Source organism: Ruminococcus flavefaciens, assembly GCF_900108555.1.
Lineage (GTDB): Bacteria > Bacillota > Clostridia > Oscillospirales > Ruminococcaceae > Ruminococcus > Ruminococcus flavefaciens_P.
Genome location: NZ_FNWV01000009.1, coordinates 57,672 through 115,342, shown reverse-complemented (window position 1 = coordinate 115,342; position 57,671 = coordinate 57,672). Strand labels below are relative to the sequence as shown.

Genomic DNA, 57,671 nt, shown 5'->3' with positions numbered 1-57,671 from the left:
AATATCATAGCATACAGGCGTTATGCAATAATTGCCCGATCGCAGGGTGCAGATCTATGATCTGCGTATCTGCAAGGTCTTTAGATTTATTATAACATTATATTAAAAATGTTTCAATGAATATTTTGTAAATAAAGTTCTTGTTTTTTCAGCGAATACCAGCAGCAAATATATCCGCTGCGGTATGTAACCAAAGATATTTACTCTAATGGCTAAAGTTTTTTCTCACTGCTCGATCGGAGGTAAAAAAAGCAGCCCTTTTATTAAAGAGCTGCATATAACATCAGAATTTAAATGTATCCTTAAATCCAAGCCATTTCTGATCTTTATCAGAAAGATTGAGCTTAGTTCCGTCATTAAGAGTATAACCCTCAGCACTTGCTGTGCCCTTGTATTCGCCTACAAGCTCAGGCCATTCGATACCGATCTCAGGATCGTTCCAAGCCATACCGCCTTCATCGTTTGGATGATAGAAATCATCACACTTGTAGCAAAATTCTGCTACATCAGTAAGAACAAGGAAACCGTGAGCAAATCCCTTAGGGATAAGGAACTGCTTCTTATTCTCCTCTGTAAGCTCAACTCCGTACCACTTGCCGTATGTCTTGCTCTCTGTACGAAGATCAACTGCAACATCAAAAACTCTTCCCTTTATAGCGCGAACAAGCTTTGTCTGAGGGAACTGCTTCTGGAAGTGAAGTCCACGAAGTACGCCTTTTGTAGAACAGGACTGATTGTCCTGAACAAATACTATATCAATGCCTGCCTCTTCCATGTCACGCTGCGAATAAGTCTCCATAAAATAGCCGCGGTTATCACCATGAACAGCCGGAGTTATAACGCAAAGTCCTTCGATACCGCCGACATTTTTCTCAACTGTTATCTGTCCCATATTATTGGATCTCCTTTAAATATCTTGAAAGTGCGTCCTGCCATGTAGGAAGCGGAGTAAAGCCGTTTTCAATCAGTTTTGACTTGTCAAGTCTGCTATTGAAAGGTCTTGCAGCCTTGGAAAGTCCGTACTCTGCTGTAGTAACGGGAGTTACCTTTGTGGACATTCCTGCCTGCTTGTATATCTCAACTGTGAAATCATACCACGAGATGTATCCGCCCTCATTTGTAGCATGGTAGTAACCGTATTTATCAGTTTCTGCCATATCTACAAGAAGCCTTGACAGGTCATATGTGTAAGTCGGTGTACCGATCTGATCGCATACAACTCTTACTTCATCATGAGTCTTTCCCACATTTATCATGGTCTTGATAAAGTTCTTGCCGTTTACACCGAATACCCATGCTATACGCACGATGAAATACTTATCAAGAGTATTTGAAACTGCAAGCTCACCGTCAAGCTTTGACTGTCCGTATACATTCTGGGGAGCGTAGTCCTTGCAGTCAGGCTGCCACGGCTCTGTTCCCTGTCCGTTGAATACGTAGTCTGTAGAAATATATATCATCTTGCAGTCAAGCTTCTTACATACGTCTGCGATATTCTGTGTACCGTCTACGTTGATAGCCTTGACCTTTGGCTTGTTTTCCTCATCCTCGGCAGCGTCTACTGCTGTCCATGCTGCACAATGTACCACAACATCAGGCTTTACCTCCGATATTGCCTTTTCAACTGCTGCCGCATCTGTTATATCAAGCTGTACATAGGGATATTCTGTATTCACAGAAGGAAGGATATCGCTACCTACTCCCTCATATCCGCGCTTTGCAAGCTCGTTCATAACATCATGTCCGAGCTGTCCGCCTACACCAGTTACGAATGCTTTCATCGATTACACCTCCGCACGGTTTCCGTACATCTTCTCATAGTAGTTCTGATACTCGCCGCTGATGATAGTCTCCCACCACTCGCGGTTCTCAAGATACCACTTTATTGTCTTTTTAATACCGTCCTCGAACTTTGTCTCAGGCAGCCAGCCAAGCTCATTGTGTATCTTTGTAGGATCGATAGCGTAACGCATATCGTGTCCCTTTCTGTCCTCAACGTGTGTTATAAGGCTCTCGGGTTTGCCGAGTTCCTTACAGATGAGCTTAACAATGTCGATGTTCTTCATCTCATTGTGTCCACCAACGTTATATACTTCGCCTACCTTGCCCTTATGTATGATAAGGTCGATAGCACGGCAGTGATCCTCAACATAGAGCCAGTCACGTACATTAAGTCCTTCACCATATACAGGAAGAGGCTTGTCTGCCAATGCATTAGCGATCATCAGCGGGATAAGCTTCTCTGGGAAGTGATAAGGACCATAGTTATTTGAACATCTTGATATTGTCACAGGAAGTCCATATGTACGGTTGTATGCCATAACAAGGAGATCAGCACCTGCCTTGGATGAACTGTATGGGCTGCTTGTATGGATAGGTGTAGTCTCTGTGAAGAAAAGATCAGGTCTGTCAAGTGGAAGGTCTCCGTAAACCTCATCTGTTGACACCTGATGATAACGCTGTATACCGTACTTTCTGCAAGCGTCCATGAGGACCTGTGTTCCGAGGATATTTGTCTGGAGGAATATCTCTGGATTCTCAATAGAGCGGTCAACGTGTGACTCCGCTGCGAAGTTAACTACGATATCAGGCTTCTCTTCCTCGAAAAGCTTGTATATTGCTTCTCTGTCGCATATATCTATCTTCACGAAACGGAAGTTAGGGTTCTTCATAACAGGCTCAAGTGTTGAAAGATTTCCAGCATATGTGAGCTTATCCAGACATACTATCCTGTAATCAGGATATGTATCGAGCATATGGAATACGAAATTTGAGCCTATAAATCCGGCTCCGCCTGTAACAAATATGGTCATGGTCTTTTCTCCTTAATACTTTATTTTGCCTTCAGCAACTTTTTTCAGATGCTGACCATATGGCGACTTTCCATATTTCTCAGCAGACTTCATCAGTCCGTCCTTGTCTATCCAACCGTTGATGAAAGCGATCTCCTCAGGTGCTGAGATCTGGATCCCCTGACGATTCTGGACCATCTGAACGAAATTCGTAGCTTCTGCAAGGCTGTCCATAGTACCTGTATCAAGCCATGCGAAACCGCGTCCGAGAAGCTGAACGTCAAGGAGATTATCATGGAGATACATCTCGTTGAGTGTTGTTATCTCAAGCTCTCCGCGGGCAGAAGGCTTGACCTGATTTGCTCTTGCGCTTACACCTGCGGGGTAGAAATAAAGTCCTGTAACTGCATAATTGCTCTTTGGAACAGCAGGCTTTTCCTCGATAGAAAGAGCGTGTCCGTCCTTATCAAAGTCAACAACGCCAAAACGCTCGGGATCGGGAACATAGTAGCCGAATACTGTTGCTCTGTTGTTCTCCTCTGCATTCTTCTTTGCAGCACGAAGAATTGTTCCGAAACCGTTTCCGTAGAATATATTATCTCCAAGCACCATAGCACAAGCGTCATCGCCTATGAACTCTTCACCGAGTATGAATGCCTGTGCAAGTCCATCAGGACTGGGCTGTACCTTATAGCTGAGGCTGATGCCATACTGTGAGCCGTCTCCGAGAAGTCTTTCAAAATTGGGAAGATCAGTCGGTGTGGATATTATAAGGATATCCTTAATGCCTGCCAGCATAAGTGTTGACAGCGGATAATATACCATTGGCTTGTCATATACAGGAAGCAGCTGCTTCGATGTTACCATTGTTAATGGATAAAGTCTTGTTCCGGAACCGCCGGCGAGGATTATTCCTTTCATAATACAATTATCTCCTTATCAACTTTTTGAAGTAAGCAAAAATCATTTTTCTGTTAAATATCGTATATACCAATAAAACTGCGAAGTAGATCAAAAATCCTTCGATCAGGTTACAGAAGCAAGTTAATACAACAAAAATAATTGTTACACCTGCTTCTATAATAAACTCTTTGAAGAATTTGACATTTATAATTTTCATAACTGCTATCTCTGATACTATTGATCTGAGCATTATTACAATTACGACCATTATTAAAAGAAGCTTTAAGTTGTTTATAATGTAAGCTGAAATATAGAATAACAGGAAAGCAGTTATTACTGCCGAAAGATTTATTACCAGCATTATTTTTTCTTTTCGGTATGCCTTTAAATAGTTATTTGTCAAAAGGCTGACCTTAGAAGTGAAAACAATGACAGGCAGTAATATTCCAAGATATACAAGACTTTCATTGTACTTAGGAAGCCATGTATCAAGTATCCAGCAGCCGGGGAAATAAAACAGCATTACATAAAAAAGAACCGGTGAGATTATGTTTCGTATATCTGTATATACCTTGGGTAATTCACTCTGTTCCATTCTTTTTAAAGACGGGAAAAGAACAACGCTTATAGCGCTGACAAAAACCAGGAATAAGTTCGTTAAGCTAAAAGCAAAAGATACTTTACCGAATGTCAATTCATTCCAATGCCACTGTACTGTCATCTTTGCGCTTCCGACTAAAAGCATTGATGACCAATTGGCGATCAAAAGAATTACACCCGACAGAACATTCACCTTGAATTCTGACAAGGTTTCTTTAAAAGGGATCGTTTTTCCGATATACAGCTTTCTGTTTTGCTTATAACAGAACAAAAAGCCGAACATATCTGCTGCAAGATCAGCTATACAATATAAATGGAAGGATTTTACACGAAGTACCAGCAATACAATTACTGCCAGACCAAAAAACAATCTTTGAGCAATGATCAATGCCGCATAAGTTGTGATTCGATTTGTCATCTGTAATGTATATGATACGTATGTAAAAAGATTTTTTGTTATTATTCCTATAGCGACATAAATGAAAATGTACTTAAAATCTGCTTTAGCAATAATCAGGGCTGCTGTCGTTGTAATAAGGGCAAACAGTCCGTTTAAGAATATCAGTATCCTGAACTGAGAACGTATGCGTTCTTTATCAAGTTCATCGTAATTATACTGAGAATACCTTAATACGATTCCGTCAAGCAAACCAAAATGAAGAACGCCGACATAACCTACATACAGCATATATGTCTGCCAGTAAGAATACTCTAATTCACTTATAAACTTTGGAACTATAAGATTTATTATAAAATTAACACATATGGACGCGACCTGTGCTAAAATGGAACTCATAATTCCCTTTTTTATGCTCATTGTCTTTGAACTCATCTATCCCACACCTATATAAATGCCATTTACTCTAATCTGATCAGAAATTATTTGTCAGGATCAGGAAACGATTTGAAAGATCTCTTACCCAAGTTGTACCTCTGATCTTGTAATCAGTGATCAATCTTAGTTTTTTAAGGAAGCTTTTCTTATACTCTGTAACTTTTTTTACTTCCGCAAGGTCTGTTCCTTTTAACTTATCTGAAAAACATTCGAGGAAGTTGACCGCATTATTATAACGCGGTTCATCGGTTTTCTTGAAAAGCTCTTTGACTCTGCCGACATAATGCTTAAAGTTTTTATTTAAGGATTTTGATACACTTACATTATTTCCATGCTGTCTGTACAAAATATGCGGCTTATCATCGAATACAGTTTTTCCGAAGAAGCAGGCAATAAGAAATACCCATGAGTCATGCATTGAACACCATTTTGGATTTTTATGATTAATAAGCTCCAAAAGCTTTCTGTTAAACACAAATGTATTTCCTGATGCCATTGCTTCTGATAAAGAAGAATATTTTGTTTTTGGAACAGGTACACGCTTAGGAGTGTAGGTCAATCTTTTATAATTAAGATTTTCATCTACGACTCGCATATTGCAGTAATAAAGCAGAGGGATATCGCCGTATTTCTTTTTGCTTGCAGTTAATTTTTTTACAGCTGCGATCATTTTATCGTCGTCCCATACATCGTCCTGATCGCAGAATGCAAAATACTCTGCATCTGTGTCAGCAGCATACCTGCAAAGGTCTAAGAATGATTTTATAACTCCAAGGTTTCCGCCTTTATAGAATGATATCTTATCATTTTCCTTCTGATATTCTTTTATAATATCGATCGTCGAATCTGATGAACCATCGTCTCTGATAATAATTCTGTGATCAACATCTTTTTGCTTCACAAGACTGTCAAGCTGTTCTCTGAAGTATTTTTCGCCATTATAAGTCGAAACAAGAATAGCAACCTTATTCATAAATCCTCCGTTTGAAAACATTCATATTATGGATCTAAGATCTGGTTTAAAACTCATTGATCTTAGAAAGTAAAGCATTATTGCTTTTAGACATACTCTGAGCATAATCCGATAATATGACAGCAATGCCATAGAAAGCCCAGAAAATTGGCTTATAGAACGCCGGATCCAACATACATACAAATAGTAAGAAAGTTTGTATTCCAATTGATGTCTGCCCTATTTTTACGATCTCGTTTGATACCTTGTTATTTATTTCGTTTCGTTTATTCTTACTTATAGTCCTCAATGTATTGACAAAGATCACTATCAAAGCTGATGTCATTATAACAGTACCAACAATACCTGTTTCACATAAGAACTGTAAGAAACAGTTATGTACGTCCATAACATCTTCTCCGTGAATAGCTCTGAACGAAGAGCTGATAGAATTGGCAAAGCCGCCAAAGCCTACTCCAAAGATTGGGTTTTCACGGAACAGTCTTATTGCTTCTTCCCAAAGAGCTGAACGTCCGGAAGTTACATCCTGACCTTTTTCGGCTCCCTGAATAGATGCAGTATATCTGTAAAGCAGTTCATTGTCGCCAAATGCTGCTAATAATGCATTAAAAGATAAATACAGTATTAAAAGCACAAGCAGTATGATCCCTGCTTTCAGCATAAAATCCTTTTTTGAACGTGAGATCATAAATATGAAAAACATAGCAAAGACACACGCCAAAAGTTCTCCACGTCTTCCTTCAGCAAGGATAGCAAGCAAATAAAACAATACCAATACAGCATTTTTTATTTTTTCTTTTTTTGCAACACCGCTCACTATTTCATTAAATGTTGTTATAAGTGCAAGCATCATTATGTAGTCAGCCAGTGTAAGAGAACCGCCTACAGGTATACCGTAACCGCGGGGAACATAATACGCTGCAAGCTGCCGCGGAGATGCAGCTAAAAACCTGTAGATAGTTTTCCAATAAATCGAAGGAAATACTCGGAAGAACAGTATCAGGCTTCCGAGAATGAATGATATGGTTTTATAGAACTTTCTGCACAGCTTTATCTCACTGTAAGAAGCATTGCAAAGCAGTACGTATAATGTTGCAGATGCAATGGCAACAACGTAAAACACCTCATCGCCATCGCGTCGTGAACTTGGTCTTAAAAAAGAAACTGCAATAAAGCCGATCAACACAAGCCATGTTTTCTTATTGATCGTAAGCTTTATCTTCCATTGTGATCTGGTTATAAATACGAAACACACAAGAAATATACTGAAGAACCAGCCTAAGATATTACTTATTCCCAGATCTCTGTACACAAAATATGTACAAGTATACAGCGAAAGAATCACTAAAAGCCAATTTCCTTTTTGTGATTCCCATCCAATCAACTTTTTTTCAATCATTATATTTCCTTCTATTTATTTCCCTTGCAACACTTTCTTATGATCATATTTCCAATGATTTTTGAAGCATTTCCTGTTTCGCAGCTCTTTAATGCAGCATGATGCTTATTAATGCGAATTTCAGCCTTTTCTTTATCATAATCCATAATGGTCTGTATCAATTCTTCCATAGTCTCGCTCATAGGATAAGGCCATTCTTCGATGGGAGTATAGAAATCACGCTCGTTCTTATACTCCTTGAGATCGTTTGCGAAAAGGAAAGCAGGTTTTTTCATAAGTGAAAAATCCCAGATTGACGATGAATAATCCGTTATAAGAACATCACTGATAAGTAATAATTCCTGCATATCAGGATAAGCAGAAACATCAATGATATTATTATCACTCATATTCTTGTCTGTTACATAATAATGCGACCTGTAAAGCATCTTCCATTTTTTTCCTGTTTTATCGGAAAGAGCCTTTAATACAGCATCGGCATCTATTTCGTAATTCGAGCTCTTTGAATTTCTGAAAGTCGGAGCATAAATTACGATCTTTGTATCATTATCCAGATCAAGTCTGCGTTTGATACTATTTACCTTTTCCTGAGAGTAACGGATCAAAATATCATTTCTCGGCATACCGCACTCAATTACTTTTCCCTTATATTTAAAGGAATCTCTCAATGTCATCTTTGTAAATGCCTTACTGCTGGAAACATAATAATTTACTCGTTTATGCTTATTTATCATGTTTTTGTCCTGTAAAGCATTAGTGTCTTCACGTCTTAATCCAACACCTTTGTATGCTCCGCCGCCGTGCCATGTATTGATCACAGCCTGTCCTTTTCTTCTTGGCAGAATGGACCATGATTCAACATTATCAACGACTACCCTTGAAGTTAAGGCGTAATAGATGAACTTTAAGCTCTTGAACTTTATCTTTTTGATCCTCGGGTCAATATTATTGAATTCATTCGGATCGTTAAAAGCCCAGACTATTTCTAATTCATCTTTTGTTTCTTTTAAAAGAAACTCACAAATATATTTAGGATTGCATGAGTATTGTTTTCCGCTGTAGGCACTGAACAAAACTGTTTTTGGTCTGATTTTAAAAATAAAAAAGCACCTTAGAATGGCTTTTATCAATCCTATTAAATAATACTTTATTCCCATATAAAATTCCTTATTTCATTGACTCCATCATACGGACGTACATTTCTTTCAGATCAACAGTCGCAGACCAGCCGAGGTCTTCTATAGCTTTAACATCAAGGTTAAGGAACGATGTATCGGGATATTTGCTTGTATCCCCATTATCAGCTACCTCAACTTTGATCTTTCCATCGGCGATCTCAGATGCGACCATTTCGCCCATCTCGTAAATCGAGCAATAGGTATCAGGATTAGCGGCATTATAGCTCTGTCCGCTTTTACCTTTAAGAAGTACGGTCAGTATTGCTGTTACAGCATCAGCAGTGTATAAATACGGATGTCTGCTCTCGCCCTTAGTTAACAGTACGATATTTTCACCATTCATGGCACAGCGAGCCATCATAGCAAAAACACGCTTGTCATCTATTGAAATGCCGGGACCAAAAGTCTGAGCAAGTCTTAAACTGCAGGCACGGACACCATATTCGTGAGCATATGCCGCAACTATTGCCTCACACATTCTTTTGCTTTCAGGATAGCAGCTTCTTATTACAAGCGGATTGATATATCCAAGCTTGTTTTCATCAAGCTTATCCTCGGTATCGACCTTTCCGTACACTTCCATACTCGAAAGGTAAAGGAAAGCTGCTCCTTTTTCTTTAGCAAGGTTAATAAGATTGACAGTTCCGAGAACAGATGCATTGATCACTTCTACAGGATTGCTTACCATAAAAGCACTTGCTGTAGGACAAGCCGCATGAACGATATAATCGATATCCTGCGGGATCTCAGTCACATTTTCAACGCTTCCTGTTATAAATTCAACCGAATCGGGAAGAAGTGATTTTGCCTTAGCCACATCTCTGACCAAAGCAATAACTTTGCAATTCAGTCCATAGTGCTTATTGGAATGATCTATGGCATTGATCAGAGTCATTCCGATCAATCCTGTTCCGCCTGTAACAAAAATGGTTTTTTCTTTCAGATCCTGCCATGAAAACGAATCTGAATCACAAATGTTATTTAAATCTTCTTGAAAAAATTTTTCATTCATATATCTATCCACTCTTCAATAAATATTATAAGCCAAAGATCTGTGAATTTTCCTTTGCGTCTGTAATTGCTCTGAAAATATAAAAATCAGAGGGTGTTGTTATTTTTATATTTTCAGGACCGCCTTCCACTGGGAAAAGCTTATGACCATAGTATTTCATAAGGCTTGCCGAATCAATAAAATCGCTTCTGTTTTCTTCCTGTGCCTTTTTATGAGCGGCAACGATATCTTCAAGCTTAAAGCACTGTGGAGCCTTTGCTACTCTGCACTTTGAACGGTCAACGATCTCACCGATAGAACCATCTTCGGCTTCCATAGTTATAGTCTCAATGGCAGGTGAAACAGTTATTGCATTGCCATTTTTTTCTGCACATTCAATATCATCTGAAATTGTTTCTGATGATATGAGCGGTCTTACTCCGTCGTGAATCAGAACAGTATTGTTTCCGCCAAATAATTCATAAGCCTTTGCCAGACCGTTATAAATGGATTCCTGACCTGTTTTTCCGCCGGGAACTATTGCAGCAACTTTATCGAGCTGATATCTTGAAACAAGCTTTTCGCAATAATCTATCCAGCTCTCAAGCATTACAAGTACGATCTTATCTACCTTATCATGATTCTGAAACTGTTCAACAGTATAGACCAATATTGGCTTGCCATGGAGCTCAAGGAACTGCTTGGGCTTTGTCTTGGTATTCATTCTCTGTCCCGTTCCACCAGCAAAAATAATTGCAATATTCATGATTTTTTTTCCTCTTTTCTAAAAAATAGACTTGCTTTACAATACCCGTATGCCAATAATACAGACACTGCAAATACGCCCGTCATAATTACGACCTTCATCATGGAACTGCTTCCATCACCTATGCCTGATTTTGCAGTGAGATTTCTTACAAATACATGGAGCAAATATAACTCCAGACTCATTTTTCCCATAAAAGCAAAAACGGACTTAAATAATGACAGCTTCCACTTTGTAAACACTATTGACAGTAATATAATAATAAAAATACCTACTCCTGTACCGCCCAGAAAATAGAGCAGTCTGCCAACGCTTCTGCTATTGTGAGATACTGCTGAACTTGCAAGGAAGCAAAGAACAGAAGCTGCGCCGTAAACCACGATCCAGCACATCTCAAGCTTGTTTTCTGATTTCTGATCCCTGCACACCTTGCCCCAGATACTTCCGATCAGGAAGACGGGGACTCTTGCTAATGCCAGATCCACCTTTTCATAATAACCGGGTGCAGCAAAAAGCAGCAGTATATTTCCCATAAGGCAGAATACTATTATACATATGATCGCCATTGTTCCGTATTTCTGCTGAATGCGAAAGATCAGAGGATAAAGAAGATAAAGAATGATGATCAAAGCAACATACCATACTGTTGCCAAGCCTTTGATCCAGAAAGATAATCCAAACAGATTGATAAAAAAATCAGGAATGGACTCATGGTTGATAACAGTCATGATCGCCCAATACGGAGCAGAGAGAATGATCCACGGGACCACTACTCTTTTCATACGCTTCAGATAAAACTGCTTCACGTCCGAATTCTTTGATTGAGAAAAATACAATCCAATTCCGGAAAAAAGCAAAAATATATCAACACCCAAATTACCGCGTTCAATTACGATATGCAAAAGAGGGATATGTATTTCGGGATACAATTCAGAAAAGATATGCAGGAGCATTACCCATATCGCTGCAATACCCATGATCTCCGTTCTGAAGTGAAGGGCGTCCGATAACGCAACTCTAAGTTTCTTCATTCGGCTAATCCTTTGCTACACAATAGTATTTGCCTTTAAACTGTTTATATGGCTCTGTTGTGCTCAGATAAACCGCATCATGCTTTGCAACGCGCTTTTCTACAGGCGGAAGCTGCATATAGTCGCCCCAGATCTCGGTCAGATAACGTTCATAACCTGCCATGACCGGGACCTTATGTCCTTCAAAGTCCAGATACACAACATTATCGAAATCCTTTTTCGGATGTCTGAGCAGCATTCCCTTTATAGAACCGATCAGCTCCGTAACTTCGTCACAATCGTCCCACTTGAATCTTGTCATTTTTCTCTGACATTTCTTCCAGATCTTATATCTTGATTCGGGAGATCTTACTATCTTATATATGATATTTGAAAAAGCACGGATAAGTCCGCCCTTATTGTCAGGAAGTCTCTGAACATTGAAAAGGCTGAACATAAATGCATTATAAAGCTGACTTGCGCGCTTTATCTTAGACTTTGGACAGCCGTCTATAGGCATTATTTCCAGTGCGATGCCGTGACAGATATCTTCATTTATGCTATGACGATTGATCTCTGTTGTGCGGATATCACGAACTGATGCACCGCCGTCATGGTAAACCTTATTTCTTGTTGTTCGGCAATAAACATACTTGCTCGTATCCGCAGTCTGATTCCATATCTTTGCTAATTTCTCATAATCAGGACGAGGCATGAAGAGGTCTATGTCATCGTCCCAAGGGATAAATCCCTTATGCCTTACAGCGCCGATAAGGCAGCCTCCGCAAAGGTAATACATTAAGTTGTTTTTTTTGCAGAACTCGTCAAAATACAACAGCATTTCAAGCATTTTCTCTTGAAGTTCACGTGTTGTAGCATGGATTATACTATTTTTTTCAGTCATAATTTTTCCCCATTACAGCTGCAGCTGTTCTAAACATCGTTAATATTTCTCTAAGGAATCTGAAGCGTCTTATACTTTCGAGATTCCATATCATCTTGCCGGGAAGGACCTGTTCAATATACACCTTGTCAACATCATCAGCTGCATCAAGCAAACGCGCTTCATCTTTATAGCGAATAGACGCTTCTGATGTAATGCCTGCCGGAAGCAGTAATGTTGCGAGCATTTCAGGTGTATAACCCTTTACATACTTTACGACCTCGGGACGAGTGCCTACAAAACTCATTTCGCCCTTGAGGACATTTATAAGCTGTCCGATCTCATCGAGCCTATAATCACGTATTTTTGAACCAACTCGGGTGATACGGCTGTCATTGCCTACTGTAACTGCTGCCCCGACCTTATCAGCATTATTCACCATTGTACGGAACTTGTATATCTTGAATTTCTTTCCATACTGAGTTACTCTTTCCTGCTTGTAAAAAACAGGTCCCGGTGAATCAAGCTTGATCGCCACTGCAAGTATTACAAAAACAGGCAGCAAAATAATAAGCATTATCGCTGAGAGCACAACATCGAATATTCTTTTGCACTTCAGACTGAAACGTTTTTTGCTTAGAATGTCGTAATACTCGCGAACTTCCTTACGTCTCATGAACTTCGGAAGATCTTCCCATTTTCTTAATGTCATCAACTGCACCTACTGTATTATAAACTCCTTATGATACTTGAATACTTTTCAAGTACGTACTCAACATCTTCATCTGTAAGACAGGTATGAAGCGGAAGAGTTATCTCATTTGCAAACCTGTTATATGCATTCGGGAAATCCTTGATGTCAAATCCCATGTCCTTATATGCTGTATGCATAGGAAGAGGCTTGTAATGAACATTGCAGGCAACTCCCTGCTCAGCCATTTCGATTATGATATCAGAACGCTTTTCAGGGCTGATACCGGGTATTCTTGTGATATAAAGATGTCCCGAAGAGATATGATCCTCTGTATAGTGCTTTAATGTTTCAACTCCAAGAGGAACGAGAACAGAATCATATTTTTCGATTATCTGCTTACGTCTTGCAAGCATACCGGGATAACGCTTCATCTGAGCAAGTCCCATAGCAGCTGCGATATCTGTCATGTTGCACTTATACCATGCACCCACGATATCATACTCCCAAGCGCCGAGCTGAGTCTTTGCAAGAGCGTCCTTGCTCTGACCGTGAAGGCTGAAAAGCTGTACATTATGATATATCTCCTCATTATCTATGCCGTCGATATTTCTCCATGAAAGAGCACCGCCCTCGGCAGTTGTAAAGTTCTTTACCGCATGGAACGAGAAAGAAGAGAAATCTGCAATAGAGCCTGCCATTCTGCCATGCCATGAAGCACCGAAAGCATGAGCTGTATCGGCACATACAGCTATTCTTCCCAAAGCCTCCTGTATCTTGTTTGAAGGCTTGAAAAGATTCTTTTTAGCTTCAACTATAGCAAATATCCTGTCATAGTCACAAGGTATACCTGCCAGATCAACAGGTATGATAGCCTTTGTCTTTTCCGTTATTGCGTTCTCAAGCGCATCATAATCCATTTCAAGGCTGTCCTTCTGAACATCAACAAGGACGATCTTTGCGCCGACATGATATACAACAGAAGCAGAAGCTGTGTATGTATACGCAGGAACGATGACCTCGTCACCTTCTCCGATACCAAGGATACGAAGTGCCATTTCAGCACAGGCTGTCTGCGAATTAAGACAAACCGCACGGTCAGTGCCTACATATTCAGCGACCTCTTTTTCAAGCTGCTTTGTTTTCGGACCTGTAGTTATCCAACCCGAACGAAGTGCTTCACAAACTTCATTTATCTCAGCTTCGCTGATATCCGGTGGGCTGAAAGGGATCGATCTCTTTTGTGTTGAACTCATTAAATTTACATCTCCTAATTATTACTATCTTAGAAAAAGTTTTTTCAACAAAATGAATGTTTACTGATCCATTCTCTCATAAAACGTGCATTTCACCAAATGCAAACCGCTGCTTGCCAAATATCTGTTCATACAAAACTTTGCCGTCCACGTACTCAACTTCATTTCCGCCGAATATGCAAACGACACCTATTTTAATATGAAATATATATGCCATAGCACTCTTTCACAAGCTTATACAGCTTATGGGAATGATCTTATTATACGTCATATAGTCACGATACGCTCCGACTGCTTTATCCTGACTTTGGAAAACGATATTTTTCAGCAAGCCGCATTATACAAAATGGCTATTACCATGAAACCACATTCAGAGTACCGTATCTACGGTAAAACTCAAATGCATAAGCAAATATGATCAGGCAGACCATTCAGATCGTTGTGTTATATAATAAGCCTTTTGACATGAGACCGCATATCATTGATGATCTCTTATGTCTTTCAAAGGCTTTATCTATATCAAGAGTTTTTGAGCAGGCAGTATAACTAAAATGGTATCACACTGCCGGCGATCTTATGCTGCTTTTTTTATAATATTTTATGTTTTCGCAAAAACATTCCGCGAAAACACCGTATTCTATTAATAATATTAAACGAACAAAACCCGTACGTTTCAATTATACCCGTTGGCAAAAAAAAAAGCAAGTGAAAAAATAAGGTAAATCAAATCTGTCTTTGATTTTTGGCATTTTCAACAAATCAACCATATAGTTTACTATTAAAATTGCACGAAAATTTATACAAATTGGAATATTGACATATGGGTTTGAATTTTGTATATATTCAAAGATATAACGAGATCACATTTGATATGCGTTCATTCCAAGCAAGCACGTAAGGCTTTATAACGCTTTCTTCAGCCAATTTATCTATCTCTTCATATATAAGCTTATCTGTCAGATACGATCACGGAATAACTTGATGTATAATATGAACTTAACTGCCGTAACAGAAAAAGCAGTATACATATCTCAGTGCTCAAAGAGCCTTTCCGAGTTCGTATGCCTGCTTGGGATAATCGGTATCCTTCAGCATATCAGGAGTCATGCAGTTTACTCCGACTACCGTGCCTGCGATATCCCATTCAAGATACTTTGTCATGCCCTTAAAGGTCTCAAGTGCGCCATTGGCTGTTTCAAGGTTATCATCTGCCATTGTCACCATAAGGACAGCTTTTTTGTTTCCGTGCAGAACAGCGTCATTTGCATAAAAGCGGTCGATAACTGCCTTGAGCTGTGCATTTATATCATAATAGTATATCGGCGATACGAATACTATGGCATCTGCTTCTATCAGATGCGGGTTCAGTTCCTGCATATCGTCTTTGAATACACAGCCTACTGTACCGTCGTGACATTTTTCACAGGCAATACACGGATGTACGTTTTTATATGCCGCATCAAAACGCCAGACCTCATTGCCTGCTTCCTCAGCACCTTTAATAAACTGCTCGGTAAGATATGCGGTGGTTCCGTTTTTGTGAGCACTTCCTGTTATTACTAATACTTTCATTTCATTCTCTCCTTTAGTTTATTTGATACAAGGCTGCCGCCTGCAAGGTCACTGCAGCAGATCATACTGTCGGCAACACGACCATTATACCACATTTTTAGCCGAATTACAATTATTATTTATGCTTTAGCCTTATATCCTGACAATATGACAAAAAGAGTCATACGCCTTCTTCAACAGCATTTTTCATCAACAGCCATTTTGATAGGTGCTTCTGTATACTGCTCATTTTATGTATAAAGATATCCGCTTGTATGCAGTGAAGCTCCATTATTTTTTGTTCACAAAAAGTTTACGATTTCAGCCGCACATCTCCGCATCATCATTCGTTAATGCGTATAAGGAATCATCTTCCGCTAAACTGCAATTTTACATTGCTAAAATCAAGGAATGTAGGTGAATTTAAGATGTTAAAAAAATTTGCGGCTGTTATTCTGGCAGCTTCCACGGCAATTATCTCTTTTTCCGCAGCTCCCACAAGTCTGTTTACTCCGTCAAGCGTTAATGCGGCTGGAACCGTTAACGCAGCATCTATCCCCGACTGGGTACCAAAAGACCTTAGTTCAGCGATCGAGTTCCGAAACACTTACGGAACTGTGCATATTGATAACGGTATCATCTGTGTTGTATCACAATTAAGCATGGCTACAAGCTCAGAGGCTGAACCGAAGGGTATACTGCAATACGAGATAGTGCCAACAGACAGCTCGGTAAAAATACTGTGGCATACGAATTATTCATCGAAAGACAGCCATTATTACTATGAAGTAGCTGTATTAGCTCCTCAGCAAGCCTGTGACTTTGATATTGCTGTTGTCGACGTATTGACTGATGAACCCGATCCCGATCTGAAATACGGTCATGCGATCTCACGTTATTCCTTCTCAGCAAAAGATGATCTGAGCGTTACCGAGACGGATATTTACAGCTGGCTGCCTGACTGTGAAAAAGAATATACGGACTATGTCAAAAAACACGGCGAGGTTTCGGTCAAGGACAACTATGTTGTATTCTGTATGGAGTCAAATGCAGGCTCTCCGTTATCATGGCGCGAAAGATCAGAGGACTATTCCGAGAATTTTGAACGCGCAGCTTTTCTGTTTTGCAGCGAAGAGACTGCCGAACCTGTTGACGGCGGTGACATATATCAGGTAGCTGCGTATAAGGCTGTCAAGGACGGCTGCGCAAAGATAGAATGGGAGTATGCTCCAAATTTCACATGGGAGCTGAGACCGCCATTTTCCGAAGATGAAATGAAACAGTCTTTGACTGCTGACTGTGCTGTTCTTGATAATGCGCAGACAATTCTTCTTTCGGGTCAGATAAGAGTTACGCTTGCTGACTGCGATACCGATGAAGCGATCATTTTAGGCGAAGGTGAAATGCCCTCTATAGCAACAAATATCAGCAACGGTGAAGTGGCAACAGGTCCTGTTCTTGTTATGGAGACCGATCCTGCTATCGTATCCAACGACCTTGGCAGGCAGTTTAATTCGAGCTCTTTTTCCTTTAGTCTCAACAGCAGCTCGCTGCCTAAGGGGTATTCGTTCCCTGACGGCGCAGATCATATGGGCTATTACGGTGGCACTATAAGCCCCGAGGACTACGTGACGATCACGAAGTTCGACAATGGTGCTGCGAATGTGGTATTCAAGCTCATGACCGCTCCTACGGGAGATGTGAATTCTGACGGTGAGTTCAATGTATCGGATATCGTATTGCTGCAAAAATGGCTGCTTGGCGTTCCCGATACCATTCTTGCCGACTGGCAGGCAGCTGATCTCTGCAATGATGACGTGCTTGATATATTCGATCTCATAATGATGAGAAAAGCTCTTATCGTACAAAGTACCAAAGACTATGTTGAGCCTGATGAGTACTTTGAATTCGGGACTCCATTTGTAGTTTGGGAAGACGGTCTGAAATTGTATCTCGGACCTGATGAAAGCTACGAAAACGTTGCTTCTATCCCGCAGAACACCCGTCTCAGCGAGTACGGATATCAGAAAAATAATGATAATTGGCTGTTTACCGAATATAACGGACAGTATGGCTGGATAAGAACGTTCAGCGAGGACGGCATGACTCCTACTATCTTTTACGAACAAGTTGCAAAGAAGCCTGTAATTTATCTTTACCCCGAAGAAGAGACCGATGTCCATGTTGAGCTTGAGCTTACCGAAGCCGAGCTCTCAACAACTTACCCAAAGTACAATAACGGCTGGGACGTAACTGCTTACCCTGACGGCTCACTGCTCAACAAGGCTGACGGTACACATCATAAGTACCTGTTCTGGGACGCTGTGAACTGTCGCACAAGGTTCGGCTTCGCAGAGGGCTTCTGCGTTGCAGGAAGTGATACAGAAAGCTTCCTCAGAGAAAAACTCACATATATTGGACTTACCGAGGAAGAAATGAACGAGTTCATCGTATACTGGCTGCCGTTAATGGAGCATAACAAGTATAACCTCATTGCTTTCCAGGGCGATGCATATACCGATTCCGCAAAGCTTAACATCACTCCCGAGCCCGACAGCCTTCTCCGCATATTCATGACTTATGTCCCACTTGAAGATACAGTTGATATCCGACCTCAGCAGCTTGATACCTTTGAAAGAAAGGGCTTTACAGTTGTTGAATGGGGCGGAAGCGAGGTCAGATAATATACACAAAGAAAAAAACGGCACGGATATTTCCGTGCCGTTGTTACTTTATATTACCCCAACAATATTATCAATTAATGCTGCATAATCCGAGCAGATATTTCTGTATTGTGAGAGCGTCCATATTAGTAACGCCGTCACCGTCAACGTCTGCGCGAATACAGCCTCCTTCTGAGATATGATTGTCGTCACTGCCGTTAACACCGTATTTTGAAGGGTTTGCCAGAGACTGCATTATCAGTACTGCATCAGAAAGATCGACTGTTCCGTCACCGTTTGCATCGCCGTTTCCTTTGATAACAAATGTGGATATCAGATCATAGCTGCTATAGTACCTTACTGTGTCTATAGAACTTGAGATACCTAATATCTCCTCATCATTATAAACATAGCCTGCATCTCCCCTGTGGTGTTTACGGTTGAATTTCTCCATATTGCTGTTGAAGATATCATAATACTGTAATTCAGGATGTTCCATATAGAAGCTGTCAAGTTCCTTATTCATCTTATCCTCATCGTTATACTGTTTTTCAAGGTCGCTGAGGATATACATCATCATACACTGTACTTCGAGCTCATCTGCACTGATACCGTTATTGTTAAAGTCGAAATTTGTATCGAAATTATCGCGTACTTCCTGTGAAACGCCGATACTAACACTGAGTTCTGGATATCTCTTTATCATTGTGCCGATATAGCTGATATCGTACGGAGTAAAGTATTCCATGTCAAGATTGTATAGTATGTTGTAGTCAGCTACGGTTATTTTTCCGTCAAGGTCAATGTCAGGTTTAGGAAGGATACCTAATTTGACATTTTTATAGTATGTCGGAAAAACTGAATCTATTTCAGCTGATGTAAAATTATAGCGCGCAGGAGCTTCATATGCATCAGAGCTGTTCTGAGCTGAGTTCGGACCATATTTTATCGAGAACTGTTCATAATAGCTGAGATTTGCAAAAACACAAGCCGAACAAGACATAGGTCTTGGAGTATAATAGCCCAGATCTTCATAATATATAGGATCAAAATATTTCTCGTCTATCTCATTGTATGTGAGGTAATACATCGTAAAATACTGACCGATATACTCAAAACGGGTATTATAGAAATAATGCGCTGCTACTTTGCAGAGATCAAGGACCTTATAATACTCTTCTTCAGTTACAGGACCATAATCATCACCTGTATAGTGATAGAAAGGATATTCAGTCTGAGATACATACAAATAATCAAGATCATCAATATCGCAAAGCATATCTGATACATAAATTATCTTAACAACGTCATCGAAATCAAAGACACCGTCAGAGTTGATATCTGCATCAACATATCCGTTCTCTATAATATCCTTGACCATTTTATAATCACGTTCTGTACCGTGTATCCAATATCTCATGCTATCTATGAAATCGTATACAGGTGACACATATACCTCAGAAGAATCATATTCATAATAACGACAATAACCAATGTCATTGCCATTTTCATCGAATTTTTCTACATATACATATTTATATTTCAGTTCATCAATCGAAGAATAGTATGCATCAGGGTCATTGTCACTTATCAGTTTATAATCGTCTGCACACACAGGTCTGAAAGTTCCGTCATCATTCTTTACATAATACTTATTCTTTTTAAATGTCACGATATCCCACACATCAATATCCTGCTTTTGTACATCAAGCGGAATAGGATCATCTTTATATTCATCGGGGCAATTTTCAATAAAGTAATTCGGATCGTAATAATCCGTACTTACAGGATAATAAGCGAACAGGTAGCGTACATAATCATACCATAAAAATGAGTAATAATAGGTTTGCGTCACGTTTTCATTTGTTTTGGGATCATAGTATTCTTTTTCGACAGGCAACTGCGTTTCTCTGATAGTATTGTATTTTTCCATTATATAATCAGGGACATATATTTCACCATTACGTGAATTAGCAGCACGGTAAAATGCATATGCATCAAAGATATCGATATTGCCGTCGCAGTTGATGTCTATGTCGAGATCATAATGATCAACGAGCTCTTTTAAATGCATCAGATCTTCTTCATCAGAAGATATAGTGGCTTTAGGTTCATAGGTCTGAGCATTTGCAACTGTGGTCGGATTACTTGCAATTAGGATTGCAGCTAAAGCTGCGGCATATTTTCTCATAATAATACTCCCTTCGTATTCATAGTCATATTCAGAAACAGCGGTAGTTACAGTGCTTACAGATGCTGTTCCTTCCATGCCTGCGGAACCTGTCTGAGTAACAGTAAATGCAGGCATAGCTGCTGTTTGTACCTGAGTGCTTTGTACTGTTTTTTCTTGGGTGTTCTGTGCTGTTTGTGTTTGGCTGTTCTGGGATATTATGCTTGTTTTTGAATAAGAAACGGAAGTCTGAGATAAAGCCTCTGTGCTGTTGACCGTCAAAGAAGTTGTTATCGCTGTGCAGATATCAGTGGTCATTGCAGGCGATGTCGCAGCGGCTGACGTGGCAGGCACACTCGTTATAACGGCGTTTTCCGATATATCAGGTTTTCTTTGAGGTCTAACGGTATTGAAAATACCTGTAGCACCGAGAGCTATAAATATCGCTGCCGCAGTTGCAGGCAAAGCATAGCAGTGATGTATTGCGGGCTTGTGTTTGCAGTCGGCTTCTTCAATGAGATCGGCATCTATATTATTGATGCCCTTGTATAATTTAAGATCACTCATCTATATAACCTTCTTTCTGCAAAAATGCCTTTAATTTTTTCCTTACTCTGAAAAGATATGTAGCCACGGTCTTTACGTTCATATCATAAAATGCCGCTATATCCTCTACAGTTTCGGAATACCAGTATCGCCTCACGAACACCTTTCGGTATTTTTCGGGCTGACTTTTCAGAAATACGCTTATCGCTCCGCCGAGCTGTTCATCTGTTATTGTTTTTTCAATGCTTTTACCGTCAGGAATACATTCCGCAAGTTCGTCCAGAGATACTGAAAAATCCGAATTCCTTTTTGCTGCGCTGTTGTATTTTTTACGGTTCAGTGCGCAGTTTTTCACAAGTTTGCAAAGGTATACTTTCAGATTATCGGGCTTGTTGGGCGGTATCGAACTCCACACGTCCATATAGGCAGAATTCACACATTCTTCCTGGTCTTCTTTTTGAGAAAGAATGTTGCCCGCAATATAGAAGCACAGCTTTTCATAGCTTTGTTTCATTTCTTCAATAGCTTTTTCGTTTCTTTCAAAAAGCAATTCGACAATTGATGCATCATTCAAAAGGTCAGCCTCCTTTCCTGAGGTCCTCTGTATATAAAGACAACATTCGGCTCATAATATTTCACTTTTTTTGCAAAAATTTTTCTGTGATTTTTATTCTTACCCGTTTATATGGATCTTTCAATGCTTCATGCACTGTGACAAGTTACAGGTTTTCTCGGTTTATAGTCATCTGTGCTGCTTTAATTATACCATAGACTGACTTGGGGTTCAAGAAAAACATAATTTTCATATCCTACGGAAATTGCTTTTTTATTGTTTCAGCGGCAAAAAATTACCGAGCCCATACTTTACGGACTCGGCAACTCACTTTTCACCATTGTGACATATTTTTTTGCTTACAATTCGTCTATGGGCAAATTCGGATACAATCCATTGATATGACCTGATATGGCTTGTGAATCCTCAATAGTTATCTCTCTTTTTTCAGACGGTCTGTAAGTGTCAATATTTGCAAGAAACTGCTCAAATGAAAGCGTTGATTTCGTTGCTATATTTTGTTTGTAGAATTCTTCAACTGTTGATCCACTATTAATAAATCTATTGAGAAGAACAACATCAACGATATCAATTTCACCGTCACCGTTTACATCTCCGCACAAGGTCGGCTCTACGATAACAGGAGCAGCAGTAGTAACTGTAGTTGTTACGATCTTTTTAGTAGTTGTTGCCTGTGAAGTGGTCTTTTCCGGTTCTTCCCCTACCTCGTTCGGTTCTTCCGAAGGCTGTTCCTGAACAGCTTCATCTTCAATATCAGTTGTTATTTTCGTAAATCAGTAAAACTTCCTTCTTCTATTACAAGTCTTAACATAAGATTATTTGGTTATTGCAATAGTCTTGAATCTATTGATATTCCTGATACTGTTACAAGTATAGGTATGGACGAATTTGCACAGTGCACAAGTCTTGAGACAATAAATATACCTGATACTGTTACAAATATAGGTCCAGAGGCATTCAAAGGCACAGTATGGCTGAAGAACAGACAGAAAGAAAACCCGATCGTTACTGTAAACGGAATATTGGTAGACGGTACAACTTGTTCGGGAGATGTTGTTATACCCGATACTGTTAAAAGCATTGCAGGCTGTGCGTTTATTGATTGTGATGACATAAAAACCGTAATTATACCGTCTTCTGTTGAAAGCATAGACTATAAGGCATTTCAATTCTGCAGAAATCTTGATTCAGTAACAATAATGAATCCTGACTGCAAAATAAATGGTGATGAAACTGTCATATACAACGGAAACGGATATAAGGGCGTTATCATCGGATATAACGGTTCAACTGCGGAAGAATATGCAAATAAGTATAACTATAAATTCGAGTCTTTAGGTGATTATTCTGCGACTGCTGCTCCAACATCATCAACTACAACCACATCAACTACCACAAATACAACAACGACCAAAACTGCTGCAACTACAACAGTTCCGACACTTACTGTTACAAAGGAAGGCGATGCAAACTGTGACAACAGCGTTGATATGTCCGATGTTGTTCTGATAATGCAGGCATTGGCAAATCCGAACAAGTACGGTATCAACGGCACGGATACAAAACACATCACCGAGCAGGGCTGGATAAACAGTGACGTTGATAAGTCTGCAAATGGTATCACAGCAAATGACGCACTCAGGATACAGGAATTCCTCCTCGGTAAGATCAAGCAGCTTACTATGAATAAATAAATACTTCAAAAAACATAGGCGATCATTCAAAATTGATGCTCCTGTAGTCCATTGCTGTTTATAAGCATACTACATGAGCATTTTTTTGATGTATCATAAATACATACTATCTTAAATGATAAATTCGATAAGTCAAGTAAAAAAGCAGCCTTTTCAGGCTGCCTGATCTTTATATACTATGCTTCAAAATATGTTTTTATAACTTCGATCACCGGAACTTTTTGCCTGCACTTCTGGCAGCAGCAACGCTCTCGCCCACTTTTCTGTAGCATTTTGTGGCTGTATCATATATAACAAGTCCCACCTTGCTGTAATCCACCTTGCCGTCAGTAAGAACATTTTCGTCAGCTTTAAGACCGACTACCTCGGCAACTACTCTGGTCTCGCCAAACTCCTCCTGAATTTCTATGACCTTGCACTCGATAGTTACAGGAAGCTGGTCAATAACAGGAGCGTTGACCTTGTCTGACTTTGTGACAGTAAATCCGCACTTTTCCAGCTTGTTCTCCTCATTGTTTCCCGAAACTATCCCAACATAGTCGCAGGCAGCGATATGCTCTGCCGTAGCATAAGCAACTGTAAACTCCTTGTTGAGCTTGATATTTTCAGTGGTCTTGTGTGAGTTTGAAAGGCTGACCGATATCTGGCTCATGCCTACTTGACCGCCCCATGCAGCATTCATGGCATTGGGAGTGCCATTTGCGTTATATGTGCCGATGATAAGTACGGGAAGCGGTGCGAAAAAGCCTTTTTCAAATGATTGTTTCATATCAGATTACCTCCGAAATAGTATGATGTTTTTATACATATCAATTATACATCACATATTCCTAAAAAGTCAACCACAGGCAGCGCTTATATAAGCTCACACTGCCAAAGAGTAGTTTTTATGCTTTGTTAAAAGACTGCCTGTAAGTGAAATGATTATTTGTATATGTAATAGAATAGGCATGGGGCGTTTATTACCTCATGCCTATTGATTCAGAATAACTTTAGAATTGATCTAAGTTTTCTATTATTGATCGTTCTATTAAAAGTCACACTTGAATGTGTATCTTTAATTAGCCGATGCACTGCTTAAAAAGATTTAAGTAAGTATCATTAGCTCTTTCCGAAGCGAAGATAGAATTATGAGTATTGTCATTTCCATATGTAAATCTTGAACAGGTCTTCCAAGTTCCGTTCTCTTTAACTTTTACATAATCATCGCCAAAACTTCTGAATGCTATACAAAAATCTCCATCTGAATTTATGTAACCATCAAATTGAGACCAATTATCTCCATGTTTTTTATTCAAATACCATTTGTAGTTACCACTTGTAACTTCACGACCTGCACCAGATTGAAGAGCCTGCCATAAATCTGAACTATATACAGTTATAGTAGCATATCTTAAATTTGACGATGTTGATTTATATAAGTTTACTGTAACATTTACATTACTTATGGCTGATCCAACAGCATTAGTAGCAGCAAATAATGATTGCAATCCAAGAGATGCTGTAGGGTTGTTAAGTCCACCCTGAATTGAATAGTTTGCAATTGCTTCAGCTAAGCTAAAATCCCTCTTTGTCTTTCTAATTGAATCAACTTGAGTTATTCCAACTGAAGGAACATCATCACTTGTTACGATTCTATATCTGTAACCACCATAATTAATTGAACCAAGAGGATATTTATTTCTTGCTCTGTTAAACTGATTAGGTGTGCTGGTCTCATGTTTATCTACAGGTTCTAAATACCAGTTGTCATTAGTTCTTGAATCGCTTCTGTCCCAGATCTGAATAGTCTCGCAATCAGCATAAGATGAATTTGTAACTTCTAAGATCTTGTTACCATAGCTGTTTACAGATCCTATTTCAACGCTGCCGTCACTCATTTTTCTAAATCTGAAATTCTGCTGCTGACAACCATTTACAGTATCATATACCTTCAGATCTGTGCCGTTTGTATCTGCTTGCCATGGACTCCATAGATCAAAACATCTATTGCCTCCAGCCATTGAATAAATTTTATAAAAGCCATTTTCATACTGGATTTTAAACTGCTGGTTAGCATCGCCATGGAATGGATACTGAACTATTTCTGCATTATTGTAACTTGAACCGCCTTTAACGTCAAGATACTTGTTAGTCATCTTATTACGAATGTAATAAACTCCATCGGATATGTTTCTTTCTACAGCCTGATATGTTGGAGTATTTGAAGTTGATGAAGTAGACGAAGAAGATGATGATGACGATGATGAAGAAGATGATGATGACGATGATAAAGAATATGCGTGTGATGGATCAGCTGCTATGAGCAATTCCTTCATCTTATTAAGGGAATTAGTTCCAAATATACCATCTTTTGTTAAACCATATTTAAACTGAAAAGCCTTAGCTGCTGCTTCTGATGCAGATCCATATATACCATCAACATTTAATCTGTATTTGCGATCAAGAGTGCTATGACCGCTATCACCGTTAGCAACAAGGTAGTTTATAGCACACTGGAACCACTTTACCTCATCGCCATTAGAACAGCCAACTGAAAGTGTTCGTTTTGGCACAGAATGGTTCCAATAATCTGTACTGTTGTCAACTGCGAAAGCAGACACAGGTAATACTGTAATGAGCATTACAATAGTTATGAAGATACTTATAAATGGTTTTGCTAATTTCTTCATTTTAAATCTTACTCCTTTTGTTTTTAATTTATTAATAATCGATCGACCATGAAGAAGAAAACACCAACATTAAATACCATCTCTCCCCCAATCCCTGCTGAATTTGATATTTTGATCTTACAACCAATCAATTATATTCTTCATGCTAAAACTTTTGATAAGTACAATATTTGTGACGTTAATATATAAGTGACTAATATCTGCTGTGCTATTCTACACTCCCTTTTAGTATCTACAGACTGATCATCTCTAATGTACAAACACATTTTTATCATCGAAAAGGATAAAAAGTGCTTCCTGATATAAGCACGAGGCAATCATAGCCTCATACTCATTAGTTCAAAATCACTTCTGAATGTCTTTTCATAGATGAAATTGAATAAGAATCGCCGATTTATATTTGTTTGATTATAATCGTTGATTATCTCAGCCAAAGAAATTATATCATTAAACAAACTAATAGTCAATAATTTTTGCGTAAAATCATAAAAAATATTGCAATCGCCACAATTAATCAAAATAATTTACAACTCGTATTGTTAAAATATCCAATTCATATCCGATCAAAAATTGACTTTTCTCAATATTTCGTGTTAAAAATACAAATGGTAAATCTGATACAGATATACCAACTGTATATCAGGACAAGTTGAAGACTATTCCACAATGATCATCCCCCTGAAATTTCTTATACCTTTTTTGATTCTCATAACTGCAAATGCTGAAAAAAGTGATTTATAAAAAAAATAGGCATGGGGCGTTTATAACCTCATGCCTATTGATTCAGGATCACTTTAGAATTAATCTAAGTATTCCATTATAGATCGTTCCATTAAAAATCACATCGAAATGTGTATCTTTAATTAGCCGATGCACTGGTTAAGAAGATTTTTAGCATCGCCAGAAGCCTTCAGTGGAGCGAAGAGAGAATTGTGACCATTATCATTTCCGTATCTGTATCTTGGATAATTTATATATGTTGGACTCCAAGCCCAGTCTTCACTCTCACGATATGCTACATAATCATCATAGTAAGTGTGGAATGCTATACAAAATTCTCCGTTTGAATCAAAGTATCCGTCATACTGATAATAATTCTTTGCATGTTCTTTAGATAAATACATTTTCTGACTTCTACCCTGTTCGTCCTTACCGCCATATTTTTCATAACCTGCATCATTGTTAAGACGGCTCTGTAATTCAGAATCATAAACCTCTATAGTAGCATATCTTAAATTTGATATTGTTGATTTATATAAGGTTAATTTAACATATGCAGACGATGTAGCTGATCCAATCGCATTAGTAATACCGAAAATTGCTGCCACTCCATTAATGCCAGCAGCGTAGCTTTCATCACCATCAATTGAGAAGTTTGCAATTGCAGTAGCTAAGCTAAAGTTCCTCTTACTCTTTGTAACTTGTTTAACCTGAGTCATTCCTGTTGTAGGTACATCATCTCTTGTTACAATTCTATATCTGTTGCCGCCATAATTAACTGAACCAAGTGGGAATTTGCCGCTTGATCTGTTAAACTGAGCAGGTGCCTGAGTAGCATAATCATTTACAGGCTCTAAATACCAGTTATCATTATTTCTTGAATCGCTTCTGTCCCAGATCTGAATAGTCTCGCAATCAGCATAAGATGAATTTGTAACTTCTAAGATCTTGTTGCCATAGCTGTTCATAGTTCCTATTTCAACGCTGCCGTCATTCATTTTTCTAAATCTGAAATTCTGTTCCTGGAAACCAAATGAAGCATCATATACCATCAGATCTGTACCATTTGAATTTGCTTCTGTTGCGCTATGCAAATCAAAGCATCTGCCTTCATCAGCCATAGAATAAATTTTATAGAAACCATTGCTTTCATATTTTATTCTAAACTGCTGGTTAAGATCGCCATGGAATGAATACTGAATGATTTCTGCTCCGTTATAAGCACTACCGCCTTTAACGTCCAGATACTTGTTAGTCATCTTATTACGAATGTAATAAACTCCATCGGATATGTTTCTTGATACAGCTGAATATGTTGGCTGTGATGGCTGAGATGGCTGTGATGGCTGAGATGGCTGTGATGGCTGTGGTGCAGGGTGAAGTACTGCCTTCATCTTAGCACGGGAAGCAGGACCAAAATAACCATCTGCTGTTAAACCATACTTTCTCTGAAATGCTAAAACTCCTGTTCTTGTTGCATTTCCAAAAGCACCGTCAACATCTAATTTTGAAGTGTTAAGACGACTTGGGATACTGCTGTTATCACCATTACTAACAAGGTTGTTTATAGCACACTGGAGCCACTTTACATCATCTCCGTTATAGCCAGATGAAAGTGTACGTTGTGGCTCTGAATGTTCCCAATAATTTACGCTGTAGTTAGCTGCCAAAGCAGACACAGGTAATACTGTAACGAGCATTACAATAGTTATGAAGATACTTATAAATGGTTTTGCTAATTTCTTCATTTTAAATCTTACTCCTTCTGTTTTAAATAGTTTATTAATAATCGACCGATCATGAAGAAGAAAACATCAATCAATGAAAACCATCTCTCCCCCATTCTTTACTGAATTTGATATTTTGATCTTATGATATATCAATTATTTTCTATGTGATAAAACTTTTTGATAAGTACGATATTTGTGACGTTAATATATTAAGCGGCTGATATCTGCTGTGCTATTCTAACCTCCCTTTTAGTATACTTCTCAATCATAAACACAAGGCGATCATGAAATTGAATAGAGATCATCAGTTAATATTTATTTAATTATAGTCGTTGATTTTCTCAATCAAATAAATTATATCATTAAGCAATCTGATAGTCAATATTTTTTGCGTAAATTCATAAAAAATATTGCAAACAGCACAGTTAGTTAGGACATTTTATCATTTGTATTGTAATAATGACTAATTCAGATTTGATTAGAATAGACAATATTCAATATTTTGTTTAAAAAATACAATAAGTATACTAAATGTAGAAATACTGCTTGTATATCAGCGCAAAAATGAAGTATTATTTACTTTTTTTGCTCAGCCTTTATCCGTTATCCTTTAGCGAGTAATTTGAATAATGTGAGCGTAAGCGAACTTCTTCGGCTAAGGGCTAACGACCAACGGCTAAGGACTGCAATCGTATCCGTTTAAGTTCCATGCGGATATTATCAATAAGGCAGACCTGTTTTCGAGTCTCAATGGCGATGTCGCCAATTATACTGTAACAAAGAATAAAAGTATTTTACAAGAACGTAATCTTGGTCCCAGCCTTTCACCGCTTGCTATGGCATATAAAAAAGCAGACCATTTTAAGATCACTGCAGAAGTGCCGCCTGAAATAATATATTATGACAACGGCGCAATGGACCTGATCTCTGATGCTTCAGCATTTAAGGAAGCGCAGTAAATCTACACTCTCAGTACATTAAAATATTGCATATGCTCAGTTTTTCCAAAGCTGTAATACTAAAGAAATGACATAGTATAGGTCGATATAAAATCAAAACCACCCGCTGAACGGGTGGTTTGCTTTTTCTGCTCGTATTAAAGTCTTTTGTTTATCGGTTGAAACTGTGCTTAAGTATATTCACTTTAACTTACGTCTTTATTATTTCATATCACGGAACTGCGGTTCAGATCGATCACGTCTGCTTCCTTTTCTTCCAAGATGTCCTCGAACTTTTCACTTCCATGATCTTTTATATATTCTGCTTCCTTTTTTGAAACAAAGAATCCCATATAAATATGACATCTATTATCGGCCAATGCGAATTCATCAGGCAGTGGATAAGCTTCTGTGAAACATATCGCCGTTTTACCGCATTTATCAGAAAAGCCTTCAACAATATTATCTGCGCCTTCTATCAGGACTCCTCTGCCGATTTCTATATTATTCGATAAAGCGTAGAATATAGAATTTGCGAATATTTCCGCACATTCATCATAAAGGTCATCGATCGGAAGTATCACTTCACAATCTTCATATTTAGAAACACCGAATGTAGCCAATACAAGACAATTTTTTATAGCTTCCGGAAATCCCAGCAGCTGTATCTCACATTCTTCATCGGCATAAACGTCCGCTCCGACATAGTCACCCAAGTATTTCTCGTAATGATCAAGAATAGCTTCACCTAAGCTCATTTCACACCTTCTCAAATCAAAATGTTATATTTTCCTTGCTTATAAGGTTTATGGCGTTTCAGTCGTCCCATTCCAAATCATGGTTAGCTTCGGCGATTCTATCCAGCGTTTCATTCAAAGCATCATCCCAATTGCGGTCTCCTTCAATGTATGATCTCTTTATTGTCCCTATAATCTCGGATTTGATCGATTCATCATAACGCGAATACTTTTTAATATCAATTTTTCTTGCACTTTGATCTAAAACAGTGTAATAATTCTCTCCATTGAATATGTCTGTCATATCTTTAGCACGATACGTGTTATCTTTTGCAAGCTTCGCATTGACAAACATATTGTTTGGAATATTATTAAAATAAGTAAACTTATTCATGTTTTCAGAATTTGAAGTAGAAGCAAGAATAAAGCCTCTTGCATCATCACCGTTATCTGTAGACGGGTTGACCAGTATATCGTTGCCGCCCCAGTAGTATGCCTGCGGACCTATGCATATGCTCCACTTTCCTGCTTGATTTTTCGCCGCTTCACTTATGAAGCTGCCATTGTAACAGAATGCCCACGAAGGTGCGAAATAGCCCATGCTGATACCTTCCTGACCGCTCTTTATCCAGTCATCTGTCCATTGATCGTTCTTTGAAACACCGCCGACGTTCCAGAGTCCTTTAGCCATATCGGCGAAGTATTTGATATCATCAGTCAGATTAAACCTATTATCACTTGTGACGAAATCAAATCTTCCACAGGAAAAAGCTTCCCACATACCTCCGAGGGAATCAGCAAGAGCCACTTTCCCTTCAGATCTTTCAGCGATAGTTTTTGCCGAAACTGAGAACTTGTCCCAATCCCCTATAGCGGTCTGCATTTCTTCGGAAGTCTTGACTCCGAGGTACTCCTCAGCAAGGTCTGAACGATATATAAAAGCTCCCGGAGCAACATCATAAGGAACGGATTTGAATACGCCATTGCTGTTTTTTGCAAGCGTCTTGGTATAAGGATACCATTCGCCCATATCATCTTCCGTTATGCCGAGAGCTGAAAGAGGTGCAGAGAGTTTATCGTTATCCATATAATTCAAAGCCCAGTAGGGTTCGGCAAAATATACATCTGCATCGTCGCCCGAATTGAATATCTCATCATAGGCTTCCGAAGCATATGCGCCTGCGGAATTTACATTGATGAAGTTTATTTTTACGCCTGACGGTGTTTTTAATTCATCTCCCGAGCGTGAATTCAGATTATTCATTACATAGTCTTCATTTAAGCCTGTCCAGTTTGCCACAAGACTGGGGACATCGCTGTTGTTCCATGACAGGATAGTAAAAGTATCTCCGCCTGTTTTCAGGCTGACATCTTTATCCGTTTTATCTGAGGTCGAAGGTTCGGTCTTATCAGCAGTATCCCCTGCTATGAACTTTTCTAAAGATACAGGTGTACCCTCGGCTGTTGAAGCATAAGAGTAATAGCTGAGTATTATTGAAGCATCAACAGCGTCAATATATCCGTCAGAATTGATATCACCGAATTTTGTGGCAGCATTGGCAGTATTCTCATTGCTGATCAGCGATGAAATTGCATTTAAAGAGAGCGCTCCTATAAGACTAAGAGCAGAAACTGCTGCGATATTACGTTTTAAACTCATGAAATATTCCTCCTGGATAATTTATTTACATATAAAAATGATATTTTATTATACCACATTCATTCTTATTACGCAAGTATTTATGTGCCGTATATATCACGTTTCAAATTCACTTTCAAGTATTCATAAACGGTTGTGTATGCATATATCCACTGCACTTAAAGACCTTTTGATACGTTTTTATAATAAATGCAGCAATTATATGTATATTATTCGGATTTGTTGTCTTGCAAAAAGCTATCAGCCAACTGATCAATATTATACCGCTGATAACGTTTATATTTTGAAAAAAGCCAGATCAAGCATGGCAGCATAAATATCAGCTGAAAAATCACTAACTCTTCAAGGGTTCTGTTTGAAAGGAATGAAATGTCAATGACCTTATGATAAACAAGCCATACAAAAAGCAATTGATTTTCAGGTCGGAATAATGTATAATTAGGTCAGAAGGCGTGTTCCATTCAAAAGTACATATCATAGGTCCAAACCAATGCTGATACAAGGAGGCGGCAGCATGGCAAAATATAAATTCAAATACTGGTACGAATGGCACGCAGGCGGTGACTGCCTGTGGGCTGCTGATAAGCTTCATCAAGCTGAGTAATAGGCAGCAGCCACCCTCATATAAAGTTATTTGCTACCCAGTATGTACCTGGTTCTCCGACCATACTGACCATACGCGATACCAGCAATCCGCTTCGTATCCTGTTGGTGTATTCATTATTATTCGCTACAGCCTGCCCGAGGAAAAAAGTTCGCAGAGTTGTGTACAGCGTCGGACAGAGTCCCATGACTAATAGAACCAGAAACAATCTTCCATTTATATTTTTTGAGATTTCCTTATCTTGTCCATTTTATCCACTCACGCCCATTTATTCAGCATCTTCCCAGTAATCCTTTGCTATGTCAGCAAGATAATCATCGCCGCAGACAACAAAGTCAACGAATATCTTTTCGGTCTCATCATCTTTGAAGTTCATCAAGCCTCTGAGTGCAGCAGCGATTATCTGCTTGGTATCACCGCTGAATGAATTATAACGTGCGAACTTCATAAGCAGTTCTTTTGTGCGTTTATCATTTGTCCAAACAAAACGGCTCATAAGAATCTTAGCGTAATATACAGGATCCTCCTGCTGAAAGACATAGTAATATATGTCTTCGGGTGACATATCTTCAATAGCGCTGTAATCACAGGCTAATTCACCTGCAAACTGATCTGCTGTCGGATAATAATAAACAGCGTCTGTATAGCATTTCTCCCATTCGCGTTTTGCAAATCTGCTTTCAACAGGCAGTCCTTTATAGAGTACAGGAGGCTGCTGCTTCTTTTTTGCATAAAGATCGGCCATTTGCTCTGTATATTGCTTGTAAAGCTTTGAAGGAAGACCGCTGGCTTTATCTACTGCTATATCATATTCGGCATCAAGATAATAACCGAATCGTATCTGAATATTGTCCTTGTCTCCTGCAAGATGTCCCTTTGTGATAACTATCGTATCAAGAGTAGCGTGAAGTCTTGCAGCTGCACAAGCTTTATGATGACCGTCAAGCAAAGCACTCATGCCGCCCATTGCGTTATATGCTATTGCACGGGGCTTTTCTTTGCCGCTGCTAAACAAGTTCATATAATATTTGACACGGTTCTCATCATATCTATCCCGCGACTGTGTAGGATACAGAAAAGCTCCTTTTAGTTCAATTAGCTGCATAAGATCGGTGATATAATATGCGTCTGTATATGCGTTATAGTATTTAAGTTCGTCAGGGACTGCCCAAAAGAAGTGACCGTCACCGTCAACAGGAAAAGTCTTTGTATCTCTGATAAGATATACTCCGTCCTCAAATAATCCGATAAGAGGCTTTATAATTTCAAGAAAATCATCAACGCCGGTAAATCCGCTGTTGATCTTATCTGATATGTCGGTAAGTTCGGTACATTTCACATTATCAAGTCCATAGCCTGTGGCAAGGAGTCCGCAGCAGGTAGGACAATAACTCGGATGCATCTCCATTAGTGGAGTACCGTTCAGTGTCATGACCATAGGATATGTCATATCATTCTCGTTCTCTTCCATGCTGATCAATTCACATTTCAGCGCAGCTTTTGCACCTGTTACCGCTATAACGATACCAGCGGTTACTTTCTTTATTATATTGATCTTAGTATTACTGAAAAATCCCATTCTTTCACCACCTGTCAGAATTTATTTCATTATATCATGAGAATATGTATTTTTCAATCATCATTCAAATAAGGTTAGTATTTTTTAGAAAAAAGTATTGACATTAAAAATTCATCTTGATACAATAAAGATACTGTATGAAACTTCGATCGAATATACAGAACTCTATCAATACGGAGGTATATTATGACTAAAGACGAACTTCATAGGTATATTGAGGAAAGCAAGGGCAATGAGAACAACATCTGCCAGATCTGCGCTTACAAAGACGGACAAATAGTCTACAGCGACACATGGCACGATTACAAGAAAGACGACTGCGTACACATAATGTCCGCTACAAAAAGCATTATGGCACTGCTCATAGGTATTGCTCTTGATAAAGGACAAATAGGTAGTATTGATGACAAAGTCCTTGACTATTTCCCTGATTATAAAGTGAAACGCGGTGAAAAGACCATATACGATGTGACAATTAAGCATCTGCTGACTATGAGAGCACCATATAAAGGCAAGGGTGATCCGTGGTCAAAGGTATGTTCAAGCGATAACTGGACATATGCTTCTCTTGACTTTCTTGGCGGCAGGAACGGTCTGACAGACGAATTCAACTATAAAACGGTGTGCCTGCATATCCTCACGGGAATACTATACAAGGCAACAAAAATGAAGACCGTTGATTACGCAAACAAATATCTTTTCGGACCGCTGGATATCAGACCGTACTCTGTCTACATTGCAAAAACAGCAGAGGAACACAAGCGGTTTACTATTGAGAAAACTCCTAAAGAGAATGTATGGTTCAGTGATAAAGAGGACTTGGGTACTCCCGGATACGGACTTTGTATGTCGGCAGAAGATATGGCAAAGATAGGTCAGCTTTGTCTGAACAAGGGCGTTTACAACGGAAAGCGTATCATTTCTTCAAGCTGGATAGACGAGATGACGCACCCAAGAGCCATTGAAAATCAGAACTGGCAGGGCATGGAATATGGCTATCTGTGGTGGATATTGGACCGTGAAAAGAATATCTATGCTGCTCTCGGAAACAGCGGAAACGTCATTTATGTTGATCCCGAGAAGAATGTCGTTATAGCCGTAACAGCCTATTTCAAGCCTACTGTAATGGACAGAGCGGATTTCATAAGAGAATACATTGAACCGTTTGTGTGTGAGTTGAATTAAGATATTGTCTATATAAACGAATTGCCGCCTTTAAAGGCGGCAATTCCATTATTATACATCAAAAAGTTTATCTGTAAAATTATCATTTCTCCCATAAAGCAGCTCATATTGCCTCATTAACCGTTCTTTTGCCTGTGCTCGCAGTTTCTCGGGACCAAGTATCTCAATAACAGGTCCGAAGCTGAGCAGCATTATAAGCACCTCTGTTTCGTCCTGTTCGTCGTACCACAGCTCAACGGTATATTGTCCAGTTTCAAGGTCGCGGACAGTATGCTTTTCATAGGGAGCAAATTCCAGCATAAAGCGCTCCACGCCGTTCCTCTCGTTAGTCACCCTTATTACCGCAGGAGCACTGCATTTACGGCTGCTGAAATAATCGTCCATAGATACAGGAGTACGGAATATCCGCCCCGTATCGGTTATTGTATCTATCCTGCCGATATTTATCAAGCCGCTGTTCTTTATCCTATCATTACTGAGCCTATAGCAGTACGCTCGGAACTTTCCGTTCTTGGGTGAAAACTCTATTTTCAGCATTACGAACCTGCCGCTCACACGCTTCCCATGACCTGACGTAAAAGAGATATCGACTATTTTCCGCTTCTTCACAGCATCAAGAGCTGCACGGAAATTAGCAATGTATTTCTCGTCGGAATAGTCATCGTGATCTGCATATCTGTCCGTGAGCCTGAAATGCTCATGGTGATACAGCGGCTTTACATCAGCCAGTTCATTTTTTAAGTCCTCTATTACCTCGTCCTCCAAAAACAGCCTTATCCTCGGATCGGAGAGTTTTGCTTTCAGCCACATCTTTTGCAGCTTTGTCAGCACCTTTACAGGTGCTTTTTTTGTTATGCGCCTGAGCATATTATCGCTGCTGCGTCTGAAAAGTCCCCAGTCCTCACCGTTTGGTATAAGCTTCTGAGGCAGGAACAGCACAGAATCGCGGAAGCCGTCACGAAGTATGGTCTCATGGACGTTCTTCTCTTCAGTGACCTCATTTTCGAGGAGTTTCGCAGCTATACGGAAATATGTACCATATATCTCACTGAATATGTTCATCTTCAATACCTCCGTACATTCGATACATTCTGCGGATATCATTATAGAAGCGCAGCCTTATCTTCTCCGTGCCGCCCTCAATTGACACTATGCGCCCGATAAAAGTCTTTGCCCAGTGCATCAGCTCATTTGGATCAAACACATCGGCTGTAAGAGTATACAGACCTTCACTTGTCTTTTCAAGTACAGCACAGCGCTTCTCACGCTCTAAACGGTCAATGATGAAGCTTTCGTTCCTCTCGTCAACTGTAAACGTTATCTTTATAGCATTTACCGCTCCAACCTCATGACGGTCTCCGAAGGAAACGCCGAAGCATCGCTGTATATTAACGTCATAGCGCTCTCTGAGCCTGTCATAGTCAGTGCAGACATTCTCCCTCTTTATCTGCTTTATCCTGTCAAGCCTGAAAGTGACGAATCTGCGCCGTCTCGGCACATAGGCTGCTATATAGCGTCTGCCCGTCTGCACGGATACGAGTATCTGCATGGGGATCATCTCCTCTTCGGAAAACTCATCATCTTTCTTCCATGAGAATTTCTTAGCCGTGATACTGCACTTATCATCGATAGCTTCAAGTATATCGGGGACAAGTATGTCCTCAAGAGAGTGTATCATGTAATTATGCTTGATGTGGAACAGGTCGTTTTTCATGCCGACGGCTTTCATTATGCTGTTTCCGATCACACCGAAATCAGGAGCTTCCGAAAAGAACTTCAAAGCGTCATCAAGTCCCTTATACTTCTTTATGAGATCATCTGCACAAGAAGCAGCAAGAGAATAATACATGGTCTTGCCCTGCTTTTCGGCAATAACTATGCCCTCGTCGGTATATTCCTTCAGCTTGTTGCGGACTGTCTGATCGTCGAAAAGCTGCTCGTATTCGCTGTTCAGAGTATCGGTGAGCTCCCTGAGAGAGCGGCTCCTGCCGTCCTGCAATATATCAATAAGAAGAAAATGCAGCTTTATATCGTTATCTGTGAAGCTCTTGGAGTAATATGCGTTATACAGCGGATTTTCGGGAATATGTCCGCTGTCAACGGAAATAGAAACATGTCGTCCCTGAACAGAATCATCATAGCGCATATAGTCCTGCATCCAGCTCTCCACACGACGTTTCTCGTCATCATAGGTACGGACGCTCTTTTTGTCGAAATCGCTTCTGACCTTGCAGCCGTAAATGAAGAAATCCCGAACATATTCTCTTGTTTTATCGAAATTCTTTATAAGCTCCGAAAATCCCGCCATTTGTTTCACGTCCTTTCATTATTTATATATTAACAGAAAAATATGTCATTTTCAAGTGACAAAGGAGTGTGCGCAGATTTTTTTATATGATTATTTCCAATTCCTGTGGTATACTAAAGTCAAGCTAAAGGAAAGAGAAGTGAAGAAAATGTTCGTACATTACAACAAGAACGAAAATATGCTCCCGATAAAGATATGGCAGACAGATATGGAAGCTGTCGGTGAAAAGTGTATCGAACAGGCGGAGCACCTTGCGAAGTTACCATTCGCACATAAGTGGATAGCACTTATGCCAGATACTCACGCAGGAAAGGGTATGCCCATAGGCGGAGTTATCGCCTGTGAGGACGTTGTTATCCCAAATGCGGTAGGAGTTGATATAGGCTGCGGCATGGCTTATGTCCAGACCGATATCCCTGTATCACTTCTCCGTGAAACAATTACGGGCAGCGGAAACCTTGTGCAAACTATCTGCGGTGATATTCTGAGAAATATCCCCACAGGCTTTGCCCATTATAAAACAATACAGACTTCTGAGGTACTGGATCGTGCAAAGGCTGAAATGGGACAGTACGAGGCTGATAAGGAGCTTATCCCTCAGATCGAGGAGGGCTACTATCAGGCAGGTACTCTCGGCGGCGGAAATCACTTCATCGAGCTTCAGCAGGACGATGACGGAATGTGCGGTATCATGCTCCATTCGGGCAGCCGTCACTTCGGTAATATCGTGGGACAGTACTTCAACAAGATAGCTCACGGGCTCAATGACAAGTGGTTCTCGCAAGTGCCGAATGAGTGGAATTTACCCTTTCTGCCTGTTGATACAGATGAAGGTAAGCGTTATCTTGCGTGGATGCAGCTCTGTATGGATTTCGCATTCGAGAACCGTGCTATCATGCTGGGAAAGATCAAGGATATATTCACAAAGCACATTGAGAAGCACACAGGCATAGTTCCTGTATTCTCAGGTGAGATAAACTGTCACCACAACTACGCAGCCCTTGAAAATCACTTTGGCAAGAATGTATGGGTACACAGAAAGGGCGCTATCCGTGCCGGCGAGGGTGAAATGGGCATTATCCCGGGCGCTATGGGCTCATACAGCTACATAGTCCGCGGCAAGGGCGATCCTGACAGCTTTATGTCCTCGTCCCACGGCGCAGGCAGAGCTTACTCGCGTACAAAGGCTATGGACACTTTTTCAGTGGAGTCCGTAATGGTCGACCTGAAGGAGCAGAACGTAGTTCTTGCAAAGAATAATAAGTCCGACGTTGCAGAGGAGTCAAGATTTGCCTACAAGGACATCAATGATGTAATGGCAAATCAGCAGGATCTTACAGAGCCAGTGAAGAAGCTCTTTACCGTCGGAGTAGTAAAAGGTTAATATTTCGCCGCTTACAGACAGCGTGACGCTGCACCCTTGCCACGTTGACGCTCGTAAACCCACTCACTATCATAAAAAAATGCAGCTTGCATTTCGTTTACAGCACTTTTTAAGACACTAACAGCAATTTTTTTAATAAAATGGATTATTTATTTGGTGTCTTGATATTATATTTTTATTGACTAAGGCACAAACAGCAATCATTATTATCCTTTCACGATAAAATGTGCCTTGTTTATTCTATCAGGCTGTCAAATATTTATGGCAGTATGAAAATTAAGACGCTTACTGCAAAAGTTTAAATGAAGTGCTTTTTAAGGAAGTGAAAAAACGCAAGCGTCTTGTACATCACAGCAACAATTCGGCTCTGACAGCATTATTTTTCAGGGACGCAGGAAGCTGCCTCTATGAGGTAAGCACTGTGCAAAAAAACGAGCCGCGAATAAGTCAGCAACAGCATAAAATAATTGGTTATTACAGGTTCGAATCCTGTCCTGCGGAAACGTATGGTAAAACGCTGACTTGAAAGGAGAATTATTATGCTTAACTTTCTGAAGAAGGAATCCAACATGACATATACCGAGAACGGCGGTACTGCTTACCGTTCAACAGAGTCATTCTGCCTTGATATGTTCTTCAAGGCAGGTGCAATGAGAAATTCCACAGCCAAGGAGATAGCTGACGTGGTAACACGCGCTTACGCTGAGGATCCCGACAAGACCATGAAGATAATCTTCTTCGCCCGTGACGCAAGAGGCGGTCTGGGCGAGAGACGTTTCTTCCGCTGTGCAGTTTCCGCACTGATAAAGACAGCTCCTAAGGCTGTTGAAAAGAATATCCCTCTGTTCGCTGAGTATGGCCGTTTCGACGACCTGTGCGTACTGCTGGGTACTCCTCTGGAGAACGCAGCAGCTAAGGAGATAAAGGCTCAGCTGGATAAGGATATCGCAGCTATGAACGCAAAGGGACAAGCTTCTCTGCTTGCAAAGTGGCTGCCCTCTGTAAATGCTTCCTCAAAGGATACACGAAACAAGGGCAGACATATGGCTACTCTGCTTGGCATGACCGAGCCTGCATACAGACGGACTCTGTCAGCTCTGAGAGCATACACAGATATACTGGAGAACCGTCTCCGTGAGCGTGACTATACTTTCAATTATGAGGTACAGCCCTCATGTGCTATGTTCAAGTACCGCCGCGCTTTTATCAGAAATGATAACAAGCGTTATATGGGTTACCTGAATAACGTACACAACGGCTCAGCAAAGCTCAATGCCGACAGACTGTTTCCCTATGACATAGTCAGAGCAGCACTTGCAGGCAATATCTCAAAAAATGAGAGAATGTCACTGGACGCTGCATGGAAGTCTCTGCCAGACCTTACAGCTTCAAGACGTGAGAATGCCATAGCTGTTATAGACGGTTCAGGTTCAATGACCTGCGGCTGCGGAGGTATCCGTCCTATAGACGCAGCACTGTCTCTGGGAATATACTTCGCAGAGCATAATAGAGGCGAGTTTGCAGACCACTTCATCACTTTCTCCGAAAAGCCCCGTCTCATAGAGATAAAGGGCAAGGATATAGTGGAGAAGGTGCGTTACTGCAATACCTTTAACGAGGTAGCAAATACAAACCTTGAGGCTGTGTTTATGCTGATACTCCGTACAGCTGTAAAGAACAATGTCTCAGCAGCAGATATGCCTAAGAAGCTCTACATAATCTCCGATATGCAGTTCGACTACTGTGTTGTCGGCGGTAACAACGATGTACTGTTCAAGGCAATGAGAAAGCTCTACAACAAGCACGGCTACGACCTGCCTGAGATAGTATTCTGGAACGTAAATTCAAGATGTGACGCAATGCCTGTAACACGCTCCGAAACAGGAGCTGCACTGGTATCGGGCTACACACCTTCAATATTCGATATGGTCATGGGCGGTGAAATATCCCCCGAGGCTGTAATGGATAAGATACTTGCTTCAAAGAGATATGCACCTATAACGGCTGCATAAGAATTCAATGCCCCACCCGAAATAAAAATTGGGTGGGGTTATTGTTTTAATCTGCGTTAATTTTCCCCCTATATACCGTTACATAAGAAGCTTCAAGGACCTGCTGAGCTTGCTGAACGTTTCCCTTGACTACTTTATCCCTTATCTATGACATTATATCTGCGTATATCTTGCGATACTTGTTATGAGCAGGAAAAGTATCAGCACATCAAGCAGCAGACACACAGGACAGGACCGATGCAAGTATATCACATTTAAACATTTCACTGCGCTCTATATCAGGAAAAAGCTCGTTTTTTCCGGGAGCATAAGATAACATGAACTTGCAGCATAATACTGCGTTTTCACTGTAGAATTGCATACTGTAAATACAGCAATGCCCTTCTCAGTATCAATTATTACTCGTGCCGTTTACTGGTGCAACTGCAAGTCCCGGAGTTTTATCTATATCTATAGATTTTTCAACATAATCCTTCCAAACAGGCTCATTCAAAACATAATCCGCGTCCGCGGCATAAGCTTTAAATGGTATTAAAACTCCTATTGTCAATACTATTATGATCATTATTGCCCAAAACTTCTTCATAGTCTCCACCCTAATATTTATTATATATCTTACACGGGTCAAAATCGACCACAGGCAGCGCTGATGTCAGACTATGACAGCAATGCCAAAGACATTTTGACGGTATGTACCATTATTATCTGGCGCATCCGAGCAGCATTGGTCCGCATCTGATGGCATGGCAGCAAAGCGACAACGGCAAGGCACTTGTAGATCCCAACGGTGCGGATTCTGCAACGGACGGAGATCTTGACATTGCCTATGCACTGCTGGCGGACAAGATCTGGGGAAGCAGCGGCGAGTGGATCCCCGCGCCTGCGAACTTCCTTGAAAATGAAAACGACGGTGTCTACGAATACAATTCCTGCCGTGTTCCGTGGCGTATCAGCACGGACGCGCTCGTCGGCAAAAACGCAGATGCAAAAAAATATGCGGAAACAGTCAACGCATTTTTCGTAAAAGAAACAGACGGCAAGCCGAAAAATATCATGGCTGGTTATACACCTGACGGCAGGGCGGTCGCGGACTGGGACGACCTTTGTTTTACTGCTCCGCTAATGCTTTCTGCGGCAGCTGTCGGAGATACCAAGTGGCATGATACGATACGCAAAGAGGTTCTGGATATCGGCGTGGATTCCTATTTTGGCAACACGATCGCCATGCTTTGCCTGATCACTGATGACGGCGGAGCCGCAGGAGCAATGATCTTATACAAAGTGTACCGCGAAGGCGAAAACTATTTCCTGTCTTATCAGGATCTGACATATGATCAGAGACCTCAAAGCATGGTCATCAGGATCTCAGAACAGGACTATCGTGAGATAATGGCTCAGGACTACGAAAGTATGCTGCAGATCATGCAGGATCCCAACCACCATGAATGGAGTGAATGCGAGTTTGGACTTGAACTCACCTATTCAGACGGTTCTCAGAAAAAAGCAGTTTCAGGAAGAACGCCAAGCGTTATGAAAAAACTAAGAGATCTGAAAGAAAAGTATTCTGCTTATGCTTAACTCAACAAGCGCGATCGTTTTGGTTACCATATTTTTCATAGCATTCTCCGTTTTGCATATATTGCATGGCGTATTTGGGTTCAAAATTACGACTGTACGGATAAAACATATTTTTCCTTAAGTATTGTTTTTTCCGCTTTTTCTCAGAAAAGATCCAGCATACTGTCGAGATAGATCTCTTCACGGACAGTAAGCTGATACTCAGGCTTTATGAGATAATAAAGCAGAAATTCCAGATTTACAGCACTTCCAAGTCCTCTGCCTTCTATTTTGAAATTAGAAAAACCAAGAGGCAGATAGGTGTTGATTATGTCATCTATACTGATAAATGAAGGATTTTTCATTGCCTTTGAAAAACGGTATCCGTCTTTGGCATCAGGTGCGGTACAGATGTGCTCGGGACAGTCTTCTCCAAGATTTTTCCTGCTTACATTTTCATAGCAAACTTTTCTGTCTTTGCAGTAAAACGAGCAGCATTCATTACACAGAAATTCGACCTTGTCCTTTTGCTCCTGTGAGAGTGTATCAAGTTTGCTGAACAGCTTATTCAGCCTGAAATCGGGAACAACATATTTAAAATCGCTCCGTTCAGTTTCCTTTACAAACTGATCGAAATCGGTCTGCGCCTTTGTAGTCGAGGAAACGAAATAAAAGTCGGGATAATAATTTTTTATATGTTCAAGCAGAAGATCCGAGTGGATTATCACACCGTTCTTTGCACCCTTACTTTCGGCGAAAATCTCACACAGAGCATTGCATTTTCTGTCGGTGAGATGTTCGGTTTTTAAAAGCGAATTGCTGAAAGTGAGCCTTGAAGAAATACCGTATTCATTCATAAGTGCGAGTACATCTTCAGCTTTACATTCGCCGAATCCGGCACGTCCGCCGCCCCAGATACAATCTGCCGGAGCACCATAGACAGACGCTATTTCGCACTGATCGTAAAAATATTCACGGTGCTCACGGTACAGCGGCAGAAACACGCTATATAGGTCATAGAACTCAAACAGCCCCGGAAGATGAAAATAAGCTTTATTTTGTGTCGTGTTTTCCATAAGTGATAATACCATTTTCTTTAATTTCAGACATTGTCTCCTTGATATTGATATTTCAATTATAACACACCTCAAAAGCATTTACAATATCTATTGCTGATAGAAAATATGATGACTTCGTTTTCAACAAGACATAAAGGAAAAGCAGCCCATAACGGCTGCTTTTTAGTTTATACCATAGGACATTGTATATTTCAAGCTGTCAGATCACAGTATTGTATGACGGATGCTTTATTTTTTCACCATACCTCAGCCTTTTGTTTACCAGCGATCTTTTGCATTTCCGCTGGTCTGTACCGCATCTGCAAGGACCTCTATATGCAAAGTATATTCTGCTGTACTGTCATAGACAGACTTAGGTATCTGCACACCTGACAGCAGTGTTTCGGATATGTCACCTGATCTGATCTTTCCTTTATAATAGAAACATTCATCTGATGCATCATATTCCCAGCTATCATTCCAGTCAGGCTCTGTACATAGTTTTAATGTCAGGATCGTAGCATCAGTGCATTCTTGAAGATAAGTTCATTGTTTACAAGTTCCGTTTTGCTGTGATCGGAAAAATCATCTGCACCGCCGCATATATTGCCGACCGAATCATACCACATGGGTACAAATCTTACACGCAGATACTCATCGTTGGTATCTCGAACATCATATATCTGAACAGGTTTACTGATACTGTAAGTGTTTAATGGCTGATCATTATCATCGGTATCCTGTGTCCAGTTATATGAAGCTTCTTCTCTGTCACTTAATGTGTCGACAGATTTGTTATTCTCTCTTAAATAAGATGTATCCGGCACAACAATGGAAATTTACACGAAACAGCATGAGATCTAAGGAGCATAATAGAAAGCTTACATATTTAATGAAGGTGGAAATATAATCGGTTATCTTGTAAAAACTTCTATAAGTCCTCACAATTATGGTACTATCTCAACTCAGTATACTATACCTCACTTTCAGATCGTATTCATCAATTGATCTGCCTCAAAAACAGAAAAAGGCGGCACTAAGCCGCCTATAATTCTTTGATTTTTTCATGTGCTTATTCATTTGAATAACCGGCAGTTCTATCGAGCTGTCATCATTTACATCTGCTTTCCATTATATCCATAGTTCTTATTTGCGATATACAAACATGATATTCGAGAACTGTAGAAGCATTAGACTTACCTTTTGATACAAATATTAGTGATCGCGCACTGGTCACCTGTAAGAGCAACAAACAGCTTAGGTATTTCATCGGTAACGTTAGTAACAGAGTGTATTGAAAGTCCGCAGAATTCCGTAGAAATACCTATCTGACCTTTTTTTACATGGAACAACAGCTCGCAGTCCTGACCTGCTTTGTTCTGTTCCTTGAAGTCGTTCCAGTTAGTGAAGCTGTCAAGCTTGTTTACAAGCATATGGTTATCAACATGATCATCTTCTTCCCAGCCCTCGCCGTCAAGGCGAACTACCGTAAGCTCACGATAATCTTTGCCGTTTACCAGTCCGTCGGACGATGTATAGATCACAGCAAACGGACAATGCCATACCAGTCTTGCAGTTGGCAGACTCATAGTATGGAAAGAAATACGCATTCCGTCGGTAAGCTCGACACCTTCAGATGATTCTGAACGCCAGCCGTCTATCTGTACATTTGGGATATCTCCCTGCAGTGCATCAATGTACGTTATCTCTTCCGCAATACGCGGAATATAGCCGGAACCGATCGTTTCTCCTGTCTTTGATACCTCCACATCATCAATAGTGCAGTTTTTACCCGTAATTGACAGATAACAGAATCTTGTACTGTCAGGCAGAGCTATAATTACTTCATGAAAGCGGAAGCGATTTGATATCCTGATCAGCGCATGATCCTTATAGCGCATAGCTTCTATATCAAAGTCGACCTTTTCGCCGCGCAGCATTGTCTTTTTTTCTGCCGCCGCACCTGCGGTCTCGTTGGTCTTTGTACGTATATTTCTGACTCCTGCCTGCTCGGCAATGCCGTCAGCGTGTATAGTAGCGTATTCGTGATATAAAAGGTCTTTGCGTTTTCGTTCGCTGTCATGTATTCTTCCGTCAAGTGAATCAAACAGAACAAAGCTTGGTATATTTTCCTCATTGCGCTCATCAGTCATCTGGCTGGTAAGGTGGATATGGACAATGCCATTGTTGAGCAGTATACCGTCAGAGCGTGTAGTACGATATGGTCCGCACAGCAGTGTACCTATTGCATCGCCCTCAGAGGCATCTTCACTTTCCTTCATCATATATTCGGAGTCAAGATCAATAAGATGAAGCATTATTCTTCCGTAATTCGGATCGAACTGTGTTCCCAAGCCTTTTACGAATTCCTCACGAACGAGCTGCTGAGGGATAGGATCACGGTAGCTTCGCTTTGAAGTCATAGCATCATAAGCATCTGCAACAGCGATAATACGTGCAATATCTGGGATATCCTCGCCTTTGAGTCCCGCAGGATAGCCGTGACCATCATAACGCTCGTGATGATAGTGTGCACCTATGCTCAGATAAGGAGATTGACTGATACTTGAAAGTATCTGCATTCCGATCACAGGATGAGTCTTTATTGCACCGTATTCCTCATCTGTAAGTCTGCCCTCCTTGTTGATGATACTGTCCTTTATGCCTATTTTTCCAACATCGTGCAGCAGTGCTGCAAAATATATCTCTTCACATTCCTTTTCTTTCTTACCCGCACTTTTTGCGATTTTTACCGAATACATCGCAACTCGACGTGAGTGACCGTGAGTATACTTGTCCTTCGCGTCTATAGCGTTCGCAAGAGCAGTTGCAGTCTGTTCAAACAGTTTATGCATATTTTTCTGCTCCTGTCGGACGATCTCCAATTCCTGCTTGTTGGCACGCTCGATCATTTTGTTGGTATCGAGCAATGAAAATATATAAATAAGCACAACTAATCCGACGAGAGTTATATTAATAAGTGATACACCATAGGTATATATCTGTATGATAGAAGAAATGAGAGGTACTATTGAGAAAAGGAGTATCGAAATACGCATAAGCTTTCCTATGCGCTTGTAGTTTTCTATGATCACTGACATATCAAGTATCAGAATTATCAGCGGTATTAGATAACATACAGCAAATCCGCTCGTTCTCTCATATCTGTTGAATTTATCGAACCTGTAATAGAAGTCGGTAAATTGTGAGATAATAAGCATTATCCACCCAATTACACTGATCAGACAGGAAAGCTTCAGCCTGAAAGGCGGCTTTTCATACTTTCCTTCATGGATATAAATATTTATGAGGTATAGGGTGAAAATAAAGATTATTCCAATAGTCAGGGCGAATACAAGGAAATTGCTTATCCTGACCATATAGAAGCCTGTCGTACCGGTATTTCCGCGATAATAATATGACAGTATATCAAATATAAGCAGGAACATTGCGCATAGTTCCAGTGATAACAGTATGTATTTTCGCGATGGGACCAGTGTTTTCGTAATAACGACAAAAAGTGCAAGCAAACCGCATATAGCACTTAATGTGAACATTATATCCACTTGATATTCTTTCAGCAAATCAATAACAGCCTGCATATTCATTCCCCTTTATGCATAAACAAAACGTAAAATTTGGATAAATATTCCAAAATGTTTTATATATCGGATTTATATATGTATATTATAACACATATATACTGTAATAGCAATATTAAATACAAAATCAATTTTAAATATTTTATTATCAGAACGGCTGATCTCATAATGGGATCATATATTTCGAAACCATCTGCTGATTTATTCATAATATATTGCTTGAATAATCATAGATCGAATGATATAATATACTTGTTTAAATGAATAACATCTTATTTCAATGACTTCAAGCAACAAACATCTATAAGGAGGCTTTTTATCATGAAAAATAAAAAAATATCATTAAGTATTGCTGCTTTTATAACTGCATTCTCTATTTCGGGCATGGCTGCTCCAAATAGCTTTATCTCTCCTGTCGCTCCTATAATAGCAGCAGCTGATTCTGAGTATACCTATGGTTCAACAGATATGTTCAATTATCAGAAGTATTCGGATCATATCGTTATATCAAGCTGTAAATCAACTGATATGTCATCAGTTGAGATACCTGATAAAATAGAAAATCTGCCTGTTACTGAAATTGGAATGTATGCTTTTCAGTTAAACTCAGCGAAAAGTCTGAAGCTTCCTGATACTCTCACCGTAATAAACTCATATGCGTTTGGTATGTGTAAAAACCTTACAACCTTAACAATTCCTGACAGCGTTGTAAAAATAGGAATGCACGCATTTGAAGATTGTCCTGCCCTTGAAACGATCAATTTCCCCGATCATCTGGTAGAAACAGGCGATTATACATTTAATAACACTCCGTGGCTCAGTGCTCAGCGTAAGAAAGATCCGCTTGTTATCGTTAACGGAGGTCTTATAGACGGAAGGACCTGCAAGGGAGATGTGGTCGTACCTTCAAGTGTCAAGTTCATTGCATCAGGTGCATTTGCTAAGAATACGGATATTACTTCCGCAGTAATACCTGCAAGTGTAAGCATGATACCTGATAATCTCTTCTGGTACTGTTCAAGCCTTACCTCAGCTGAGCTTAAAGGTGCCGAGACACTTGGTTTCGGTGTTTTCGGAGCTTGCAACAAGCTTACAGATCTGAAAATATCAGGCAAATTGAAAAAAATTGATGGCTATACCTTTACTGATAACACAGCCGCTGCGACCATAACATTCTATGGAAGCGAAGCAACATGGAAAAGTGTAGAAAAGCCTGAAAACGATGCTTTCCTGCAAAGAGCAAAGTATGTATTTGATGAGAGCCATACCGAACCAAGTGAAGGACTCAGGGGCGATGCCAACTGTGACGGTCAGGTAGATATGTCAGACGTTGTTCTTATCATGCAGTCTCTTGCAAATCCCAATAAGTACGGATTGGAAGGCACAGCAGAGAGTCATCTTACCGAACAGGGCAAAGCGAACGGCGATATGAACGGTGACGGTCTTACTGTCGGTGACGCACAGGCTATACAGAAGGTTCTGTTGGGACTGGGTATAGAATAAGATCAAAGGAGTATTGCTCCTGATCTCATCGAATGATACATACAAAGCTATATACACGATCTTGTCAGAGTGATATAACATGAAGAAAAGTAAAATAGAACAGTTATCGGAAAAAGAATACATAGTCGTGGATTTTCTGCCTCAGCAAGTTCATGCTGAAAGCAGCGGACAGTTCTTCGCTGTTGAGAATTTGTTCCTGCATGGAGCTCGTGCATCAGAACTGCGAAGAAAGTTCTCGGATATCATACTGAAACTCTACTGCTACTATGGGATAGAGGTTTTCAATATCTCAACGGGTGAGACGATCACAAATCCAAAACCTGAGCTGCTTGATGAATGGATAATATCAAATAGATTTGATCTGCAAATCCTCATAGAAGACTCTATGGTTATGATCGCAATGGACGATACGCACATCACCTTATATGATCCAAGTGATAATTTGACTGAAATGATTCGGTCTTTGGCAAGATCTGAGGGGCTATTTGTCTGGAAGCCGCCTCAGCACAATGGCAAATAATATCATCATCAAGCCGAGTTAAATATCACAAGCAGCCTCCTTCGGGAGGCTGTTTTTGTATATAAGAAACTGTGAAATGGGCTTTTTGGCTGCCTACAGAAAATGCATACGAAATCCATACTAAGAAAAGGCAATATAATGTTATGAAAGATACAGTTCCCGTAAGGGAGCTGTTAGCTTTAAATCTGATTTGTGGACTGTGACAATCAATCTTGACATATGTAATGTAATAATGTATAATATTATTACAAATGCAGATAGATAAAGGGAGGGAATATCATGCATAAAAATTATAAGAAGATCGTTGCAGGACTGATGACGGCTGTAATGATCGCGCCAACCGCCGTCAGTATATCAGAGCCGCAGAAAGCATCTGCTTATGAGCTCCTTGGAGAGACCTCATTTGAGTATAAGATGCTCCCCTGGCATACTGTGGAGACAAGCCCTGCGAAGCAGCAATTTGAACTCGATGATGGAACTGCACACATCAAGATCTCAGTGCCTGAGGGCCCGGAAAAGGAAAGATGGGATCTACAGTTCAGGCACAGAAATATCGATTTCAAGAAGGGGCATGAGTACAAGATAAGCTTCAAGGTAAAGTCAAATCGTAATGGTATTGAACTGTACTCATTTATCGGCAATCTCAGCGACTCCGAAGAATACTTTGTGCTTGACGGTTCGACAAACGATATGCATATGGGACCCCATATGGACGGTCAATGGCCTGTTTGTGCTGCAAAGCTTACGACTGAATGGCAGACTTATGAGGGAATATTCAAGCCTTCAAATGATATCGAATCTGCTCAATGGACCTTCCAGTACGCAAAGGGCACCAAGTATAGCGGAAATACTCGGGAAGGCGACGAGATCTGGTTCGATGATATGTCCATTGAGGATCTGACAGATGACACAACAACTCCGCCTGTATTGAACTACGGCTATACTGCCCGCGGTTTCAGCGGACTTGAGAATAACTTCATATCGGTTAATCAGCTCGGATATTATAAGGATCTTAAAAAAACAGCCACACTTGGCGATAATAAAGGAGATTTCACCCACGATGCCAAGTACATCAATCTCGATCAGACCTATGACTATGAGATAGTAAGAGTTTCAGATGATGAAGTTGTTTATACAGGCAAAACGGGTACGCCTAAGAAGGACGCTGATTCGGGCGATACTGTAAGCATTATCGACTTTTCTGAGTTTAACGAGATCGGTGAATATTATATCCGCATCAAAGGCGAGAACTGGAGATCGTTCCCGTTTAAGATAGGTACTGATATTTACAGTGACAGCGAACACAATATGCTGACAAATGTGCTCAACTATTTCTATCAGAATCGTTCAGGTGCAGATATCGAGTCTGATTACATCACATCGGGCGATAAAGATAAACTCGCACACGCAGGTGTTCATAAGACAGAAATGGGCTATGTTCAGAATCAATGGAAATTTGAATATCTGGCAGATTATGAAGCGACAAATTACTATGCTTCTTCAAAGCTCGATGCAACGGGAGGCTGGTATAAAGCCGACGACCACAGCAAGAATATGACAGAGGGCGGTATTTCACTATGGACGCTCCAGAATATGTATGAGCGCGCAACCTATTCACAAGACGGTATCGAAAAATTTGCTGACGGCTCGGGCACTGTCGTTGTTCCCGAATCAGGCAATAAATACCCCGATATCCTTGACGAATGTAAATACGAGCTGGATTTCATGTCCCGCATGAAGGTGCAGCCCGATGAGAAAACATGGGGTCAATATTCAGGTATGTATTATCACAGCATAACCGACCACAGGTTGCGCAGTCTTACCGACAGACCTGATTATATTGGTTATGAGGATATACGTATCATTAAACCGCCGACATTTGCGGCAACTCTGAATTATGCGGCTTGTGCTGCACAGGGAGCAAGACTTTGGAAAGCTTATGACGCTGAATATGCAAATAAGCTCCTTGAAAGTGCTAAGGAGGCATATCAGGCATACAAGGTAAACTTTTATAAGGCAAAAGCCGGTGAGTATGCTAACAAAGTATCGTTCTATGCTCCTCAAACTCTGTGGAAAGGAACAAATGTAGCACCTGACGATGAGGTCTCAGCTGACGCCTACTGGGCAGCCTGCGAGCTTTATATCACTTCAAAGCTGATGAATGACGAAGATGCCTCTAACTACCTTGCTGAGCTTTCCGATTACAAAGACGCATTCAAATTCTCCACAAGGATATATGGTCCATCAAATAATGATTATGACTATTCCTTCACATTTTTCAACAGCGAAAGCGGAGCCGCAGCAGGTTCTATGTCGCTTCTGATGCACAAGGAGCTGCTCACAAATGAGCAGAACGAGATGCTGAAGAGTTCACTTCTTAAAACGGCAAACGATTACATCGACGAAGAAGAAAGTCAAGGCTACGGTATCCCGTATAAGTATGACGGTCCCGGTTATTTTGAACCATGGAGCCGCAGTCCTGATATATATTACTATGGCTTTGAATATGATTCCAACGGACGCGCTTTGAATAATATGATCGCTATGGCTTATGCATACGACATAACAGGTGATGATAAATACCTGAACGGCGTAGCAAGAGGTATGGACTATATCCTCGGCAACAATCCTTTGTCATACTCATTCATTTCAGGCTATGGTTCTTACTGTACAAAGAATCCGTCACATGAATACTGGCAGTATGAGATCGACAAGTCTCTGCCTCAGGCACCTGACGGAGTGATCGTAAGCGGTCCTACTGCAAAGGCTGTTGACTCATATGTGAAGGCTATGGGAATTGGATATGGAAATCCGGACGATCCTTCTGAAAGGTTTTATGCTGATTCCGTAGAATCATGGTCTACCAATGAAGCTTCTCTCAGCAACAATGCTTCTCTTGCATGGATAGTATCATTCCTTCAGGACGAAGCCTCCACAGAACCTGCTGCTAAGCCTGCATCGGGAGATGTTGATGCCAGCGGCGAATTCAATATATCCGATGTGGTCATCTTCCAGAAGTGGCTGCTCGGCTATAAGAATTATCCTATTGCCGACTGGAAGGCTGCTGATTTCTGCGCCGACGGTAAGCTTGACATATTTGACCTTACACACATGAAGAAAGAGCTTGTCAAGAATAGCTTCAAAGATTGTGTCATGCCCGATAATGGTCTGTATTATGGTACGCCGCTAATTGTTGTTGAAAACGGACTTGAACTTCGTCTTGGTCCTGATGAAAGCTATGAAGTTATAAATACTATCCCTGCGCAGACACGACTTTATGAGAATGGATACAATAAGGATAACAACGATTGGCTGTTTACTTCATATAAAGGAAGGTATGGCTGGATTAGAACACATAAAAAAGACGATAATACGGCAACTATCCATTATGATGCTGTTGCGGCTAAGCCTGTTATCTACCTCTATCCCGAAGAAGAAACTGATGTTCATGTGGAGCTTGAACTGACAGAAGCAGAGCTGTCAACAACTTACCCGAAGTATAATAATGGATGGGACGTAACAGCTTCTCCCGATGGTTCGCTTCTGAACAAAGCAGACGGTACACACCACAAATATCTCTTCTGGGACGCAGTAAACTGCCGTACAAAGTTTGATTTTTCAAAGGGCTTCTGTGTTGCAGGCTGTGATACTGAGAGCTTCCTCAAGGAAAAGCTCACCTATATGGGACTTACCGAGGAAGAAATGAACGAGTTTGTCGTATACTGGCTGCCTTTAATGGAGCATAATGCGTATAACCTTATTTCTTTCCAAGGCGATGCATATACTGATTCCGCAAAACTGGATATCACACCGAAACCTGACAGCCTGCTCCGTATCTTCATGACATATGTTCCGCTTGAGACATCTGTCGATATTGAACCGCAGCAGCTTGAGACATTTGAAAGAAAGGGCTTTACTGTTGTTGAATGGGGCGGCAGTGAGATCAAGTCGTAAATATATCTGAAAACGAATAAAAATTATCCGCCTGTAATTAGGTCGGTACTAATATAGAAGTTTTTCAACAACTATCATGTAAAGACCTATACAGCGGGCTATAACAACAAAAGACAGATACTTCCATCCTAGAGGTATCTGTCTTTTTTGCGTTATTCAGAACTCCACAACCTGATCAATCTCCGCCATAAGCTCCTCGGTGAGCCTGAGAGCTGCGATGATCTTCTTGTAGGCATAGACAAGTCTGCCGTTGTCGGTCTTGTCGGGGTTAGGAGCAGGTAGCTCCTCAATAGAGGAGGTGTTATCAGAGCAACTGAATATAGACATAATTCCTACAATTAAAAGTGATAAGATAAGTAGTTTTTTCATTTTTATTTCTCCTGCTATTCAATATCTAAAAATTTCTCTATAACAACCATTATTTCCTCAAGTCGCTTACCTCCGATACCTTTGATCTTACTGAGTTCTGCCTCAAGAGCCGGGAGATCAATGGTCTTGCCCTGTTCTCCGAGCAGCTCATCCCCGTACTTGAGAATGAACTTTGTAAGCTCCTCACGGTTCATTTTCTTGATCTTTCGGTAAGTGTCCCTGTCGATGATCTCTTTCTGTCCCATATATAGCTCATTATTCGTTTCTTGTAACCTATTATACCATATCACCTATATAATGTAAATACATAAAACAGAACCGCCACATGGCGGTTCGCATAGTTATAACGTTGATTTTGTATGCTCTACAATCTTCGAAACCACAAGCCGACGCTGACGGATTTTCGGCAGTTTCTTGTGTTTTAATAGGATCCTGTTTTGTACCTATTTTTCGAGGACTAAAGCTGATTTGACGCTTATTGCCTTTGCAGAAAAAATCTTAAAACTGTAGGAAAAGTGTAGGAAAATATTAGCTCTCACAAATTAATTTGTGAGAGCTATATAATTTAAAAGTGTGGCATATCAGCAATATGATTAGTCCAGAACAGCGATGGAAATTTACACGAAACAGCATGAGGTCTATGGAGCATAAAATAGAGCTTACATATTTAATGCAGGTGGGAATATAATAAGATCAGAGATACTTATGATTTTCTCGCACAGTATATTTTAAATTGCCATAGAATTAAAGAAACACCTATGGCTTTTTATGTGAAAAAATTACTATTAGATTATTAAGAATATGTAAAATCAGTAATCATGTAGTTGACAAAAAATATCCTTGTCCTTATAATATATAATGTTGCAATATTGATATGTTGCAGCATAGAATATTTATATAGGAGGATAACCATGAAAATCCAATTCAAAAAAGCGGTATCGTTCATACTTTCTGCGGTAATGACGGTATCCACACTCACAAGTATAGTTTCATCTGCTGAAGTGGGGTATGAAACAGATGAAAGCACTGTTGCTGCTGAACAACAGCAAACGGCAGGAAACGGTATGTTCGGTTCGCTTAATTACAATGCACCTAACGTTGCAAGTGATGAACCAAATGAAGCAGAGAATCCTGATTTCATTATCTACAAGGTAGAGCATGACCGATATATGTCATCAGTAGTTGTCAACTATCACGCAAAGGAAGACTGTACTCTGTTTGTAGGAATCTATAATGACGAAGGAACACAGCTTTATTCATCAGTTACTTCAGAATTGTCAGCTGACGGAGACGGCTATGCAGAACTGACTATTCTTGACGTTCTTCCTGAGCATTACCTCGTTAAGGCATTTTTGGTAGGAAAAATGCTTCAGGAACCCCTTTCCAAGCCTGCATATTATAATAAAGAGACCCAGGCTATGCAGAATATTCTCAGTTCAACTACTGAAGATTTTGAGGAGGATAATGTAGTAAATCTCGACGAAGATGAAACCAACAACTTTTTCGTATTGCAGGATGAAGTTAAGGAAATAAAAACTCCTGATGATGCGGTTGAGCAAGATGAAGACGGACGTTTTATCTTTAAAAAGTGCGATGAGATCAGTGTACTCAAAAAAGGCGATAAGGCTGTTGTATATGCTGAAAATGATATCGTTGCATTTGTTGTAGAAAAATCAGAAGTCAGCGGAGACAATATTATTATCACACCTGTTGCCGATGCTGATGTAAGTGAGATATTCAAATTTATCAAAGTTGATACTACTGAGATTGAAGAAATAGAGCAAAAGGCTGCTCCTGAATCAACTGATCAAACAGAACCTAAAAAAGCACCTGATGCTTTTGAACCTCTATATCTTGATTCGCCAACGTGTCTTGATAAAGATCATGCTTCGTTACCAACTTTTACATCAGAATTATCATACGAGTTATTAACCGTGGAAGATAAAAAGTTACTTGCAAAACTGTCGTTAGAAGTTAATGTTGAAGTTTATTACAGTTTCTGGGATTTATATTTTAGTTTTGAAGGAACAGCAGAAGTTTCCTTTTCTGTTGAAGGTGAAATTGAAACGGATATACCCATACCTTGTAAGTTGCTTAAGCCTAAAACATATAGTGCTTTTTCAGATGCGGATTTTCCAATTGTAGGCAATAAAATAATAGGAATATCAGTTGAACCAAAATTGGAATTTTTTGGAAAGGGTAATGTTTCTTATTCATATACAAAAGAATATACATTTAGTGGTTCTACTTATACTGGTTTTGATTTTAATGCTAAAGATCCAGTGGTAAAAGATTTAGAGGCAACTATAGAAGTAGGTTTGAGAGTTACAGCAGAAGTTAAGCTTTTGTTATGTAGTTTTAAAGTACTTACAGTGAATCCTTATATTGAAGCAAAATTAGAAGCAAAAACAGAGTATGGTTCATCTAATAATTCATATAGAAGGCATGATTGTGAAAAATGCACAGCGTTTTCTTTGGTGTTTACTCTTGGAGCAGATGCAAAATGCAAAATTCTTTTTTTAGAATTAGACTGGAAGGTAGCAGAATTCTCTTTTTCTCCGTTGAAGTTTTATAGGTCGTCGAGTAAAGATGGTTTTTGTAAGGGTGAATGTGAGAATATAAGTCATCTGATAAAACTAAACGTATATGATAAAAAAACAAAGGAACCGGTTTCCGGAGCTGAAATTTTTTATGGTCATGATTATGATAACTTAAATTCTATTGCTGAAAACAATACAACTGATTCAAAAGGTAAATTGGAAGTATTTGTAAAAGATAGATTGCTCAAGGATAAGTTATTCGCCGTTGTAGCAAAAACTGATGATGGACGTGAAGGAGCATGTATTGTAGGTTGGACGTGGTCGGAAGATGCTAAATACGCTCAGTCTTTTGATATTTATGTATCAGAAGAAAAATTAAAACCTAAATCTTTTGATCCGGATTATGACGCTATGTTTGAAGAAGGAAAGGGCGGCGTTATAAGAAAAGGAAGACTGCCTATTAGTTTTCAAACTGAAAGTGATTATGAAGGTCCATTTACATATTATGCGCTATGTGAAAATGGCGACTGTTATTTCTGGGGAGATGAAGGTGGAAGATTGCAGCTTCCTGATTATTATAAATGGGGAGCTAAAAAAGCAATTGTGCTTGATTCTGATATTATAATAGATACTATGAAAAATGTAGTTGATCCTTCTAAAAAGACTTGTAAAACTTCAAAGGACGAAAACGTTATTATATATTCTTTTTGTAGTCCATGTTGGGAGAGTATTGATCTAAGTGCAATGACAAATGTTGATGAGATTCCGGAAGAATTCTTCATTAATTGTAAGCTCCTTAAAGAAGTAGTTTTGCCTCCGACAATTACTAAAATAGGGAGGACTGCATTTTATGCCAATTTAAAGCTTGAAAAGATATCTATTCCTGACTGCGTTGAAGAAATAGGCGATTCAGCTTTTGCACAGTGTATTATGTTAAAGAGCGTTTCTTTTCCTGCGAATCTTAAGAGATTATATGGATGTGCATTTTATGGCTGTGATAATCTTAAAGAAGTAAAATTAAATGATGGTTTGGAGTATCTTGGATGTGCGTTCGCACATTCTGGGATTGAAAGCATAAATATACCTTCTTCGGTTAAAGAAATCGAAAAAACGGTTTTCTTCCTTTGTAATGAATTAAAGGTATTGACATTAAATTCTGATTTCAATATTGCACGTGAGAAAGCCGATGATTTAACAATAGAAGAAATCGAAAAAAATAGTTTTGATTTGATTAGTGATTGTGATAATATAGAGAAAGTTATTTTAAATGATGGTGTTACAACAATTTACCCATGGGAATTTAATAGTAACAGTTTAAGAGAGGTATATTTGCCCAACACTCTTAAAAATATAGGCAGTTGTGCATTTTATGGTTCAAAATTAACATCAGTAGAGCTTCCTGTAAATGTAAGTTATGTAGGAGAGAAAGCTTTTTACTGCTCTGAAACATTAAAAAGTATTACAGTAAACAATCCTGATTGTGTTTTTTCAGGTCAGTCTATTATACCTGAAAATGCAGGCATAATAGTTTATGGATATGAAGGCTCAACTGCTGAAACACTTG

The 57,671-nt window shown here is 39.8% G+C and carries 43 protein-coding genes and 1 pseudogene (1 of these 44 only partly in view); 11 read left to right on the top strand and 33 right to left on the bottom strand.

The genetic code is table 11. The features are described from left to right. Window positions 1-283: 283 nt before the first annotated feature. From rfbC to BLW60_RS12400, 16 genes are all read right to left on the bottom strand, one after another. On the bottom strand, window positions 284-892 hold the full coding sequence (rfbC, locus tag BLW60_RS12470) for a dTDP-4-dehydrorhamnose 3,5-epimerase (protein WP_074717901.1): 609 nt from the start codon (window positions 890-892) through the stop codon (window positions 284-286). A gap of 1 nt (window position 893) precedes the next feature. After that, entirely contained in the window at window positions 894-1,781 is an 888-nt protein-coding gene (rfbD, locus tag BLW60_RS12465; protein ID WP_074717899.1) for a dTDP-4-dehydrorhamnose reductase, read from the bottom strand. Between the two features lie 3 nt (window positions 1,782-1,784). Then, on the bottom strand, window positions 1,785-2,813 hold the full coding sequence (gene rfbB / locus BLW60_RS12460; protein WP_072950195.1) for a dTDP-glucose 4,6-dehydratase: 1,029 nt from the start codon (window positions 2,811-2,813) through the stop codon (window positions 1,785-1,787). A 12-nt stretch (window positions 2,814-2,825) separates the two neighbouring features. Further along, a complete protein-coding gene (gene rfbA, locus BLW60_RS12455; protein WP_074717897.1) occupies window positions 2,826-3,713 on the bottom strand; it encodes a glucose-1-phosphate thymidylyltransferase RfbA in 888 nt (295 codons plus the stop codon). A gap of 7 nt (window positions 3,714-3,720) precedes the next feature. Further along, entirely contained in the window at window positions 3,721-5,127 is a 1,407-nt protein-coding gene (locus tag BLW60_RS12450) for a lipopolysaccharide biosynthesis protein (protein WP_074717895.1), read from the bottom strand. Between the two features lie 40 nt (window positions 5,128-5,167). Further along, window positions 5,168-6,103, bottom strand: a complete 936-nt coding sequence (locus tag BLW60_RS12445) for a glycosyltransferase (RefSeq protein WP_074717893.1) — start codon at window positions 6,101-6,103, stop codon at window positions 5,168-5,170. A 46-nt stretch (window positions 6,104-6,149) separates the two neighbouring features. Then, a complete protein-coding gene (locus tag BLW60_RS12440; RefSeq protein ID WP_207645944.1) occupies window positions 6,150-7,415 on the bottom strand; it encodes an O-antigen ligase family protein in 1,266 nt (421 codons plus the stop codon). Window positions 7,416-7,513: 98 nt separating this feature from the next. After that, window positions 7,514-8,659, bottom strand: coding sequence for a CDP-glycerol glycerophosphotransferase family protein (locus tag BLW60_RS12435; protein WP_074717889.1), 1,146 nt, complete (start codon window positions 8,657-8,659; stop codon window positions 7,514-7,516). Window positions 8,660-8,669: 10 nt separating this feature from the next. Then, on the bottom strand, window positions 8,670-9,692 hold the full coding sequence (locus tag BLW60_RS12430; protein WP_074717887.1) for an NAD-dependent epimerase/dehydratase family protein: 1,023 nt from the start codon (window positions 9,690-9,692) through the stop codon (window positions 8,670-8,672). Window positions 9,693-9,717: 25 nt separating this feature from the next. Continuing rightward, the gene (ispD, locus tag BLW60_RS12425; protein ID WP_074717884.1) at window positions 9,718-10,437 is read right to left on the bottom strand and encodes a 2-C-methyl-D-erythritol 4-phosphate cytidylyltransferase; all 720 of its coding nucleotides are present in this window, start codon (window positions 10,435-10,437) and stop codon (window positions 9,718-9,720) included. Beyond that, on the bottom strand, window positions 10,434-11,414 hold the full coding sequence (locus BLW60_RS12420; protein ID WP_074717881.1) for an acyltransferase family protein: 981 nt from the start codon (window positions 11,412-11,414) through the stop codon (window positions 10,434-10,436). The genes ispD and BLW60_RS12420 overlap by 4 nt, the downstream gene beginning before the upstream one ends. Window positions 11,415-11,472: 58 nt before the next feature. Next, a complete protein-coding gene (locus BLW60_RS12415; protein ID WP_074717879.1) occupies window positions 11,473-12,351 on the bottom strand; it encodes a LicD family protein in 879 nt (292 codons plus the stop codon). Then, window positions 12,344-13,042, bottom strand: coding sequence for a sugar transferase (locus BLW60_RS12410; protein WP_074717876.1), 699 nt, complete (start codon window positions 13,040-13,042; stop codon window positions 12,344-12,346). The genes BLW60_RS12415 and BLW60_RS12410 overlap by 8 nt, the downstream gene beginning before the upstream one ends. A 17-nt stretch (window positions 13,043-13,059) precedes the next feature. Next, window positions 13,060-14,277, bottom strand: coding sequence for a DegT/DnrJ/EryC1/StrS family aminotransferase (locus tag BLW60_RS12405; protein ID WP_074717873.1), 1,218 nt, complete (start codon window positions 14,275-14,277; stop codon window positions 13,060-13,062). Between the two features lie 76 nt (window positions 14,278-14,353). Then, a complete protein-coding gene (locus tag BLW60_RS17045; RefSeq protein WP_207645942.1) occupies window positions 14,354-14,494 on the bottom strand; it encodes a hypothetical protein in 141 nt (46 codons plus the stop codon). An 821-nt stretch (window positions 14,495-15,315) separates the two neighbouring features. Continuing rightward, a complete protein-coding gene (locus tag BLW60_RS12400; protein WP_074717870.1) occupies window positions 15,316-15,849 on the bottom strand; it encodes a flavodoxin family protein in 534 nt (177 codons plus the stop codon). 407 nt (window positions 15,850-16,256) lie between these two features. Here BLW60_RS12400 and BLW60_RS17215 point away from each other — a divergent pair, with 407 nt between their 5' ends. Next, window positions 16,257-18,512, top strand: coding sequence for a dockerin type I domain-containing protein (locus BLW60_RS17215; RefSeq protein WP_242872880.1), 2,256 nt, complete (start codon window positions 16,257-16,259; stop codon window positions 18,510-18,512). A gap of 70 nt (window positions 18,513-18,582) precedes the next feature. Here BLW60_RS17215 and BLW60_RS12390 read toward each other — a convergent pair whose 3' ends face one another. The 3 genes from BLW60_RS12390 to BLW60_RS12380 all read right to left on the bottom strand — a co-directional run bounded on the left by BLW60_RS12390 (window position 18,583) and on the right by BLW60_RS12380 (window position 22,383). Further along, a complete protein-coding gene (locus BLW60_RS12390; RefSeq protein ID WP_074717867.1) occupies window positions 18,583-21,228 on the bottom strand; it encodes a dockerin type I domain-containing protein in 2,646 nt (881 codons plus the stop codon). Continuing rightward, window positions 21,221-21,781, bottom strand: coding sequence for an RNA polymerase sigma factor (locus BLW60_RS12385; RefSeq protein WP_074717864.1), 561 nt, complete (start codon window positions 21,779-21,781; stop codon window positions 21,221-21,223). The genes BLW60_RS12390 and BLW60_RS12385 overlap by 8 nt, the downstream gene beginning before the upstream one ends. 338 nt (window positions 21,782-22,119) lie before the next feature. Then, window positions 22,120-22,383, bottom strand: a complete 264-nt coding sequence (locus tag BLW60_RS12380) for a dockerin type I domain-containing protein (RefSeq protein WP_074717861.1) — start codon at window positions 22,381-22,383, stop codon at window positions 22,120-22,122. A gap of 123 nt (window positions 22,384-22,506) precedes the next feature. On the opposite strand from BLW60_RS12380, the gene BLW60_RS12375 reads away from it, so the two are divergent. Continuing rightward, entirely contained in the window at window positions 22,507-23,475 is a 969-nt protein-coding gene (locus BLW60_RS12375) for a leucine-rich repeat protein (RefSeq protein WP_347496604.1), read from the top strand. A gap of 208 nt (window positions 23,476-23,683) precedes the next feature. Here the strand turns inward: BLW60_RS12375 and BLW60_RS12370 are convergent, their stop codons facing one another. From BLW60_RS12370 to BLW60_RS12360, 3 genes are all read right to left on the bottom strand, one after another. After that, entirely contained in the window at window positions 23,684-24,244 is a 561-nt protein-coding gene (locus BLW60_RS12370; RefSeq protein ID WP_074717854.1) for a flavin reductase family protein, read from the bottom strand. Window positions 24,245-24,536: 292 nt separating this feature from the next. Further along, window positions 24,537-26,147, bottom strand: a complete 1,611-nt coding sequence (locus BLW60_RS12365; RefSeq protein WP_074717852.1) for an RICIN domain-containing protein — start codon at window positions 26,145-26,147, stop codon at window positions 24,537-24,539. An 863-nt stretch (window positions 26,148-27,010) separates the two neighbouring features. Then, window positions 27,011-28,615, bottom strand: a complete 1,605-nt coding sequence (locus BLW60_RS12360; protein WP_074717849.1) for an RICIN domain-containing protein — start codon at window positions 28,613-28,615, stop codon at window positions 27,011-27,013. A gap of 818 nt (window positions 28,616-29,433) precedes the next feature. Here BLW60_RS12360 and BLW60_RS17295 point away from each other — a divergent pair. Beyond that, window positions 29,434-29,556 carry a hypothetical protein gene (locus tag BLW60_RS17295; protein ID WP_278289918.1) on the top strand — a complete coding sequence of 41 codons (123 nt, stop codon included), beginning with the start codon at window positions 29,434-29,436 and terminating at the stop codon, window positions 29,554-29,556. A gap of 206 nt (window positions 29,557-29,762) precedes the next feature. On the opposite strand, the gene BLW60_RS12355 is transcribed toward BLW60_RS17295, so the two are convergent. The 3 genes from BLW60_RS12355 to BLW60_RS12345 form a co-directional block, all read right to left on the bottom strand. Beyond that, window positions 29,763-30,293, bottom strand: a complete 531-nt coding sequence (locus tag BLW60_RS12355) for a suppressor of fused domain protein (protein ID WP_074717846.1) — start codon at window positions 30,291-30,293, stop codon at window positions 29,763-29,765. A 58-nt stretch (window positions 30,294-30,351) separates the two neighbouring features. Continuing rightward, window positions 30,352-31,932, bottom strand: a complete 1,581-nt coding sequence (locus BLW60_RS12350) for a hypothetical protein (RefSeq protein WP_081348249.1) — start codon at window positions 31,930-31,932, stop codon at window positions 30,352-30,354. A gap of 872 nt (window positions 31,933-32,804) precedes the next feature. Then, window positions 32,805-34,115: a hypothetical protein gene (locus BLW60_RS12345; protein WP_074717843.1), complete on the bottom strand. Its 1,311-nt coding sequence runs from the start codon at window positions 34,113-34,115 to the stop codon at window positions 32,805-32,807. A gap of 186 nt (window positions 34,116-34,301) precedes the next feature. On the opposite strand from BLW60_RS12345, the gene BLW60_RS12340 reads away from it, so the two are divergent. Then, window positions 34,302-35,300 carry a serine hydrolase domain-containing protein gene (locus BLW60_RS12340; RefSeq protein ID WP_074717838.1) on the top strand — a complete coding sequence of 333 codons (999 nt, stop codon included), beginning with the start codon at window positions 34,302-34,304 and terminating at the stop codon, window positions 35,298-35,300. Between the two features lie 51 nt (window positions 35,301-35,351). Here BLW60_RS12340 and BLW60_RS12335 read toward each other — a convergent pair whose 3' ends face one another. Next, complete coding sequence (locus BLW60_RS12335; protein ID WP_074717835.1) at window positions 35,352-36,362, bottom strand: WYL domain-containing protein; 1,011 nt, start codon at window positions 36,360-36,362, stop codon at window positions 35,352-35,354. Then, entirely contained in the window at window positions 36,346-37,608 is a 1,263-nt protein-coding gene (locus tag BLW60_RS12330; protein ID WP_074717832.1) for a helix-turn-helix transcriptional regulator, read from the bottom strand. The genes BLW60_RS12335 and BLW60_RS12330 overlap by 17 nt, the downstream gene beginning before the upstream one ends. A gap of 148 nt (window positions 37,609-37,756) precedes the next feature. On the opposite strand from BLW60_RS12330, the gene BLW60_RS12325 reads away from it, so the two are divergent. Both BLW60_RS12325 and BLW60_RS12320 read left to right on the top strand, forming a co-directional pair. After that, window positions 37,757-38,992 carry an RtcB family protein gene (locus BLW60_RS12325; RefSeq protein ID WP_074717930.1) on the top strand — a complete coding sequence of 412 codons (1,236 nt, stop codon included), beginning with the start codon at window positions 37,757-37,759 and terminating at the stop codon, window positions 38,990-38,992. A 539-nt stretch (window positions 38,993-39,531) separates the two neighbouring features. Next, on the top strand, window positions 39,532-41,004 hold the full coding sequence (locus tag BLW60_RS12320; protein ID WP_081348248.1) for a DUF2828 family protein: 1,473 nt from the start codon (window positions 39,532-39,534) through the stop codon (window positions 41,002-41,004). A 391-nt stretch (window positions 41,005-41,395) separates the two neighbouring features. Here the strand turns inward: BLW60_RS12320 and BLW60_RS12315 are convergent, their stop codons facing one another. Continuing rightward, window positions 41,396-41,590: a hypothetical protein gene (locus BLW60_RS12315; RefSeq protein ID WP_074717826.1), complete on the bottom strand. Its 195-nt coding sequence runs from the start codon at window positions 41,588-41,590 to the stop codon at window positions 41,396-41,398. Between the two features lie 98 nt (window positions 41,591-41,688). Between BLW60_RS12315 and BLW60_RS12310 the strand changes: the two are divergent. Further along, a pseudogene (locus BLW60_RS12310) lies at window positions 41,689-42,582 on the top strand (hypothetical protein); the annotation flags it as partial. Between the two features lie 143 nt (window positions 42,583-42,725). On the opposite strand, the gene BLW60_RS12305 reads toward BLW60_RS12310, so the two are convergent. From BLW60_RS12305 to BLW60_RS12295, 3 genes are all read right to left on the bottom strand, one after another. Beyond that, window positions 42,726-43,637: a hypothetical protein gene (locus tag BLW60_RS12305; RefSeq protein WP_074717929.1), complete on the bottom strand. Its 912-nt coding sequence runs from the start codon at window positions 43,635-43,637 to the stop codon at window positions 42,726-42,728. A 491-nt stretch (window positions 43,638-44,128) separates the two neighbouring features. Further along, complete coding sequence (locus BLW60_RS12300) at window positions 44,129-44,446, bottom strand: hypothetical protein (protein ID WP_074717821.1); 318 nt, start codon at window positions 44,444-44,446, stop codon at window positions 44,129-44,131. Window positions 44,447-44,815: 369 nt separating this feature from the next. Further along, window positions 44,816-47,221 (bottom strand): HD domain-containing phosphohydrolase, encoded by a 2,406-nt coding sequence (locus tag BLW60_RS12295; RefSeq protein ID WP_074717818.1) that lies wholly within the window; start codon window positions 47,219-47,221, stop codon window positions 44,816-44,818. A 321-nt stretch (window positions 47,222-47,542) separates the two neighbouring features. On the opposite strand from BLW60_RS12295, the gene BLW60_RS12290 reads away from it, so the two are divergent. From BLW60_RS12290 to BLW60_RS12280, 3 genes are all read left to right on the top strand, one after another. Then, window positions 47,543-48,724, top strand: a complete 1,182-nt coding sequence (locus BLW60_RS12290; protein ID WP_074717815.1) for a leucine-rich repeat protein — start codon at window positions 47,543-47,545, stop codon at window positions 48,722-48,724. A gap of 79 nt (window positions 48,725-48,803) precedes the next feature. Beyond that, on the top strand, window positions 48,804-49,244 hold the full coding sequence (locus tag BLW60_RS12285; protein ID WP_074717812.1) for a site-specific integrase: 441 nt from the start codon (window positions 48,804-48,806) through the stop codon (window positions 49,242-49,244). Window positions 49,245-49,523: 279 nt separating this feature from the next. Then, window positions 49,524-53,198, top strand: coding sequence for a glycoside hydrolase family 9 protein (locus BLW60_RS12280; RefSeq protein ID WP_074717808.1), 3,675 nt, complete (start codon window positions 49,524-49,526; stop codon window positions 53,196-53,198). Between the two features lie 156 nt (window positions 53,199-53,354). On the opposite strand, the gene BLW60_RS12275 is transcribed toward BLW60_RS12280, so the two are convergent. Both BLW60_RS12275 and BLW60_RS12270 read right to left on the bottom strand, forming a co-directional pair. Then, a complete protein-coding gene (locus BLW60_RS12275) occupies window positions 53,355-53,567 on the bottom strand; it encodes a hypothetical protein (protein WP_074717805.1) in 213 nt (70 codons plus the stop codon). Window positions 53,568-53,581: 14 nt separating this feature from the next. Next, the gene (locus BLW60_RS12270) at window positions 53,582-53,812 is read right to left on the bottom strand and encodes a hypothetical protein (protein WP_074717802.1); all 231 of its coding nucleotides are present in this window, start codon (window positions 53,810-53,812) and stop codon (window positions 53,582-53,584) included. Window positions 53,813-54,478: 666 nt separating this feature from the next. Between BLW60_RS12270 and BLW60_RS12265 the strand changes: the two genes are divergently transcribed. After that, window positions 54,479-57,671, top strand: the 5' portion of a protein-coding gene (locus tag BLW60_RS12265; RefSeq protein WP_074717799.1) for a leucine-rich repeat protein. Its footprint extends 638 nt past the window's final position; 3,193 of the gene's 3,831 nt are visible here — the first part of the coding sequence; it begins with the start codon at window positions 54,479-54,481; its stop codon lies off the right edge, out of view.

What these genes read in the sequence shown, in the direction of transcription:
- rfbC (WP_074717901.1), bottom strand. Translation starts at nt 892, where the DNA reads ATGGGACAGATAACAGTTGAGAAAAATGTCGGCGGTATCGAAGGACTT.
- rfbD (WP_074717899.1), bottom strand. Translation starts at nt 1,781, where the DNA reads ATGAAAGCATTCGTAACTGGTGTAGGCGGACAGCTCGGACATGATGTT.
- rfbB (WP_072950195.1), bottom strand. Translation starts at nt 2,813, where the DNA reads ATGACCATATTTGTTACAGGCGGAGCCGGATTTATAGGCTCAAATTTC.
- rfbA (WP_074717897.1), bottom strand. Translation starts at nt 3,713, where the DNA reads ATGAAAGGAATAATCCTCGCCGGCGGTTCCGGAACAAGACTTTATCCA.
- BLW60_RS12450 (WP_074717895.1), bottom strand. Translation starts at nt 5,127, where the DNA reads ATGAGTTCAAAGACAATGAGCATAAAAAAGGGAATTATGAGTTCCATT.
- BLW60_RS12445 (WP_074717893.1), bottom strand. Translation starts at nt 6,103, where the DNA reads ATGAATAAGGTTGCTATTCTTGTTTCGACTTATAATGGCGAAAAATAC.
- BLW60_RS12435 (WP_074717889.1), bottom strand. Translation starts at nt 8,659, where the DNA reads ATGGGAATAAAGTATTATTTAATAGGATTGATAAAAGCCATTCTAAGG.
- BLW60_RS12430 (WP_074717887.1), bottom strand. Translation starts at nt 9,692, where the DNA reads ATGAATGAAAAATTTTTTCAAGAAGATTTAAATAACATTTGTGATTCA.
- ispD (WP_074717884.1), bottom strand. Translation starts at nt 10,437, where the DNA reads ATGAATATTGCAATTATTTTTGCTGGTGGAACGGGACAGAGAATGAAT.
- BLW60_RS12420 (WP_074717881.1), bottom strand. Translation starts at nt 11,414, where the DNA reads ATGGGTATTGCAGCGATATGGGTAATGCTCCTGCATATCTTTTCTGAA.
- BLW60_RS12415 (WP_074717879.1), bottom strand. Translation starts at nt 12,351, where the DNA reads ATGACTGAAAAAAATAGTATAATCCATGCTACAACACGTGAACTTCAA.
- BLW60_RS12410 (WP_074717876.1), bottom strand. Translation starts at nt 13,042, where the DNA reads ATGACATTAAGAAAATGGGAAGATCTTCCGAAGTTCATGAGACGTAAG.
- BLW60_RS12405 (WP_074717873.1), bottom strand. Translation starts at nt 14,277, where the DNA reads ATGAGTTCAACACAAAAGAGATCGATCCCTTTCAGCCCACCGGATATC.
- BLW60_RS17045 (WP_207645942.1), bottom strand. Translation starts at nt 14,494, where the DNA reads ATGGCATATATATTTCATATTAAAATAGGTGTCGTTTGCATATTCGGC.
- BLW60_RS12400 (WP_074717870.1), bottom strand. Translation starts at nt 15,849, where the DNA reads ATGAAAGTATTAGTAATAACAGGAAGTGCTCACAAAAACGGAACCACC.
- BLW60_RS17215 (WP_242872880.1), top strand. Translation starts at nt 16,257, where the DNA reads ATGTTAAAAAAATTTGCGGCTGTTATTCTGGCAGCTTCCACGGCAATT.
- BLW60_RS12390 (WP_074717867.1), bottom strand. Translation starts at nt 21,228, where the DNA reads ATGAGTGATCTTAAATTATACAAGGGCATCAATAATATAGATGCCGAT.
- BLW60_RS12370 (WP_074717854.1), bottom strand. Translation starts at nt 24,244, where the DNA reads ATGAAACAATCATTTGAAAAAGGCTTTTTCGCACCGCTTCCCGTACTT.
- BLW60_RS12365 (WP_074717852.1), bottom strand. Translation starts at nt 26,147, where the DNA reads ATGAAGAAATTAGCAAAACCATTTATAAGTATCTTCATAACTATTGTA.
- BLW60_RS12360 (WP_074717849.1), bottom strand. Translation starts at nt 28,615, where the DNA reads ATGAAGAAATTAGCAAAACCATTTATAAGTATCTTCATAACTATTGTA.
- BLW60_RS17295 (WP_278289918.1), top strand. Translation starts at nt 29,434, where the DNA reads ATGGCATATAAAAAAGCAGACCATTTTAAGATCACTGCAGAAGTGCCG.
- BLW60_RS12355 (WP_074717846.1), bottom strand. Translation starts at nt 30,293, where the DNA reads ATGAGCTTAGGTGAAGCTATTCTTGATCATTACGAGAAATACTTGGGT.
- BLW60_RS12350 (WP_081348249.1), bottom strand. Translation starts at nt 31,932, where the DNA reads ATGAGTTTAAAACGTAATATCGCAGCAGTTTCTGCTCTTAGTCTTATA.
- BLW60_RS12345 (WP_074717843.1), bottom strand. Translation starts at nt 34,115, where the DNA reads ATGGGATTTTTCAGTAATACTAAGATCAATATAATAAAGAAAGTAACC.
- BLW60_RS12340 (WP_074717838.1), top strand. Translation starts at nt 34,302, where the DNA reads ATGACTAAAGACGAACTTCATAGGTATATTGAGGAAAGCAAGGGCAAT.
- BLW60_RS12335 (WP_074717835.1), bottom strand. Translation starts at nt 36,362, where the DNA reads ATGAACATATTCAGTGAGATATATGGTACATATTTCCGTATAGCTGCG.
- BLW60_RS12330 (WP_074717832.1), bottom strand. Translation starts at nt 37,608, where the DNA reads ATGGCGGGATTTTCGGAGCTTATAAAGAATTTCGATAAAACAAGAGAA.
- BLW60_RS12325 (WP_074717930.1), top strand. Translation starts at nt 37,757, where the DNA reads ATGTTCGTACATTACAACAAGAACGAAAATATGCTCCCGATAAAGATA.
- BLW60_RS12320 (WP_081348248.1), top strand. Translation starts at nt 39,532, where the DNA reads ATGCTTAACTTTCTGAAGAAGGAATCCAACATGACATATACCGAGAAC.
- BLW60_RS12315 (WP_074717826.1), bottom strand. Translation starts at nt 41,590, where the DNA reads ATGAAGAAGTTTTGGGCAATAATGATCATAATAGTATTGACAATAGGA.
- BLW60_RS12305 (WP_074717929.1), bottom strand. Translation starts at nt 43,637, where the DNA reads ATGGAAAACACGACACAAAATAAAGCTTATTTTCATCTTCCGGGGCTG.
- BLW60_RS12295 (WP_074717818.1), bottom strand. Translation starts at nt 47,221, where the DNA reads ATGCAGGCTGTTATTGATTTGCTGAAAGAATATCAAGTGGATATAATG.
- BLW60_RS12290 (WP_074717815.1), top strand. Translation starts at nt 47,543, where the DNA reads ATGAAAAATAAAAAAATATCATTAAGTATTGCTGCTTTTATAACTGCA.
- BLW60_RS12285 (WP_074717812.1), top strand. Translation starts at nt 48,804, where the DNA reads ATGAAGAAAAGTAAAATAGAACAGTTATCGGAAAAAGAATACATAGTC.
- BLW60_RS12280 (WP_074717808.1), top strand. Translation starts at nt 49,524, where the DNA reads ATGCATAAAAATTATAAGAAGATCGTTGCAGGACTGATGACGGCTGTA.
- BLW60_RS12275 (WP_074717805.1), bottom strand. Translation starts at nt 53,567, where the DNA reads ATGAAAAAACTACTTATCTTATCACTTTTAATTGTAGGAATTATGTCT.
- BLW60_RS12270 (WP_074717802.1), bottom strand. Translation starts at nt 53,812, where the DNA reads ATGGGACAGAAAGAGATCATCGACAGGGACACTTACCGAAAGATCAAG.